60 protein-coding genes and 1 pseudogene are annotated in these 57,671 nt (G+C 56.1%); 53 read left to right on the top strand and 8 right to left on the bottom strand.

The annotated features are described in order from the left end of the window. Positions 1-138: 138 nt before the first annotated feature. The 19 genes from rpoB (at position 139) to IEX04_RS07930 (ending at position 22,627) form a co-directional block, all read left to right on the top strand. Positions 139-3,645, top strand: a complete 3,507-nt coding sequence (gene rpoB, locus IEX04_RS08020) for a DNA-directed RNA polymerase subunit beta (protein ID WP_188684951.1) — start codon at positions 139-141, stop codon at positions 3,643-3,645. 108 nt (positions 3,646-3,753) lie between these two features. Beyond that, the gene (locus tag IEX04_RS08015; protein WP_188684949.1) at positions 3,754-7,644 is read left to right on the top strand and encodes a DNA-directed RNA polymerase subunit beta'; all 3,891 of its coding nucleotides are present in this window, start codon (positions 3,754-3,756) and stop codon (positions 7,642-7,644) included. A 450-nt stretch (positions 7,645-8,094) separates the two neighbouring features. Further along, on the top strand, positions 8,095-8,469 hold the full coding sequence (rpsL, locus tag IEX04_RS08010; protein ID WP_047119685.1) for a 30S ribosomal protein S12: 375 nt from the start codon (positions 8,095-8,097) through the stop codon (positions 8,467-8,469). Beyond that, positions 8,469-8,939: a 30S ribosomal protein S7 gene (gene rpsG, locus IEX04_RS08005; protein ID WP_096256908.1), complete on the top strand. Its 471-nt coding sequence runs from the start codon at positions 8,469-8,471 to the stop codon at positions 8,937-8,939. Before rpsL ends, rpsG begins: the two co-directional genes overlap by 1 nt. Positions 8,940-9,008: 69 nt before the next feature. Continuing rightward, on the top strand, positions 9,009-11,123 hold the full coding sequence (gene fusA, locus IEX04_RS08000) for an elongation factor G (protein ID WP_188684947.1): 2,115 nt from the start codon (positions 9,009-9,011) through the stop codon (positions 11,121-11,123). Positions 11,124-11,366: 243 nt separating this feature from the next. Beyond that, positions 11,367-12,557 carry an elongation factor Tu gene (tuf, locus tag IEX04_RS07995; protein ID WP_188684945.1) on the top strand — a complete coding sequence of 397 codons (1,191 nt, stop codon included), beginning with the start codon at positions 11,367-11,369 and terminating at the stop codon, positions 12,555-12,557. Positions 12,558-12,734: 177 nt separating this feature from the next. Next, the gene (locus tag IEX04_RS07990; RefSeq protein WP_188684943.1) at positions 12,735-16,433 is read left to right on the top strand and encodes a hypothetical protein; all 3,699 of its coding nucleotides are present in this window, start codon (positions 12,735-12,737) and stop codon (positions 16,431-16,433) included. Between the two features lie 398 nt (positions 16,434-16,831). Next, a complete protein-coding gene (gene rpsJ / locus IEX04_RS07985) occupies positions 16,832-17,140 on the top strand; it encodes a 30S ribosomal protein S10 (protein ID WP_013349689.1) in 309 nt (102 codons plus the stop codon). A gap of 20 nt (positions 17,141-17,160) precedes the next feature. Continuing rightward, complete coding sequence (gene rplC, locus IEX04_RS07980; RefSeq protein ID WP_096256903.1) at positions 17,161-17,811, top strand: 50S ribosomal protein L3; 651 nt, start codon at positions 17,161-17,163, stop codon at positions 17,809-17,811. 4 nt (positions 17,812-17,815) lie between these two features. Further along, positions 17,816-18,418: a 50S ribosomal protein L4 gene (gene rplD, locus IEX04_RS07975; protein ID WP_188684941.1), complete on the top strand. Its 603-nt coding sequence runs from the start codon at positions 17,816-17,818 to the stop codon at positions 18,416-18,418. Further along, entirely contained in the window at positions 18,418-18,720 is a 303-nt protein-coding gene (gene rplW, locus IEX04_RS07970; RefSeq protein WP_096256901.1) for a 50S ribosomal protein L23, read from the top strand. The genes rplD and rplW overlap by 1 nt, the downstream gene beginning before the upstream one ends. Before the next feature lie 31 nt (positions 18,721-18,751). Then, complete coding sequence (gene rplB, locus IEX04_RS07965) at positions 18,752-19,591, top strand: 50S ribosomal protein L2 (protein WP_096256900.1); 840 nt, start codon at positions 18,752-18,754, stop codon at positions 19,589-19,591. Positions 19,592-19,603: 12 nt separating this feature from the next. Further along, entirely contained in the window at positions 19,604-19,885 is a 282-nt protein-coding gene (gene rpsS, locus IEX04_RS07960; protein WP_188684938.1) for a 30S ribosomal protein S19, read from the top strand. A 59-nt stretch (positions 19,886-19,944) separates the two neighbouring features. Continuing rightward, entirely contained in the window at positions 19,945-20,310 is a 366-nt protein-coding gene (gene rplV / locus IEX04_RS07955) for a 50S ribosomal protein L22 (RefSeq protein ID WP_096256898.1), read from the top strand. Further along, the gene (gene rpsC, locus IEX04_RS07950; protein WP_096256897.1) at positions 20,311-21,102 is read left to right on the top strand and encodes a 30S ribosomal protein S3; all 792 of its coding nucleotides are present in this window, start codon (positions 20,311-20,313) and stop codon (positions 21,100-21,102) included. It begins immediately after the preceding gene. Then, the gene (gene rplP, locus IEX04_RS07945; protein WP_096256896.1) at positions 21,103-21,519 is read left to right on the top strand and encodes a 50S ribosomal protein L16; all 417 of its coding nucleotides are present in this window, start codon (positions 21,103-21,105) and stop codon (positions 21,517-21,519) included. A gap of 2 nt (positions 21,520-21,521) precedes the next feature. Next, on the top strand, positions 21,522-21,791 hold the full coding sequence (rpmC, locus tag IEX04_RS07940; protein ID WP_096256895.1) for a 50S ribosomal protein L29: 270 nt from the start codon (positions 21,522-21,524) through the stop codon (positions 21,789-21,791). Next, the gene (rpsQ, locus tag IEX04_RS07935; protein ID WP_096256894.1) at positions 21,791-22,078 is read left to right on the top strand and encodes a 30S ribosomal protein S17; all 288 of its coding nucleotides are present in this window, start codon (positions 21,791-21,793) and stop codon (positions 22,076-22,078) included. Before rpmC ends, rpsQ begins: the two co-directional genes overlap by 1 nt. Before the next feature lie 357 nt (positions 22,079-22,435). Beyond that, positions 22,436-22,627 carry a hypothetical protein gene (locus IEX04_RS07930; RefSeq protein WP_141392969.1) on the top strand — a complete coding sequence of 64 codons (192 nt, stop codon included), beginning with the start codon at positions 22,436-22,438 and terminating at the stop codon, positions 22,625-22,627. Here the strand turns inward: IEX04_RS07930 and IEX04_RS07925 are convergent. Further along, positions 22,624-23,415: an AraC family transcriptional regulator gene (locus tag IEX04_RS07925; RefSeq protein ID WP_096256892.1), complete on the bottom strand. Its 792-nt coding sequence runs from the start codon at positions 23,413-23,415 to the stop codon at positions 22,624-22,626. The genes IEX04_RS07930 and IEX04_RS07925 overlap by 4 nt on opposite strands. A gap of 70 nt (positions 23,416-23,485) precedes the next feature. Between IEX04_RS07925 and IEX04_RS07920 the strand changes: the two genes are divergently transcribed. The 20 genes and pseudogenes from IEX04_RS07920 to rplQ all read left to right on the top strand — a co-directional run. After that, entirely contained in the window at positions 23,486-23,995 is a 510-nt protein-coding gene (locus IEX04_RS07920; RefSeq protein ID WP_188684936.1) for a VOC family protein, read from the top strand. 27 nt (positions 23,996-24,022) lie between these two features. Then, a complete protein-coding gene (locus tag IEX04_RS07915; protein ID WP_188684934.1) occupies positions 24,023-24,967 on the top strand; it encodes an endonuclease/exonuclease/phosphatase family protein in 945 nt (314 codons plus the stop codon). A gap of 334 nt (positions 24,968-25,301) precedes the next feature. Beyond that, on the top strand, positions 25,302-25,673 hold the full coding sequence (gene rplN, locus IEX04_RS07910; protein ID WP_096256889.1) for a 50S ribosomal protein L14: 372 nt from the start codon (positions 25,302-25,304) through the stop codon (positions 25,671-25,673). Between the two features lie 2 nt (positions 25,674-25,675). Further along, on the top strand, positions 25,676-26,020 hold the full coding sequence (gene rplX, locus IEX04_RS07905) for a 50S ribosomal protein L24 (RefSeq protein WP_096256888.1): 345 nt from the start codon (positions 25,676-25,678) through the stop codon (positions 26,018-26,020). Continuing rightward, positions 26,020-26,589 (top strand): 50S ribosomal protein L5, encoded by a 570-nt coding sequence (gene rplE / locus IEX04_RS07900; RefSeq protein ID WP_096256887.1) that lies wholly within the window; start codon positions 26,020-26,022, stop codon positions 26,587-26,589. The genes rplX and rplE overlap by 1 nt, the downstream gene beginning before the upstream one ends. A gap of 57 nt (positions 26,590-26,646) precedes the next feature. Further along, on the top strand, positions 26,647-27,045 hold the full coding sequence (gene rpsH, locus IEX04_RS07895; RefSeq protein ID WP_096256886.1) for a 30S ribosomal protein S8: 399 nt from the start codon (positions 26,647-26,649) through the stop codon (positions 27,043-27,045). Between the two features lie 20 nt (positions 27,046-27,065). After that, positions 27,066-27,602: a 50S ribosomal protein L6 gene (gene rplF / locus IEX04_RS07890; protein ID WP_096256885.1), complete on the top strand. Its 537-nt coding sequence runs from the start codon at positions 27,066-27,068 to the stop codon at positions 27,600-27,602. Positions 27,603-27,604: 2 nt separating this feature from the next. Next, positions 27,605-27,976 (top strand): 50S ribosomal protein L18, encoded by a 372-nt coding sequence (gene rplR, locus IEX04_RS07885; RefSeq protein ID WP_096256884.1) that lies wholly within the window; start codon positions 27,605-27,607, stop codon positions 27,974-27,976. Positions 27,977-28,005: 29 nt separating this feature from the next. Beyond that, positions 28,006-28,686 carry a 30S ribosomal protein S5 gene (rpsE, locus tag IEX04_RS07880; protein ID WP_170947910.1) on the top strand — a complete coding sequence of 227 codons (681 nt, stop codon included), beginning with the start codon at positions 28,006-28,008 and terminating at the stop codon, positions 28,684-28,686. A 3-nt stretch (positions 28,687-28,689) separates the two neighbouring features. Further along, positions 28,690-28,896 carry a 50S ribosomal protein L30 gene (rpmD, locus tag IEX04_RS07875; protein WP_096256882.1) on the top strand — a complete coding sequence of 69 codons (207 nt, stop codon included), beginning with the start codon at positions 28,690-28,692 and terminating at the stop codon, positions 28,894-28,896. 2 nt (positions 28,897-28,898) lie between these two features. Beyond that, complete coding sequence (rplO, locus tag IEX04_RS07870; RefSeq protein ID WP_096256881.1) at positions 28,899-29,354, top strand: 50S ribosomal protein L15; 456 nt, start codon at positions 28,899-28,901, stop codon at positions 29,352-29,354. 253 nt (positions 29,355-29,607) lie between these two features. Beyond that, positions 29,608-30,912 (top strand): preprotein translocase subunit SecY, encoded by a 1,305-nt coding sequence (gene secY / locus IEX04_RS07865; RefSeq protein WP_096256880.1) that lies wholly within the window; start codon positions 29,608-29,610, stop codon positions 30,910-30,912. Next, a complete protein-coding gene (locus IEX04_RS07860) occupies positions 30,909-31,481 on the top strand; it encodes an adenylate kinase (RefSeq protein ID WP_188684932.1) in 573 nt (190 codons plus the stop codon). The genes secY and IEX04_RS07860 overlap by 4 nt, the downstream gene beginning before the upstream one ends. A 131-nt stretch (positions 31,482-31,612) precedes the next feature. Then, on the top strand, positions 31,613-32,443 hold the full coding sequence (gene map / locus IEX04_RS07855) for a type I methionyl aminopeptidase (RefSeq protein WP_188684930.1): 831 nt from the start codon (positions 31,613-31,615) through the stop codon (positions 32,441-32,443). Positions 32,444-32,650: 207 nt separating this feature from the next. After that, the gene (infA, locus tag IEX04_RS07850) at positions 32,651-32,872 is read left to right on the top strand and encodes a translation initiation factor IF-1 (protein WP_096256877.1); all 222 of its coding nucleotides are present in this window, start codon (positions 32,651-32,653) and stop codon (positions 32,870-32,872) included. 133 nt (positions 32,873-33,005) lie between these two features. Continuing rightward, positions 33,006-33,119, top strand: coding sequence for a 50S ribosomal protein L36 (gene rpmJ / locus IEX04_RS07845; protein ID WP_013349661.1), 114 nt, complete (start codon positions 33,006-33,008; stop codon positions 33,117-33,119). A 148-nt stretch (positions 33,120-33,267) separates the two neighbouring features. Beyond that, complete coding sequence (gene rpsM / locus IEX04_RS07840; protein WP_096256876.1) at positions 33,268-33,642, top strand: 30S ribosomal protein S13; 375 nt, start codon at positions 33,268-33,270, stop codon at positions 33,640-33,642. 43 nt (positions 33,643-33,685) lie between these two features. Further along, positions 33,686-34,087 carry a 30S ribosomal protein S11 gene (gene rpsK / locus IEX04_RS07835; RefSeq protein ID WP_096256875.1) on the top strand — a complete coding sequence of 134 codons (402 nt, stop codon included), beginning with the start codon at positions 33,686-33,688 and terminating at the stop codon, positions 34,085-34,087. 166 nt (positions 34,088-34,253) lie between these two features. Continuing rightward, positions 34,254-35,258, top strand: coding sequence for a DNA-directed RNA polymerase subunit alpha (locus tag IEX04_RS07830; protein ID WP_096256874.1), 1,005 nt, complete (start codon positions 34,254-34,256; stop codon positions 35,256-35,258). Positions 35,259-35,341: 83 nt separating this feature from the next. Next, a pseudogene (gene rplQ, locus IEX04_RS07825) lies at positions 35,342-35,791 on the top strand (50S ribosomal protein L17); the annotation flags it as partial. 121 nt (positions 35,792-35,912) lie between these two features. Here rplQ and IEX04_RS07820 read toward each other — a convergent pair. Beyond that, complete coding sequence (locus IEX04_RS07820) at positions 35,913-36,323, bottom strand: hypothetical protein (protein ID WP_096256872.1); 411 nt, start codon at positions 36,321-36,323, stop codon at positions 35,913-35,915. 213 nt (positions 36,324-36,536) lie between these two features. Here IEX04_RS07820 and IEX04_RS07815 point away from each other — a divergent pair, with 213 nt between their 5' ends. The 6 genes from IEX04_RS07815 (at position 36,537) to IEX04_RS07790 (ending at position 42,218) form a co-directional block, all read left to right on the top strand. After that, positions 36,537-36,947: a hypothetical protein gene (locus IEX04_RS07815; RefSeq protein WP_096256871.1), complete on the top strand. Its 411-nt coding sequence runs from the start codon at positions 36,537-36,539 to the stop codon at positions 36,945-36,947. Positions 36,948-37,094: 147 nt separating this feature from the next. Continuing rightward, on the top strand, positions 37,095-37,952 hold the full coding sequence (gene truA, locus IEX04_RS07810; RefSeq protein ID WP_382344627.1) for a tRNA pseudouridine(38-40) synthase TruA: 858 nt from the start codon (positions 37,095-37,097) through the stop codon (positions 37,950-37,952). A 308-nt stretch (positions 37,953-38,260) separates the two neighbouring features. Continuing rightward, positions 38,261-38,704, top strand: a complete 444-nt coding sequence (gene rplM / locus IEX04_RS07805) for a 50S ribosomal protein L13 (RefSeq protein WP_096256869.1) — start codon at positions 38,261-38,263, stop codon at positions 38,702-38,704. A 38-nt stretch (positions 38,705-38,742) separates the two neighbouring features. Then, on the top strand, positions 38,743-39,243 hold the full coding sequence (gene rpsI, locus IEX04_RS07800; RefSeq protein WP_096256868.1) for a 30S ribosomal protein S9: 501 nt from the start codon (positions 38,743-38,745) through the stop codon (positions 39,241-39,243). A 164-nt stretch (positions 39,244-39,407) separates the two neighbouring features. Continuing rightward, positions 39,408-40,754: a phosphoglucosamine mutase gene (gene glmM / locus IEX04_RS07795; protein ID WP_096257075.1), complete on the top strand. Its 1,347-nt coding sequence runs from the start codon at positions 39,408-39,410 to the stop codon at positions 40,752-40,754. Between the two features lie 126 nt (positions 40,755-40,880). Then, positions 40,881-42,218, top strand: a complete 1,338-nt coding sequence (locus tag IEX04_RS07790; protein ID WP_188684926.1) for a UDP-glucose dehydrogenase family protein — start codon at positions 40,881-40,883, stop codon at positions 42,216-42,218. A 73-nt stretch (positions 42,219-42,291) separates the two neighbouring features. Here the strand turns inward: IEX04_RS07790 and IEX04_RS07785 are convergent, their stop codons facing one another. The 3 genes from IEX04_RS07785 to glmS form a co-directional block, all read right to left on the bottom strand. Then, positions 42,292-43,818 carry an NAD(P)H-hydrate dehydratase gene (locus IEX04_RS07785; protein WP_188684924.1) on the bottom strand — a complete coding sequence of 509 codons (1,527 nt, stop codon included), beginning with the start codon at positions 43,816-43,818 and terminating at the stop codon, positions 42,292-42,294. Positions 43,819-43,876: 58 nt separating this feature from the next. Beyond that, entirely contained in the window at positions 43,877-44,227 is a 351-nt protein-coding gene (locus IEX04_RS07780) for a holo-ACP synthase (RefSeq protein WP_096256865.1), read from the bottom strand. Positions 44,228-44,582: 355 nt separating this feature from the next. After that, the gene (gene glmS, locus IEX04_RS07775) at positions 44,583-46,451 is read right to left on the bottom strand and encodes a glutamine--fructose-6-phosphate transaminase (isomerizing) (RefSeq protein ID WP_188684922.1); all 1,869 of its coding nucleotides are present in this window, start codon (positions 46,449-46,451) and stop codon (positions 44,583-44,585) included. A 167-nt stretch (positions 46,452-46,618) separates the two neighbouring features. Between glmS and coaA the strand changes: the two genes are divergently transcribed. The 7 genes from coaA to tsaD all read left to right on the top strand — a co-directional run bounded on the left by coaA (position 46,619) and on the right by tsaD (position 52,199). After that, a complete protein-coding gene (coaA, locus tag IEX04_RS07770) occupies positions 46,619-47,578 on the top strand; it encodes a type I pantothenate kinase (RefSeq protein WP_105676130.1) in 960 nt (319 codons plus the stop codon). A 95-nt stretch (positions 47,579-47,673) separates the two neighbouring features. Then, the gene (gene mscL, locus IEX04_RS07765) at positions 47,674-48,066 is read left to right on the top strand and encodes a large conductance mechanosensitive channel protein MscL (protein WP_188684920.1); all 393 of its coding nucleotides are present in this window, start codon (positions 47,674-47,676) and stop codon (positions 48,064-48,066) included. A gap of 143 nt (positions 48,067-48,209) precedes the next feature. Beyond that, positions 48,210-49,409, top strand: a complete 1,200-nt coding sequence (alr, locus tag IEX04_RS07760; RefSeq protein ID WP_096256863.1) for an alanine racemase — start codon at positions 48,210-48,212, stop codon at positions 49,407-49,409. Continuing rightward, the gene (gene tsaE / locus IEX04_RS07755) at positions 49,402-49,980 is read left to right on the top strand and encodes a tRNA (adenosine(37)-N6)-threonylcarbamoyltransferase complex ATPase subunit type 1 TsaE (RefSeq protein ID WP_229677064.1); all 579 of its coding nucleotides are present in this window, start codon (positions 49,402-49,404) and stop codon (positions 49,978-49,980) included. The genes alr and tsaE overlap by 8 nt, the downstream gene beginning before the upstream one ends. Further along, entirely contained in the window at positions 49,973-50,650 is a 678-nt protein-coding gene (gene tsaB, locus IEX04_RS07750) for a tRNA (adenosine(37)-N6)-threonylcarbamoyltransferase complex dimerization subunit type 1 TsaB (protein ID WP_096256861.1), read from the top strand. Before tsaE ends, tsaB begins: the two co-directional genes overlap by 8 nt. Next, on the top strand, positions 50,647-51,120 hold the full coding sequence (gene rimI / locus IEX04_RS07745; protein ID WP_188684918.1) for a ribosomal protein S18-alanine N-acetyltransferase: 474 nt from the start codon (positions 50,647-50,649) through the stop codon (positions 51,118-51,120). Before tsaB ends, rimI begins: the two co-directional genes overlap by 4 nt. After that, positions 51,117-52,199: a tRNA (adenosine(37)-N6)-threonylcarbamoyltransferase complex transferase subunit TsaD gene (gene tsaD / locus IEX04_RS07740; RefSeq protein ID WP_188684915.1), complete on the top strand. Its 1,083-nt coding sequence runs from the start codon at positions 51,117-51,119 to the stop codon at positions 52,197-52,199. Before rimI ends, tsaD begins: the two co-directional genes overlap by 4 nt. Before the next feature lie 286 nt (positions 52,200-52,485). Here tsaD and IEX04_RS07735 read toward each other — a convergent pair whose 3' ends face one another. The 3 genes from IEX04_RS07735 to IEX04_RS07725 are packed head-to-tail and all read right to left on the bottom strand — an operon-like array spanning position 52,486 to position 56,192. Beyond that, the gene (locus tag IEX04_RS07735) at positions 52,486-53,781 is read right to left on the bottom strand and encodes an MFS transporter (protein ID WP_096256858.1); all 1,296 of its coding nucleotides are present in this window, start codon (positions 53,779-53,781) and stop codon (positions 52,486-52,488) included. Positions 53,782-53,817: 36 nt separating this feature from the next. Further along, the gene (locus tag IEX04_RS07730; protein WP_188684913.1) at positions 53,818-54,723 is read right to left on the bottom strand and encodes a carbohydrate kinase family protein; all 906 of its coding nucleotides are present in this window, start codon (positions 54,721-54,723) and stop codon (positions 53,818-53,820) included. Further along, positions 54,720-56,192 (bottom strand): glycoside hydrolase family 32 protein, encoded by a 1,473-nt coding sequence (locus tag IEX04_RS07725; protein WP_188684910.1) that lies wholly within the window; start codon positions 56,190-56,192, stop codon positions 54,720-54,722. The genes IEX04_RS07730 and IEX04_RS07725 overlap by 4 nt, the downstream gene beginning before the upstream one ends. Positions 56,193-56,312: 120 nt before the next feature. Between IEX04_RS07725 and IEX04_RS07720 the strand changes: the two genes are divergently transcribed. Next, positions 56,313-57,341 carry a LacI family DNA-binding transcriptional regulator gene (locus tag IEX04_RS07720; protein ID WP_188684908.1) on the top strand — a complete coding sequence of 343 codons (1,029 nt, stop codon included), beginning with the start codon at positions 56,313-56,315 and terminating at the stop codon, positions 57,339-57,341. Positions 57,342-57,671 lie beyond the last annotated feature (330 nt).

Genomic DNA, 57,671 nt, shown 5'->3' with positions numbered 1-57,671 from the left:
AAATTTGCGCCATACCTGTTTGCGCGCGTGGCCTTCATATAGCGGTGGGTTCGCGTCGTCACACGAGGGCTTGTCCTATGACAGGCACCTTAGCACGGTTGGCGTTCGGAAACCTGACGGTCTTTGGAAGGATCCATCTTGGTCGCCTCGAGCAACCCTAACAACCAAACCGCTAGTTCGGCTCGCGATGCTGCATACGCTGGCCGACTTTCTTTTGCAAAGATTAACGAACCCCTTGAAGTGCCTAACCTGTTGGCATTGCAGACTGAGAGCTTTGACCGCCTCATCGGCAATGACCTGTGGAAGGCTCGCCTAGCCAAGGCCGAAGCCGCTGGTGACACCAGCGTGCCAGCTGTCTCGGGTCTGGCTGAAATCTTCGAGGAAATCTCCCCGATTGAAGACTTCCAGGACACCATGTCCTTGAGCTTCTCCGATCCGGAATTCGCTGATCCTAAGTACTCGATCGCAGAGTGCAAGGATCGCGACGCCACCTACTCGGCACCGCTGTACGTCAAGGCCGAATTCATGAACAATGAAACCGGCGAAATCAAGCAGCAGACCGTATTCATGGGCGATTTCCCACTGATGTCCGACAAGGGCACCTTCGTCATCAACGGCACCGAGCGTGTTGTTGTGTCGCAGCTGGTCCGTTCCCCAGGCGCGTACTTCGAGTCCACGCCGGACAAGACCAGTGACAAGACCATCTACTCCTCGCGCATCATTCCTTCGCGTGGTGCATGGTTCGAACTAGAAATCGACAAGCGCGACCAGGTTGGTGTGCGTTTGGACCGTAAGCGTAAGCAGTCGGTCACCGTGTTGCTCAAGGCCTTTGGCTGGAGCGAAGAAAAGATCCTCTCCGAATTCGGTCAGTACGATTCAATTCGTGCCACCTTGGAGAAGGATAACGTCAAGGATCAGAACGAAGCCTTGCTCGATATCTACCGCAAGCTTCGCCCAGGCGAGCCACCAACGGTGGACGCTGCACAGGGTCTGCTGCGCAACATGTACTTCGAGCCAAAGCGCTACGACCTGGCAAAGGTTGGTCGTTACAAGATCAACCGCAAGCTTGGTGTAGAGGTTCCGGTTGACGCCGAGAGCCCATCGGTTCTGTCCCAGGACGACATCATTGCAATGATCCGTTACCTCGTCGCGTTGCACGCAGGCGAGAAGACCATCTCCGGTACCCGCAAGGGCGAGATCGTCGACGTACCGGTCAACGTAGATGACATCGACCACTTCGGTAACCGTCGTATCCGCGCCGTAGGCGAGCTGATCGAGAACCAGATCCGCACCGGTCTTTCCCGTATGGAGCGTGTTGTGCGTGAGCGCATGACCACCCAGGACGTGGAAGCGATCACCCCGCAGACGCTGATCAACATCCGCCCTGTGGTTGCTGCAATCAAGGAGTTCTTCGGTACTTCGCAGCTCTCGCAGTTCATGGACCAGAACAACCCACTGGCCGGTCTGACCCACAAGCGTCGCTTGTCGGCTCTGGGCCCAGGTGGTCTGTCCCGTGACCGCGCAGGCATGGAAGTTCGAGACGTTCACCCGTCCCACTACGGACGTATGTGCCCAATTGAAACTCCCGAAGGTCCAAACATTGGTCTGATCGGTTCGTTGGCTACCTACGGACGCATCAACTCCTTCGGCTTCATCGAAACTCCTTACCGTCGTGTTAAGGACAACGTTGTTTCCAACGAGGTTGACTACCTGACCGCAGATGACGAGCTTCAGCACTTCATCGCACAGGCTAACGCTCCACTGGGAGAAGACGGCCGCTTCCTTGAAGAGACCGTGCTAGTTCGTGAAAAGGGCGGTGGCGGCGAGCCCGTTATCGTTGAGCCTTCCGAAGTGACCTACATGGACGTTTCGCCTCGCCAGATGGTTTCCGTTGCAACCGCACTGATTCCATTCCTCGAGCACGACGATGCTAACCGCGCACTGATGGGCGCCAACATGCAGCGCCAGGCTGTGCCGCTGTTGGCTTCGGAGTCGCCACTGGTTGGTACCGGCATGGAGAAGTTCGCCGCGGTTGACGCCGGCGATTCCATCGTTGCGCTGAAGCCAGGTGTTGTCACCGAGGTTTCCGCAGACCTGGTTGTTGTCATGAATGATGACGGCACCGAGTCGATGTACCCAATCATGAAGTTCTCCCGCTCGAACCAGGGCAACGCGTACAACCAGCGCGTTCTGGTTAACGAAGGTGACCGTCTGGAATTCCAGTCGATCATCGCCGACGGTCCTTCGACCGACAAGGGTGAGCTTGCCTTGGGTAAGAACCTGCTCGTGGCATTCATGTCATGGGAAGGCCACAACTTCGAGGATGCGATCATTCTTTCGCAGCGCATGATCTTCGAAGACGTGCTGACCTCGATTCACATCGAAGAGCACGAAGTTGATGCCCGCGACACCAAGCTTGGTGCCGAGGAAATCACTCGTGACATCCCGAACGTCTCCGAGGACATCCTGTCCCAGCTTGATGACCGCGGCATCGTCTACATCGGTGCTGAAGTTGAAGCCGGCGACGTGCTGGTAGGCCGTGTCACCCCTAAGGGTGAAACCGAGCTGACCCCAGAAGAGCGTCTGTTGCGCGCGATCTTCGGTGAGAAGTCCCGCGAAGTTCGCGATACTTCGCTGAAGGTTCCGCACGGCGAGTCGGGCACCGTCATTGGCGTTCGTATCTTCGATCGCGACAACGATGATGACCTTTCCCCAGGTGTCAACCAGCTGGTTCGCGTCTACGTGGCACAGAAGCGCAAGATCACCAATGGTGACAAGCTTGCCGGTCGTCACGGTAACAAGGGTGTTATTTCCAAGATTCTGCCACTTGAGGACATGCCGTTCCTCGAAGACGGAACCCCACTGGATATCATCTTGAACCCACTGGGTGTGCCAGGCCGTATGAACGTCGGTCAGGTTATGGAAATCCACCTCGCATGGGCTGCCAAGCAGGGCTGGAACATCGAAAACGAGCCGGCTTGGGTGAAGGATCTGCCTAACTTGCCTCGTCAGTCCGGACCGACCACCGTGTCGACCCCGGTCTTCGATGGTGCCTCGGAAGAGGAAATCCGCGGAATCTTGGATTCAACGAACCTCACTCGTGATGGCGAGCGTCTGATCGGTAACACCGGTAAGACCCGTTTGTACGATGGTCGTTCCGGCGAGCCTTTCCCGGACCCGGTTTCCGTTGGCTACATGTACATCTTGAAGCTTCACCACTTGGTGGACGACAAGATTCACGCACGTTCCACCGGTCCATACTCCATGATTACCCAGCAGCCACTTGGTGGTAAGGCCCAGTTCGGTGGCCAGCGCTTCGGTGAGATGGAAGTTTGGGCACTGGAAGCCTACGGCGCCGCTTACACCCTGCAGGAACTTTTGACCATCAAGTCGGATGATATCCACGGACGTGTAAAGGTCTACGAAGCCATCGTCAAGGGCGAGAACGTTCCGGAACCAGGCGTTCCAGAGTCGTTCAAGGTGCTCATCAAGGAAATGCAGTCGTTGTGCTTGAACGTTGAGGTACTTGGTACCGACGGCAACACGATCGAAATGCGCGAATCGGACGAGGAATCGTTCCGTGCGGCGGAAGAGCTTGGCATCGACCTTTCCCGGTCGGAGCCAAACTCCGTAGAGGAGGTCTAGGTTTGATCGCTGCCTCAGGAGGCCAGCTGGCCCAGCGAGCGTAGCGAGAAACCAAGACTTACTTATTCGTATCGACTTCAGACACCAAAGAAGAGAGAAAAGGACCCTATGTCCAACGATTCCTCATTCGGCCTCATGCGCATTGGCCTTGCATCCGCAGAAGAAATTCGCGGTTGGAGCTACGGCGAGGTCAAGAAGCCGGAAACCATTAACTACCGCACCCTGAAGCCGGAGAAGGACGGTCTTTTCTGCGAAAAGATCTTCGGCCCTTCCCGCGACTGGGAATGCTACTGCGGTAAGTACAAGCGCGTGCGCTTCAAGGGCATCATCTGTGAGCGTTGCGGCGTCGAGGTGACCCGCGCTAACGTTCGTCGTGAGCGCATGGGACACATCGAGCTTGCAGCTCCAGTGACCCACATCTGGTACTTCAAGGGCGTTCCATCGCGCTTGGGCTACCTGTTGGATCTTGCTCCGAAGGACCTTGAAAAGGTCATTTACTTCGCTGCATACATGATCACCTCGGTAAACGAGGACCGTCGCCACGCCGAATTGCCCAACCTGCAGGCCCAGCATGATCTGGAACTGCGCAACCTGGCTAATAACGCTGAAGCAGACAAGAAGGCTATTGCCGCTGAGCTCGAAACCGAGCTGGAGCGCATGGAAGCCGACGGTGCCAAGGGCGCCGAGCTGAACAAGGCTCGCACCCTGGCAGAGAAGACCGTGCTCCAGATCGACAAGCGTTCAAAGGCTGAAGCCGAACGTCTGCGTGCCGTCTGGGAACGCTTCAAGGGCCTGAAGGTCGCCGACCTCGAAGGCGACGAAGGCCTGTACCGCACCATGCGTGAAAAGTACGGACTGTTCTTCGAAGGCTCCATGGGTGCAGAAGCAATCCAGAAGCGCCTGCAGAACTTCGACCTTACGGCCGAAGCTGAACTGCTCAAGCAGATCATCGACGAAGGCAAGGGCCAGAAGAAGGCTCGTGCACTGAAGCGCCTGAAGGTTGTTAACGCCTTCTTGGTCAACGAGAACTCGCCTGAGGGCATGGTTCTGGATGCAGTTCCGGTGATCCCACCAGAGCTCCGTCCAATGGTTCAGCTCGACGGTGGCCGTTTCGCTACCTCGGACCTGAACGACCTGTACCGCCGCGTGATCAACCGTAACAACCGCCTGAAGCGTCTGCTTGATCTTGGTGCTCCCGAGATCATCGTGAACAACGAAAAGCGTATGCTCCAGGAAGCTGTTGACTCCCTGTTCGACAACGGTCGTCGTGGCCGTCCGGTCACCGGACCGGGTAACCGCCCACTGAAGTCGTTGAGCGATATGCTCAAGGGCAAGCAGGGTCGTTTCCGTCAGAACCTGTTGGGTAAGCGTGTTGACTACTCGGGCCGTTCGGTCATCGTTGTTGGTCCGCAGCTGAAGCTGCACCAGTGTGGTCTGCCTAAGCAGATGGCCTTGGAGCTCTTCAAGCCGTTCGTGATGAAGCGCCTGGTTGACCTCAACCACGCACAGAACATCAAGTCTGCTAAGCGCATGGTGGAGCGTTACCGTCCACAGGTTTGGGATGTTCTCGAAGAGATCATCACCGAGCACCCGGTACTGCTTAACCGTGCACCTACCCTGCACCGTTTGGGCATCCAGGCGTTCGAGCCACAGCTGGTTGAAGGTAAGGCTTTGCAGCTGCACCCACTGGTTTGTGCTGCCTTCAACGCTGACTTCGACGGTGACCAGATGGCAGTTCACCTGCCGCTGAGCCCAGAAGCACAGGCCGAAGCTCGCATCTTGATGTTGTCCTCGCACAACATCTTGAAGCCTTCCGATGGTCGCCCGGTTGCTCTTCCTTCACAGGATATGATCATCGGTCTGCACCACTTGACGACCAAGCGTGCCAACGAAGTTGGCGCAGGACGCACCTTCACCTCGGTTGCCGAAGCCATCATGGCAATGGACCTGCGTGAACTGCACCTGAACGCACCGGTCAAGATTCGTGTTCCGAACTTCGTTCCTTCTGACGAGCAGCCTGCTCCGGAAGGTTGGGAGCCAGGTACCGAAGCACTTCTGGAGACCTCGCTGGGTCAGGTGTTGTTCAACGACACCCTGCCAGCGGATTACCCATGGGTGGCACAGGTTGCCGGCAAGGATGCACTCTCGGAGATCGTCAACGATCTGGCAGAGCGCTACCCGAAGATCGCCGTGGCAGAAACCTTGGATAACCTCAAGGATTCCGGTTTCTACTGGGCAACCCGCTCGGGCGTCACCGTGGCCATCTCGGACATTACCTCGAATATGGATAAGGCAGCCATCTTGGCTCCTTATGAGGTTCGTGCCGCGAAGGTTCAGGCTTCGTTCGATAAGGGCTTGATCGCCGATACCGAGCGTCGTCAGGACTTGATCGACATCTGGACCAAGGCTACCGATGAGGTTGCCGAGGCGATGAAGAACGGTATGGAAGAGCTGAACACCATTAACCGTATGGTGACCTCCAAGGCTCGTGGTAACTACCTGCAATTGCGTCAGATTGCCGGTATCCGTGGCCTGGTGTCCAACCCTAAGGGTGAAATTATTCCTCGCCCGATTAAGTCTTCGTACCGCGAAGGCCTGTCGGTTTTGGAGTACTTCATTGCTACTCACGGTGCCCGTAAGGGTCTGGCCGATACCGCATTGAAGACCGCTAACTCCGGTTACTTGACCCGTCGTCTGGTCGACGTTTCACAGGATGTTATCGTTCGTGAAGATGACTGTGGCACCCGCCGCGGTCTGACCGTGCCGATCGCCAACAACTCCGTTGGTGTACGCATGATGCACGAGACCGTCGAGAACTCGGCGTACACCCGTACGCTGGCTACCGAGGTCAAGGATGCTGACGGCAAGGTTCTGGCAGAAGCCGGTTCCGACGTGGGCGACGTGCTCATCGACCAGCTGTACGCAGCAGGTATCGATGAAATCCGCGTTCGCTCCGTGCTGACCTGTGATTCCGCCGTCGGAACCTGTGCACAGTGCTACGGTCGTTCGCTGGCCAGCGGCAAGACCGTTGACATCGGTGAGGCCGTGGGCATCATCGCCGCACAGTCCATTGGTGAGCCAGGTACTCAGCTGACCATGCGTACCTTCCACACCGGTGGTGTTGCATCGGCTGATGATATTACTCAGGGTCTGCCTCGTATCCAGGAGCTCTTCGAAGCCCGTACCCCTAAGGGTGTGGCTCCGATGTCAGAGGTCACCGGTCGCGTGTCGATCGAGGACGACGAGAAGCAGCTACGTGTTGTAGTCACTCCAGACAACGGCGACGAGAAGCAGGCCTACCCGGTTCTGCGTCGTGCTCGCCTGTTGGTTGAAGAGGGCGAAAACATCATTGCCGGTACACAGCTGACCAGCGGTACCTTGGATCCGAAGCAGGTTCTTCGAGTCTTGGGCCCACGTGAAGCACAGAAGTTCCTGGTCCGCGAGGTCCAGGACGTGTACCAGTCACAGGGTGTAGGCATCCACGATAAGCACGTGGAAGTCATCGTCCGTCAGATGCTGCGTCGCGTCACCGTCATTGAGTCCGGCGAAACTGAATTGCTGCCAGGCGAGTTGGCCGACCGTTCGCGCTTCACCGCTGCGAACAAGAAGGCAGTCACCGAAGGCAAGCGTCCAGCTGCCGGTCGTGACGAAATGATGGGTATTACCAAGGCATCGCTTGCCACCGATTCATGGCTCTCGGCTGCTTCCTTCCAGGAAACCACCCGCGTGCTGACTCAGGCTGCGATGGAAGGTAAGGAAGATCCACTGTTGGGTCTGAAGGAGAACGTGATCATCGGTAAGTTGATCCCAGCCGGTACCGGCCTGGATCGCTACACCCAGATCAACGTTGAGCCAACCGACGAAGCAAAGGCAACTTTGTTCACCGGTTCCTCGGCATTCTCCTCGGGACTGTACGACGATGCTCTGGAAGGCAATCTTTCGCCAGAATTCCAGGCCATCTCGATGGATGACTACGACCACGGTTCAGACTTCCGCTAAACACGGATTTTTGACTAGTTAGTCAACGCACCCGCCGGTACCTTTGGGTACCGGCGGGTGTTCCATTTAAGCACAATCGAAGGGGAGATAAGTCCCTTGGGGGAGTTCTCCACTAGAGGCTTGGATTGCAAGTTATGCACCGAGGTTCAGCCTGTGGTCATCTGCGGTATGGCCGGCGTTCAGCTTACCTAGTTATGCTCGGGTGATAGGTGAGATAGCTTACTGAACCTAGAGCGATGGCGGATTAATGCTAGACTGAAAGCAATTGTTTTAGGTGTGGCAAAATGGACACAGTCCGGGTTGCGGGCAGGTTGCGCAACAAATGCCACACTTTCGCACGCCTAGGGGCATTTAGTCCCATGGCTGTAAAGCAAGCAGCTAGCTCCACGATTTGGCAGATAACTGTCCGGTTGTGGTGCCGACAAACTTAGACAATGGAAGGACACGAAAGTGCCTACTATTCAGCAGCTGGTCCGTAAGGGCCGCTCGCCTAAGGTCGTCAAGACCAAGGCTCCTGCCCTCAAGGGCAACCCAATGCGCCGTGGCGTGTGCACTCGTGTGTACACCACCACCCCGAAGAAGCCTAACTCGGCTCTGCGTAAGGTCGCACGTGTGCGCCTTGCCGGTGGCATCGAAGTTACCGCTTACATTCCAGGTGTCGGACACAACCTGCAGGAACACTCCATCGTGCTCGTTCGCGGTGGTCGTGTAAAGGACCTTCCAGGTGTTCGTTACAAGATTGTACGTGGTGCTCTGGATACTCAGGGTGTTAAGGACCGCAAGCAGGCTCGTTCCCGCTACGGTGCAAAGAAGGATGGTAAGTAATGCCTCGTAAGGGTCCGGCGCCAAAGCGCCCACTAGTTTCTGATCCAGTCTTCGAATCCCCATTGGTCACTCAGCTGATCAACAAGGTTCTCGTAGACGGCAAGAAGTCCACTGCAGAGCGCATTGTTTACGGCGCACTCGAAGGTGCCGCTGCAAAGTCCGGCGCCGACGCTGTTTCGACTCTCAAGAAGGCCATGGATAACATCCGCCCGGCCCTTGAGGTTCGTTCACGCCGCGTTGGTGGCGCGACCTACCAGGTTCCTGTTGAGGTCAAGCCAGGCCGTGCAACCGCACTAGCTCTTCGCTGGTTGGTTGGTTACTCGAAGGCTCGTCGCGAGAAGACCATGATCGAACGTTTGATGAACGAGATCTTGGACGCCTCGAACGGTCTGGGTGCCGCTGTGAAGCGTCGCGAAGACACTCACAAGATGGCCGAGTCCAACAAGGCCTTCGCTCACTACCGCTGGTAAGAAACGCTTGGAAGTGCTGGGTGTCAACAGGCATCCAGCATTCCTTGCCTCACCTTTAAGGGAGACAACGTGGCACAGGACGTGCTTACTGACCTGAATAAGGTCCGAAATATCGGCATCATGGCCCACATCGATGCTGGTAAAACCACTACTACTGAGCGCATCCTTTTCTACACGGGTGTAAATCACAAGCTCGGCGAGACACACGACGGTGCCTCGACTACTGACTGGATGGAACAGGAAAAGGAACGCGGCATTACTATCACGTCTGCCGCCGTGACTTGCTTCTGGAACAACAACCAGATCAACATCATTGACACCCCTGGCCACGTTGACTTCACCGTTGAGGTGGAGCGCTCGCTTCGCGTGCTTGATGGCGCCGTTGCAGTATTTGATGGCAAGGAAGGCGTTGAGCCTCAGTCTGAGACCGTATGGCGTCAGGCTGACAAGTACAACGTTCCACGCATCTGCTTCGTCAACAAGATGGACAAGATGGGTGCAGACTTCTACTTCACCGTGGATACCATCGTCAAGCGCCTTGGTGCTAAGCCATTGGTCATGCAGCTGCCTATCGGCTCCGAGCATGAATTTGTCGGTGTCGTTGACCTGATGACCATGAAGGCATTCGTCTGGGAAGGCGACTCCAAGGGTGACGTCACCATGGGTGCCGCTTACGAGACTCGCGAAATTCCTGCAGATATGCTGGAAAAGGCCGAGGAATACCGCGCCAAGCTGGTTGAGGATGTCGCTGAGGGCTCTGACGAGCTCATGGAGAAGTTCCTCGAAGGCGAAGAGATCAGCATTGCTGAGCTCAAGGCCGGCATCCGCAAGATGGTCATCAACTCGGAGATCTACCCAGTTTACTGTGGTTCGGCCTTCAAGAACCGCGGCGTGCAGCCTATGCTCGACGCCGTGATTGACTTCCTGCCAAACCCAATGGACGTCGGCGTGACCATCGGTCACGATCCAAAGAACGAAGAAATCGAGCTCACTCGCGAGCCTACCGAGGAATCACCTTTCTCGGCTCTGGCCTTCAAGATTGCCGCTCACCCATTCTTCGGTCAGCTGAACTTCATCCGCGTTTACTCGGGCCGTGCAACTTCAGGTACACAGTTGCTCAACTCGACGAAGCAGAAGAAGGAACGCGTTGGCAAGCTCTTCCAGATGCACGCTAACAAGGAACAGCCGGTAGACGAGATCCACGCAGGTCACATCTACGCCGTGATCGGCCTGAAGGATACCACCACCGGTGATACCCTTTGCGATCCAGCGAACCCGATTGTGCTTGAGTCGATGTCGTTCCCAGCACCAGTGATCTTCGTGGCCATCGAGCCTAAGACCAAGGGTGACCAGGAGAAGCTGTCGACCGCTATCCAGAAGCTGTCTGCAGAAGATCCAACCTTCACCGTTTCGTTGAACGATGACACCGGCCAGACCGAAATCGGCGGCATGGGCGAGCTTCACCTGGATATCCTGGTGGATCGCATGAAGCGCGAATTCCGCGTGGAAGCCAACGTTGGTAAGCCACAGGTTGCATACCGCGAAACCATCAAGACTGCCGTGGATAAGGTTGACTTTACCCACAAGAAGCAGACCGGTGGTTCGGGCCAGTTCGCAAAGGTCCAGGTTGCATTCGAGCCTCTTGAGGTTGTCGACGGCGTGAACTACGAGTTCAAGAACGCTGTCACCGGTGGTCGTATTCCTCGTGAATACATCCCATCCATCGATGCCGGTATCCAGGACGCCATGCAGTACGGTATCCTCGCCGGTTACCCAATGGTTGGCGTGAAGGCTACCGTCCTTGACGGTGCTTACCACGATGTTGACTCCTCGGAAATGGCGTTCAAGATCGCTGGCTCACAGGTATTCAAGGAAGGCGCACGTCGCGCTAACCCAATCCTGCTTGAACCACTGATGAGCGTCGAAGTTCGTACCCCGGAAGAGTACATGGGCGACGTTATCGGCGACCTAAACTCCCGCCGTGGCTCGATCCAGGAAATGTCCGACGCAGCTGGTGTGAAGGTTATCAATGCCTCCGTGCCACTGTCGGAGATGTTCGGTTACATTGGTGACCTGCGCTCGAAGACCCAGGGTCGCGCAGTTTACTCGATGACCTTCAACAGCTACTCTGAGGTCCCGAAGGCAGTTGCCGAAGAGATCATCCAGAAGGCCCGCGGCGAGTAATCGTCTAGGAACCAAACTTGGCCGTGACCCCGCCCGTGTGGGGGAGTGGCCGATCGCGAAGCCGGCTTTATTGCCAATGAAGCCGGCCTCGCAAACGGCCAACGAGGGATTTGCATCACATGCAGGGCCCGCGCAGGACCGAAATTTTTATATTTATCCAAGCCCCCAGTAGACTAATTTCAGTTCGTTTGCGAACCGCGCAAACGAAAGTAAGTCTTCTGTAAACGTTTCTAGGAGGAACCTGTGGCAAAGGCAAAGTTCGAGCGGACCAAGCCGCACGTCAACATCGGCACCATTGGTCACGTTGACCACGGTAAGACCACGTTGACCGCTGCCATCTCCAAGGTACTTGCTGACAAGTACCCAGATGTCAACGAGCAGCGCGACTTCGCGTCGGTTGACTCGGCTCCAGAAGAGCGCCAGCGCGGTATTACCATCAATATCTCGCACGTTGAGTACCAGACCCCGAGCCGTCACTACGCACACGTTGACGCTCCAGGCCACGCTGACTATGTCAAGAACATGATCACCGGTGCTGCTCAGATGGACGGCGCAATCCTCGTGGTTGCCGCTACTGACGGCCCAATGGCTCAGACCCGCGAGCACGTTCTGCTGGCCCGCCAGGTTGGTGTTCCAACCTTGATGGTCGCACTGAACAAGTCGGACATGGTTGAGGACGAGGAGCTCCTAGAGCTCGTCGAGATGGAAGTTCGCGAACTTCTTTCCTCGCAGGGCTTCGATGGCGATGACGCTCCAGTGGTTCGCGTTTCGGGCCTGAAGGCTCTGGAAGGCGATCCAGTATGGACCAAGTCCATCGAGGATCTGATGGATGCTGTCGATACCTACATCCCGAACCCAGTTCGTGATCGCGACAAGCCATTCCTGATGCCAATTGAAGACGTCTTCACCATCACCGGTCGCGGTACCGTTGTAACCGGTCGCGCCGAGCGTGGCACCCTGAAGATCAACTCGGAGGTCGAGATCGTCGGCATCCGTCCGATCCAGAAGACCACCGTTACCGGTATCGAGATGTTCCACAAGCAGCTTGACGAAGCATGGGCCGGCGAGAACTGTGGCCTGCTGCTTCGCGGTCTGAAGCGCGACGATGTTGAGCGTGGACAGGTTATCGTAGCCCCAGGCTCGATCACCCCACACACCGGCTTCGAAGCTAACGTCTACATCCTGTCGAAGGACGAAGGCGGACGTCACAACCCGTTCTACTCGAACTACCGTCCGCAGTTCTACTTCCGCACCACCGACGTCACCGGCGTCATCACGTTGCCAGAAGGCACCGAGATGGTTATGCCTGGCGACAACACCGAAATGTCGGTTGAGCTGATTCAGCCAATCGCCATGGAAGATGGCCTCGGCTTCGCTATCCGCGAAGGCGGCCGCACCGTTGGTTCGGGCAAGGTCACCAAGATCACCAAGTAGTTCGCTACTAATGATCTAGACCGACTGGTCTGACATAAAAGATCTCCACTACTTCTTTTCGAAGTAGTGGAGATCTTTTTGCTTAACCACGCGTGTAACCTCGCAAGTATATCTAGACAGTGGTCTAATTGGAGGAGTGGATATCCCGTGGTGGGCTCAACTAGTTAAGGGCGAAGTATGTTCTGGTTCATCGTAGTGATGTTGCTCTTGGCGTTGAGCTTTTTCATCGGATATCGAGTCGGTGAAAAGAAGCAGTCCACTGATGCCCAAGCAAAACAGCAGGCCTGGCAAGAGGGCTATAACGCAGCCACCAGCTACGCCGCACGCGAAGCCAAACAAGCGGCGCCGGCAACTGGGCAGGTGCAGCAGCCTGTCAGTAATGCACCGCCAACTACTGGGCCACTCACCGAGTGGACACCGAATGACCAGCTGCAAAGTACGCACGCAGGAGCTTATGCGCAGCCACCGGTTAAGCCTGCTGCTCCGCTAGCGCCAGCGCGTCCGGTCAAGGTGCTCACTGCACGCGAACGCGAACTACGTAATATCAACGTCACCTTGTATGTGGCGGCGCTGCTCATCGTGGCCGCCGCCGCCCTCTTCCTCAGCTTCGCGTTACCACCGCTTCCTAAACTCATCGCCCTGTTTGTGCTCGCCGCAGTGTTTTACGGCGGTGGCCTCTACGTGCATGCGGCAAAGAAAAACCTCAAGCCTGCCGCGAGCGCATTCGCCGGAACCGGTCTGGCCTTACTTCCGCTATCGGGAATCGCCACTTATCAGACGCTGTCGCTCTCTGCCCCGGTCCTCTGGCTGATCTTCTCGGTCATTGGCACGCTCGCCGTAGGTTTTGCCACGGTTCGATTACGTTCGCGGGTGCTCGCGTGGATTGCAGTTTTCGTCTTGGTCTCCACCACCATGGCCTGCGCAGCCACGGTGCAACGAGGCATCTTGTTCTACCTGCTCTTCTTGCTGGTGCTTTCGGTGGTTTTACTCGTGCTGGCCGTACGCAGCGAAAAGGTTCGCTCCTCACTGTTCTATTCGGCAGTTTTTGCCACCGGGCAACTTCTGCCGTTGCTAGTGCTCGGCTTAGCACTGGTCATGTATACCTCGTTGAACCCACGCGATCTGCTCTGGGTCTTCTTCCTGGTGACCGCTCACCTGCTACTCACGATTCGGCTCATAAAGCAGTTCCGGTTGTACCGGCTCTACGCGGCACGAGTGACCTTCATGCTGCTGATTTTTGCTACCGGCAATTACTTAGCGTTGGAAGCACAAACTACCTGGGCCATCAGCGCTGCGCTCTGGGCCGGACAAGCCTTAGCCGTCACATACTTCGCCCGAGGCTACCGCCAGCTCTTCTCGGTCCCCGCCAGCTGGTGGCGAACCGAACGCATTGCACTGTGGGTGCTGGTCGCCGGCTCACTGCTGGTGGCGTTGGCGCAGGTTACCGGACCAGTGGTGCCGTGGGGCTATGCCGTGCTACTGATTCCGTTGCTGCAGGTATTCTCGCTGTCTGCGCTGCATCATCGCGGAAAAATTGAGGCCGTCGCCATCGTGCTGCTGGCGGTGTTAGCCGTAGCAGCCAGCGACCTATTTGCTTGGCGAGTACTGCCAGCGTTGGCAGTAGCTATCCTTGGGCTGACCCTTGCGTTCCGCAACGAAACACAGCGTCAATGGCACCTTGTCTTGGATCTGACCCGCTGGCTTGGCGTACTTGTCTTCGGTGGTTTTGTGGGCCGAGCCCTGCAACAGCTGCTGACCGGGTTTGAGCAACCAACGGGCATTGCACAAGGCTACGGCCGAGATGCAGCGGTGTTCGAATCCTTGAATTTAGCATGGGTGGTGGGTTTATGGCTGCCGCTCTTTGCGCTGTGGTTGATCTCGACCCTTCGTAGCAAACGTCAGCTTCCGCCCACACGAGAACACCTCATTCATTTTGGTGCTTCGGTAATGCTCACGGTGCTTACGCTGAGCTATGTCCTGTCGCTGCACAACACGGTGACTTCAATTGGGGAAGCGAGCTTCCTGACGCTGAGTGTAGGAACTTGGCTCGCCTTGGGGATCATCCTCGCGCTAGTCAATGTGATACTGGCAGGCTGGCGTCTGGATAACCATGGACAGCAACGAGATGCGCAAATACTGCGCATCATGGTGTTGGTAGCCAGTGCCGCACTGTTGATCTTTAGTTTCCAAAGTTTAGTGCTCATCGTGGCGGTTGTCGGACTGACAAATCTAAGCTTCTATCTACTCAATGCCCGCAGGGTCCAGGCGCCACAATGGAAAACGGTTTACGCCGCTGCCGCGCAACTGACCTTCAGCCTGAGTATTTGGTGGTTCGCGAACTACCTAGACGTCGACTTCTCCGGACGCTTCGCACTGATGATAGTTTCGGTGATGCTTCCGCAACTGGTCCGCTTGTTCCTAGTGATGCGCGCAAAGCGTGCACTGAGTCGGGAAATGCGTTGGATTACCGTGGGCCTTGTCGCCCTGCTGCCGTTGGTCTTGCTCGTGGGTGACTTCGGCTTCGCGCTATATGACCGCGGCACCATGCTGTTAGGGATCAGTCTGTGGATTATTCACTCGGTGAAGGGCTTCTACGCACTGAGGAAACAAACGACGCATGCAGAGTTCTTGTTATTCGCTACGGTAATTGGGCTGTGCGGGCTGGTCTATATTCAAGGTGTTCAGAGTTTCGAGGCGACTGGGTGGATTCACGGGCCTTGGTGGTCTGTGCAGGTGACACAAATCCTGCTGCTCGCCGTGGCGCTACTGGCACTTGCCACGCAATGGCCCTTGCGGAATTCACAAACGCTGCGCTTTGCCCCAGTTTTTGGAACACTCTTTGCGCTGTTCGCCATCACCTTGGCCACCACCGGTGCGGGCTGGACCGCGTTGGTCCTGCTGGTTACCTCGGTACAACTAGCGCTTTTGGTGCATACCAAAAAGATTGCTTGGTTGGCGGCCGGATCCAGTGTGGCACTGTTCGCTGCCATTGGCCAAGGTATTGCCTACTGGCGTGAAGGCACTACCTTTAGCCTGCAGTCGTGGATGGATCTAACTTGGCAACTACTGCTCACCACGATTCTGTTACTGGTCACTTCGCTACTGCATGGCAGGTTCGCGGACCCTGCGCCGCGCTACCCACGGGACGTGCGCTCTTCCCAAGCCGCTGCTGGACAAGCCGCTCGTATTTATTTTGCTGCAACGATTCTCAGCACGGGGGTCGCTGGCTTACTGGTGCACTATAACGATCCGCGCACCGCGTGGATTATCGCCGGCGCTGTACTGATCTTTGCCGCCGGCGCCTTGACCAGGTACTTCGAATTGCCCACACGCTGGCAGCTGTGGGGGACTGACGCGCTGATAGTGCTCGGCGCATTCTTGGCCTTCAGCAGTTACGTTCAGATACGCCAGATGCCTGTAGCCAGTATCTACTTCCTCTACTTCACGATGATTACGATTATTCTGTCTGCGCGGCACTTCGTGGGCAAACGAGGTCCTGTTGCCCATCGGTATGTGATCATGAGCGCGGTCTTAGCCTCGCTGACCCAGATCAGTACCCTGATAGACGGTAATGGAGTAGCGCAGGTCTTTAGCCTGTTCTTCTTTGCCGCCTTGATTGTCCTGGGGCTCAAGCTTGGACGGAAACGCTACATCTGGTGGGGTGCGATTGCCATTACCGCGGCCGTATTGTGGTTCTTGCGTTATCTGGCCTTCCTCTGGCTGGTACTTGCCGGGATTGGCTTGATCGTGGCCGCGGTGCTGAAGCTGGTCCGGGTGGAACGCAAACCACGCACCGATGAGCAGCGAGGCGAAACCCACGCTGAGTTCGGTCAGGATGAAAATTCACGGCCAGCTCAGGACAATTTGAACTCGTGAGGTCAAGATCACGGCGCCAAATCAGTCCAAAAGATTTGCGCGAGGGCGGTCGACCTGTCAGACTAGATAAGTTGCTTGATTGCAACCCGATCCCCGCGAGGGGTAATCGGAATTGGTTTGTTCGACAGGGATCGACTCTCACGCAGGATAATGCCTGGGGTTCGGGATCGATACAACGGTGACAAACAAAAAGATCTTCGCACAAGGTGAAAACTATGTCGGAATTGTCGTGACTGAAAATTTCACGACACGCCCGACCGCGGGGGTCGGAGCCACCTGCGGGTGAGGAACCCGGATCTCATCCGGATTCAGTCGCAGCGTAAGGCGTGCCGGTTCGCAAGAACCCGTATATAGGCACAGTAATTTTTGATAGTGCTAACAGGAAGAGGCATGACGCCATGGCGGGACAGAAAATCCGCATCCGGCTGAAGTCGTATGACCACGAGGTCATTGACGTTTCGGCCCGGAAGATCGTTGAGACGGTCACGCGCGCAGGCGCAACCGTAGTCGGCCCAGTGCCGCTGCCAACGGAAAAGAACGTGTACTGCGTTATCCGTTCGCCACACAAGTACAAAGACAGCCGTGAGCACTTCGAAATGCGCACGCACAAGCGTCTGATCGACATTGTTGATCCGACCCCGAAGGCCGTAGATTCGCTGATGCGTCTCGATCTGCCAGCGGATGTCAACATCGAAATCAAGCTTTAAGGGGAGGTGGCGAGAAAACTATGACCGCAACCCGCAATGTAAAGGGCCTGTTGGGCACGAAGCTCGGCATGACCCAGGTTTGGGATGAAAACAACATTCTGATCCCAGTCACCGTCGTGCAGGCTGACAGCAACGTTGTCACCAAGCTAGTTAATGCAGAACGTGACGGCTACACCGCAGTTCAGATCGGCTACGGCCAGATCGACCCACGCAAGGTCACCAAGCCACTGGCTGGTCACTTTGAAGCTGCCGGCGTGACCCCACGTCGTCACCTGGTGGAACTGCGTACCGAAGACGTCGCAGAGTACACCGCAGGACAGGAACTATCCGTAGAGCTGTTCAACGCTGGCCAGAAGGTCGATGTTGTTGGCACCTCGAAGGGTAAGGGTTTCGCTGGCGTTATGAAGCGCCACGGATTCCACGGTGCTCCTGCATCCCACGGTGCTCACAAGAACCACCGTAAGCCAGGTTCCATCGGCGGCGCATCGACCCCAGGTCGCGTCTTCCGTGGACAGAAGATGGCTGGTCGTATGGGTGCTGAGCGCGTAACCACTCAGAACCTGACCATTCACGCCATCGACGCTGAGAAGAACCTCCTGCTGATCAAGGGTGCCGTTCCAGGCGCTCGCGGTCGCGTCGTTCTCGTACGCACCGCCGTGAAGGGAGCATAAGTAAATGACTAAGGCACTTAACGTCGAACTGCCAGAGAGCATCTTCGCCGTACAGACCAACGTCCCACTGTTGCACCAGGTTGTTGTTGCACAGTTGGCTGCTGCCCGTCAGGGTACCCACAAGACCAAGGACCGCTCGGAAGTTTCCGGCGCCGGTCGTAAGCCGTTCAAGCAGAAGGGTACCGGCCGCGCCCGTCAGGGTTCGATCCGTGCTCCACACATGACCGGCGGTGGCATTGTCCACGGTCCAACCCCACGCGACTACTCGCAGCGTACCCCGAAGAAGATGAAGGCGGCTGCACTGCGCGGCGCTTTGTCTGATCGTGCACGCTTCGATCGTGTTCACGTGATCGAGAACCTGGTTTCTGGCGAAAAGCCATCGACCAAGGAAGCTCTGGCTACCTTGCGTTCGTTGACCGAACGTAAGAACCTGCTCGTCGTCATTGATCGCGCAAACGATGTTGCTGCCCTTTCGGTACGCAACCTTGATTCTGTGCACGTTCTATACGTCGACCAGTTGAACACCTACGATGTTCTGGTTTCGGATGACGTAGTCTTCACCAAGGCTGCCTTCGAAGCACTGGTCCAGAAGGAGGAAGCCAAGTAATGAGCATCTTCTCAAAGGCTCCGCACGACGTGGTCATCGCACCAGTCGTTTCGGAAAAGAGCTACGGCCTAATCGATGAAGGTCAGTACACCTTCTTGGTTGACCCACGTTCAAACAAAGCGGAAATCAAGAATGCCGTTGAAGCTATCTTCAACGTCAAGGTTGAGTCCGTAAACACCATGAATCGAACCGGTAAGCGCAAGCGCACCAAATTCGGGTGGGGTGCACGCAAGGATACCAAGCGTGCAATCATCACTTTGAAAGAAGGATCGATTGACATCTTCGGCGGTCCGCTTTCCTAAGCGGAGACCACTTTAACGAGGAATATAAATAATGGGAATTCGTAAGTACAAGCCAACTACCCCGGGCCTTCGTGGCTCGTCGGTAGCTGACTTCGCAGAAATCACCCGATCGACTCCGGAAAAGTCACTGGTTCGTCCACTCACCAAGACTGGCGGCCGTAACAACTCCGGTAAGATCACCACCCGACACAAGGGTGGCGGACACAAGCGTGCCTACCGCGTCATCGACTTCCGTCGTCATGACAAAGATGGCGTTCCGGCAACCGTTGCTCACATCGAGTACGATCCGAACCGCACCGCACGTATCGCTTTGCTCCACTACATTGATGGAACCAAGCGCTACATCGTGGCACCGAACAACCTCAAGCAGGGCGACAAGGTCGAGGCCGGCCCAGCAGCGGATATCAAGCCAGGTAACAACCTGCCGCTTCGTAACATCCCTGTTGGTTCAGTTATCCACGCTGTCGAGTTGCGCCCAGGCGGTGGCGCCAAAATGGCTCGCTCCGCTGGCTCATCGATCCAGCTTGTAGCTCGTGAAGGCCGCTTCGCGCAGTTGCGTCTGCCATCCGGCGAAATCCGCAACGTTGATGTGCGCTGCCGCGCAACCATCGGCGAAGTTGGTAACGCTGAGCAGATCAACATCAACTGGGGTAAGGCTGGCCGTATGCGCTGGAAGGGCGTTCGCCCAACCGTGCGTGGCGTTGCCATGAACCCAATTGATCACCCGCACGGTGGTGGCGAGGGTAAGACGTCCGGTGGACGTCACCCAGTCAACCCGAACGGTAAGCGCGAGGGTCGTACTCGTCGTCCAAATAAGGAAAGCGACAAGCTCATTGTGCGTCGTCGCAAGACCGGCAAGAACAAGCGATAGGAGCCTGGAAACATGCCACGCAGCCTGAAGAGAGGCCCCTTCGTCGATCAGCACCTCTTCCTCAAGGTCGAAGCTGAGAACGAAAAGGGCACCAAGAACGTCATCAAGACGTGGTCCCGCCGTTCGATGATCATCCCGGACATGCTGGGACACACCATCGCCGTGCACGACGGTCGTAAGCACATTCCTGTGTTTGTTACCGAATCAATGGTCGGTCACAAGCTCGGAGAGTTTGCATTGACCCGCACGTTCCGTGGCCACGTGAAGGACGACAAGAAGGGCAAGCGTCGCTAGGTCCCGCAAGGGATCTAGAGATGCTTAGCACTTCTTCGAAAGACGAGAGAAGGAAAGCAATGGAAGCCAAGGCAATTGCGCGCCATATCCGCGTGACGCCTATGAAGGCCCGGCGCGTCGTCAACCTTGTTCGTGGTCTACAGACGAACGAAGCGCTGGCTATCTTGAAGTTTGCCCCACAGGCAGCTTCGGAGCCAGTGTACAAGGTTGTCGCATCGGCAGTGGCTAACGCCCGTGCCGCCGCGGACCGCGCAGGTGAAGCATTCAATGAGGACGAGCTGATCATCAGCGAAGCGTTTGTTGACGAGGGACCGACCATGAAGCGGTTCCAGCCGCGAGCTCAGGGTCGCGCATTCCAGATCAAGAAGCGCACCAGCCACGTCACCGTGGTTGTTTCAACCCCGGAGAAGGGTGGGGAGAACTAAATGGGACAGAAGGTAAACCCGAACGGTTTCCGTCTCGGCATCACCACTGACCACGTTTCGCACTGGTTCGCCGATAGCAGCAAGCCAGGACAGCGCTACGCAGATTACGTAAAAGAAGACGTAAAAATCCGCGCATTGCTGTCTACCGGAATGGATCGTGCAGGCATTGCCCGCGTAGAGATCGAGCGTACTCGTGACCGTGTTCGTGTGGATATCCACACCGCACGTCCGGGCATCGTTATCGGTCGCCGCGGCGCCGAAGCAGATCGCATCCGTGGCGCACTGGAGAAGATGACAGCTAAGCAGGTTCAGCTGAACATCCTCGAGGTCAAGAACCCTGACATGGAGGCCCAGTTGGTCGCCCAGGGCATCGCCGAGCAGCTTGCTTCACGTGTGGCTTTCCGCCGCGCGATGAAGAAGGCAATGCAGTCGGCAATGCGCGCTGGTGCCAAGGGCATCCGCGTTCAGTGCTCGGGTCGACTTGGCGGTGCAGAAATGTCCCGCAAGGAGTTCTACCGCGAAGGTCGTGTGCCACTGCACACCCTGCGTGCGAACATCGACTTTGGTAAGTTCGAAGCCAAGACCACCTTCGGCCGTATCGGCGTAAAGGTTTGGATCTACAAGGGTGACGTAACCGCCAAGGAACTTGCTGCACAGCAGGCCGCTGCCGCTCCGGCACGCGGTGGCCGTGGTGGCGCTGGCAACGATCGTCCACGTGGTGGCGAGCGTCGTCGACGTCCAGAACGTAGCAAGGGCGCTGCAGCTCCGGCTGCGGAAGGAGGACAGGCTTAAATGCTTATCCCACGTCGAGTAAAGTTCCGTAAGCAGCACCACCCAAAGCGCTCCGGCGCTGCCAAGGGCGGAACCACTGTTTCATTCGGTGAATACGGCATTCAGGCTCTTACTCCTGCTTACGTGACCAACCGTCAGATCGAGGCAGCTCGTATCGCGATGACCCGTCACATCAAGCGTGGCGGTAAGGTCTGGATCAATATTTACCCAGACCGTCCACTAACCAAGAAGCCAGCCGAAACCCGCATGGGTTCCGGTAAGGGTTCACCGGAGTGGTGGGTTGCCAACGTAAAGCCAGGACGCATCTTGTTTGAACTTGATGGCGTCTCCGAAGAGGTAGCTAAAGAGGCATTGCGCCTAGCAATCCACAAGCTGCCATTGAAGGCACGTATCGTGCGTCGTGAGGGTGGTGAATAGGGATGGCTATTGGTTCTAAGGATCTAAGCGTCGAGTCCCTGGACGGCTTCGATAATGCTCGTTTGAACGAGGAATTGAAGAAGGCCAAGGCAGAACTGTTCAACCTGCGTTTCCAGTCGGCTACCGGCCAGCTAGAGACTCACGGCAACTTGAAGTCCATTAAGCGCGATATCGCACGCATTTACACTGTAATGCGTGAGCGTGAACTGGGTCTTCGTCAGGAAGTCGTTGTCCCGGTTGAAGAGACCAAGAAGGGCAAGGAAACCAAGTAATGAGCGAGAAGGATAACGTCGTGGATGCAGCTGTAGAGCGCAACGACCGCAAGACCCTCCGTGGTTACGTGGTTTCCGACAAAATGCAGAAGACCATCGTCGTTGACGTTGAGGACCGTGTTAAGCACGCCCTTTACGGCAAGGTCATGCGTCGCAACAAGAACGTGAAGGCTCACGACGAGAACAACGAAGCCGGCATTGGCGACTTGGTTGTAATCGCAGAGACTCGCCCATTGTCAGCAGACAAGAACTGGCGTCTCGTTGAGATCGTTGAGAAGGCTAAGTAAGCTTTCTTAGTGATTTCACGGATTACGTGATTATCTGAAAACGCCCCGAACACTTCGCAAGAAGAGTTCGGGGCGTTTTTCTATGTCCGGAAGTGTGAATTTTTCGGCAGGGGAAAGCAAAATACGAGTTGTCCTGGCACTGAACGTTCCCTGGCGTAAATCTTCCACGTACCCGCCGCCCGGCCCGCAAGGCAAAGTTATCTAGGGCTTCCATGATGGAAGCAGCGGCCCAAATCTTCCGGACCTTCACCGTAGGCGTTCGCTTGAGCTTCCCGATAGCTTCCAAGGAAGCAATGGCAGGCCAAAGTCAGCGCGCTGCGACGAGCACAAGTAGCTCTGAACGCTGCCGGGGTTGATTTGAGCAAGGTGATTTCGCGGAATCTTCTGCAAGTTGACGGTGTCGATATATCGCAGGCTTATGGAACCGTCGCCATCAATTTGGCTTCACCAAATCCACCAGTTGCCACGGCGAGCCTCGTTTCAGCCTTGATCGAAATCAGCGCGGTCGCGGCATATTTCTATTGGTCCGGTGATGTCATCGGTTTCTAGTCCAAAGATCCCGCTCGATAGGCGCTGGGAGTGAATCCGAGTACTTGCCGAAAATCTTTAGTCAGGTGCGCATGATCCGCATATTCGAGCTCTGCCGCGATCTGCGTGATGGATATTTCTGGGTTTTCACGCAGTCGCTGGGCTGCCTCTTGCAACCGGTATCTGCGGATAACGGTCAGCGGGCTAAGCCCGACATACTCAGCGCAGAGCCGCTGCAGGCTGCGTACCGACAAACCAAGTGCGTCGGCCAGCTGAATCACGTTGACGATCTCCCGTCTCTCTGCGACCAAGGACAACATTTTATTGGCGATCAACCCATGTTGGTCTGTGCACGTCACCTTTTGCTCAATCCATCCAGCGAGCAAGTCAACAGCTGAGTTTAGTTGTTCCTGCGGAGCGGGCGCGTCCATCAATTGGCGTACCGGTTCTAATAACCCTTCCGCTGCAAGCGTTACTTCACGGCCTAAGACAGAGCGTGGTTCAAAACCGAAGCTCCGGGCGGAGGAAGGTAACAGCAACGCGGCCAGCACCCATCCGCTACCGGTTAAATCTCGATGAGATGCCCCGGTGGAAACTCCGGCAAGAGTGACCCCCGTCGGTTGGATGACGAGGTTTATGCAGGGGAAGGCAAGTAACTCTTGGCGTGAGGTCCGGCCCGGGGCAATATTCCAGCGGGCCATCCAAAACCAACCGACCCGGTCGCGCAAATGCTGGGGAGCGAGGATGCGTTGGAACTCTGGCAATTTAGCAGGATACAAAACGCCTCGACGATCGTCCGTGCTGTCCACCGATGACGACCTTTCAAAGTTGGCGTGAATCTACAAGTCCAAGGGTGCCACAGCTTCGTAGAGTGAAGATATGGAAAATCAAGAAGAAAATACCATCGGGGTCACCGGTACATACACGGCCGACGGGATCCCTCGCGGTTCGACATCTTTGACACCTTTCTTGGCTATCAAGAACGCGGCGAATGCAGTCGAGTTTTATCGAGACGTTTTCGGTGCTCAGTTTGTGGACTGTACCGAGATTGGCGGCGTGATGGTGCACGCGGATCTAGATTTTGGCAATGGAAAACTTCAGCTGGGGGAGCCGAGCCCCGATTGCGGTCTGGTGGCGCCACCCGAGCCGCCGAGCGCCTGTTACTCCATGGCGCTGTATTGCTCGAACGTTGATGAACTCGTAGCTCGGGCGCAAGCAGCCGGTGCCACTGTACGAGAGCCAGCAGCCACCTTCGTTTCCGGGGACCGATTCGCGTCAATTATTGATCCTTTCGGGGTGCGCTGGTCACTTTTGAGCAGAGTGATAGACCTTTCCGAGGATGAGAGCAGGCAACGCGTTGCGCGGTGGGCTGCAGAACAACAGCGTTAGCCGATGTTGAACCGATAAAGTCGACATATGAGAATAGACGGTCAGCAACAACAGAAGCACACTTTCTTGATTCTGCTGATCGTCATCTCAGCGCTCATCGCCGCCCTGCCGTATGTGCCTTGGTTGGCCGGAGGAATCGTTCCTAAGGTTCAAGCCTTTGCCAGTTGGTTGTTACTCGTCCCGCTCGGGGCTATGATTTTCACTCTGTTGAAGAGGAAACGCAGGACCGCGATAGCAATTGGGGTTCTCTTGATCATTGGCCTTATTCCGCAGGTGCACTTCGCGCCAACTGGGCAAAGCGAAACGACGGGTGAGTTACGCGTGCTGAGCTTCAACGCTTACCGCGCCGAAGCAAGCAGCAATGAACTGGCCGCGCTGATCAAAGAGGAACAACCTGACCTTTTGATCTTGGTGGAAACCAACGAGAGACTACATCAGGACTTAACTTCTCTTGGTGCGTTAGATGGCCTGGACTTCAGGACGGCGCCGGCGCCAGCCGGGGGAGTGCGTGACACCGTGATCTTCTCCAAGAACCCGATGACCGAGATTGATTCGGGGCTCAGTGAGCAAGACACCGGATGGTTTGCCATGCCAACCGTTGAGATCGAGGTGGCCCAGCAACGTGTACTGGTTGCCGGGGTGCACGTCTACCCGCCACTGAACGATGCAAAGCAATGGCGCAAAGGCTTGTCGGCAATGGATACGTGGGTTCACGAGCATCCGCAATCCCCAATGATTCTTGCCGGTGATTTCAACTCAACTACTGGACACCGACTGTACCGAGATGCAGTTGCGGGCTTCACCGAGGCAAGTGGCTTGCTTCCTCAATCAACGTGGCCCCAGACAATGCTCCCGTTCCCGGTCTTAGAGATAGATCACATCCTCGGACGGGGCGTGAGGTTCGCTCAAACGCGAACCACGCCGGTCACCGGTTCGGATCATCTCGCGGTGCATGCGACCGCGCGGTTTTAATCCCCGAAATGACGCGGTAGATCCCGGGATGGTGTGACCAACAACGCTCAGTTACGCCCTACCACACCATTTCTAAATGATGCCAATCTAGGCTAGACTTGAAAACCTGTGCGCGCTTCATTCGGGGACTATCCACCTTCGGTGTAGTGCAGTGCGGCCTGACACCGTCTTGCCGCGCAGTACAGCCTCGGTATTTTACGCCTCGGCCCTGCCAACAATTGGGATCAGCATTCGGTGCGCCCGCGTCGGTGGGGGTAAGCGATACGTATCGTGGAGACCATATCCGTTCCGCAAGGCTCATTTATGAGAACCAGCGAGACGACAGGAGTAAGCAGTGATTCAGAAAGAGTCGCGACTTAAGGTTGCCGATAACACTGGTGCTAAGGAAATCCTTACCATCAACGTGCTCGGTGGCTCCAAGCGTCGCTACGCAAGCATTGGTGACACTATTGTCGCCACCGTCAAGGATGCAATCCCAGGCGGCAACGTAAAGAAGGGTGACGTCGTCAAGGCTGTCATCGTTCGCACCAAGAAGGAAATCCGTCGTGCAGACGGTTCCTACATCAAGTTCGACGAGAACGCTGCAGTGATCCTCAAGGGTGACGCCGCAGATCCTCGTGGAACTCGTATCTTCGGCCCAGTGGGCCGCGAGCTTCGTGACAAGAAGTTCATGAAGATCGTTTCCCTGGCTCCGGAGGTGCTGTAAGCATGGGTGCAAAGATTAAGAAGGGTGATCTGGTTCAGATCATCTCGGGCAAGGAACGTGGCAAGCAGGGCAAGGTCCTGACTGTCATCACCGCCACTTCGCGCGTACTTGTTGAAGGCGTTAACCGCGTCACCAAGCACACCAAGGCCGGCCAGTCCGAAAACGGAACCACCTCCGGTGGCATCGAGGTTGTTGAGGCACCAGTTCACGTTTCTAACGTGGCAGTGGTTGACCCAGAAACCAAGAAGCCAACCCGCGTTGGTTTCCGTGAGGAAACTGTCGAAAAGAACGGTGTGTCCAAGACTGTGCGCGTCCGTTACGCCAAGGCTTCCGGAAAGGATCTGTAATGACTGAGACAGCCACCAAGATCCAGCCACGTCTGAAGGCTAAGTACGCCGCAGACATCCGCCCTGCATTGCAGGAGCAGTTCAGCTACGGCAACCCAATGCAGGTTCCAACCCTGACCAAGGTTGTTGTGAACATGGGTGTCGGCGAGGCCGCTAAGGATTCGAAGCTTATCGAAGGCGCCGTTCGCGATCTGACCGCAATTACCGGTCAGAAGCCAGTGGTTACCAAGGCTCGCAAGTCGATCGCACAGTTCAAGCTGCGCGAAGGCATGCCAATTGGTACTCACACCACCTTGCGTAATGATCGCATGTGGGAATTCGTTGATCGTTTGATCACCCTGGCACTGCCTCGTATCCGCGACTTCCGCGGTCTGAGCGACCGTCAGTTCGATGGCAATGGCAACTACACTTTCGGTCTGACCGAACAGTCGATGTTCCATGAAATCGATCAGGACAAGATCGATCGCGTGCGCGGTATGGACATCACTGTGGTGACCACCGCCAAATCTGACGATGAAGGCCGTGCCTTGCTCAAGGCTCTGGGCTTCCCGTTCAAGACCTCCAACTAATCTCACTACGTTACAGGTCCGCTAAGGAAACCGTAACGAGGAAGGGCTGAAGCCCACATGTCTATGACAGATCCAGTCGCAGATATGCTGACTCGACTGCGTAACGCTAACTCGGCATACCACGACACTGTGTCGATGCCATCGAGCAAGCTCAAAGTACGCATTGCTAACATCCTCAAGGAACAGGGCTACATTGCCTCGTTCGAGGAAGTTGCAGCAGAAGTCGGCAAGACGCTGACCATCAACCTGAAGTTCGGCCCATCGCGTGAGCGTTCAATCGCTGGCGTACGCCGTATCTCCAAGCCAGGCTTGCGTGTATACGCAAAGTCCACCAACTTGCCTCACGTGCTCGGTGGTCTTGGTATCGCAATCCTGTCCACCTCCTCCGGTCTGCTTACTGACCGTCAGGCTGCAAAGAAGGGCGTAGGTGGGGAAGTCCTCGCCTACGTCTGGTAACGGAAAGGGAGCAACAGACAATGTCACGTATTGGACGTCTTCCGATTACCGTCCCAGCAAACGTTGAGATGACTGTGGATGGCCAGAAGGTCACCGCTAAGGGCCCGAAGGGTGAGCTTACGCACACCGTTCAGGCACCTATCACCGTTGCCAAGGATGAGAACACCGTTACCGTGTCCCGCCCGAACGACAACCGCGAATCGCGCTCGTTGCACGGCTTGAACCGCACCTTGATCAACAACATGATCATCGGTGTGACCGAGGGATACGAAAAGAAGCTTGAAATCCACGGTACCGGTTACCGTGTGGTTGCCAAGGGCTCAGACCTGGAGCTTGCTCTGGGTTACTCGCACCCTGTCAAGGTAAACGCCGTTGATGGCATTACCTTTACCGTCGAAGGCAACAACAAAATCACCATCGCTGGTATTGATAAGCAGCACGTCGGTGAAGTTGCCGCCAATATCCGCAAGCTGCGTAAGACCGAGCCTTACAAGGGCAAGGGCATTCGCTACGCTGGCGAGATCATCCGCCGCAAGGTCGGAAAGGCTGGTAAATAATTATGGCTATCGGAATCAAGGGCAAGAGCCGCTCCGCTTCACGCGGACGTCGCCACATCCGTGTGCGCAAGCGCATCGTTGGTACCTCGGTACGCCCACGCCTGGTCATCAACCGCTCGGCTCGTCACATGTTCGTACAGATCGTGGACGATTCACAGGGTCTTACCCTGGCCAGCGCTTCGACCATGGAAGCAGATCTTCGCGCAAGCGATGCAGACAAGACCGCCAAGTCCAAGCGCGTTGGTGAGCTCGTTGCAGAGCGCGCCAAGGCTGCTGGGATTGAAGCAGTTGTCTTCGACCGCGGTGGCAACCGCTACCACGGTCGCGTGGCAGCTATTGCTGACGGCGCACGTGAAGGTGGGCTGGCACTGTGAGCGAAGCTACTAACAAGAAGGAAACTCAGGTGTCTGAAGCTACTGAAGCAGCCTCGACCGCTGCAGCTCCTGCCACGGAAAAGACCGGCGCCGCTCGCGGCGAAGGCCGTGGACGTGGTGGAGAAGGCCGTGGCCGTGGCGAGGGTCGTGGCCGTGGCCGCGATTCGAAGGACAGCCGCAATGACGACAAGGACAAGTTCCTTGAGCGCGTTGTAGCTATCAACCGCGTATCCAAGGTCGTCAAGGGTGGTCGTCGCTTTAGCTTCACCGCACTTGTCGTTGTAGGCGACGGCGACGGAATGGTCGGCGTTGGCTACGGTAAGGCCAAGGAAGTTCCAGCAGCTATCGCTAAGGGCGTTGAAGAGGCTAAGAAGTCCTTCTTCCGCGTTCCACGCGTTGGCGGAACCATCCCACACCTGGTCAAGGGTGAGGCCGCCGCTGGCGTCGTCTTGCTCCGTCCAGCTTCCCCGGGTACCGGCGTTATCGCCGGCGGTCCGGTGCGTGCCGTGTTGGAATGTGCTGGTATCCAGGACATCCTTTCGAAGTCGATGGGTTCAAGCAACCAGATCAACATCGTGAAGGGCACCATTGCCGCGCTGAAGGGTCTCGAAGAGCCTGCAGCAGTTGCAGCTCGCCGTGGTCTTCCACTGGACGAAGTTGCTCCAGCAGCTATGTTGCGTCACATCCAGACCCAGAAGGCTGGTGCTTAATCAATGGCTAAGAACATTGTTCCAAGCGACGTCACTCTGGAAATCACACAGATCAAGTCCATCATTGGTGGTAGCCAGGTTCAGCGCGATATCGTTCGCTCGCTGGGTCTGAAGCGTATCGGACACACCGTTGTCCGCACCGCTGACCCTGTGACCGTAGGTATGGTCAACAAGGTCCCGCACCTGTTGAAGGTTGAGGAGGCTAAGTAAAGATGGCTATAAAAGAATCCGCACTTAAGATCCACCACCTGCGTCCCGCTGAAGGTGCCAAGAAAGCTAAGACCCGTGTTGGTCGTGGCGAGGCATCCAAGGGTAAGACTGCAGGCCGTGGTATGAAGGGCACGAAGGCTCGTTACCAGGTCAAGGCAGGCTTCGCAGGTGGACAGCTTCCGCTGCACATGCGTCTGCCAAAGCTGCGAGGCTTCAAGAACCCATTCCGCGTCGAGTACCAGGTTGTAAACCTGGACAAGATCTCGGAATTGTTCCCAGAGGGTGGCGAAGTCACCGTCGAGGCACTTGTTGCTAAGGGCGCAGTTCGCAAGAACCAGCCAGTCAAGGTGCTTGGCACCGGCGACCTAACGGTCAAGGTTGACGTGAAGGTTAACGCCTACTCGACTTCCGCAACCGAGAAGATCGCTGCTGCTGGCGGCCAGGCAGAAACCCTCTAAATCAGGGTTTGAGCTTAAGCTAAATCCCCGGTGAGCTTGTTTAGACAAGCTCACCGGGGATTTTCTTATCTTTCATCATGCGAACTATGACGCGAAGTAAATCCACGTAACACGCCGATTTTATGCCAATAACGCTAAAAAACGGCTGCTGACTGTGTGGCGTATTTGGCACGATAGTACATTAGACGGCTAGAATCATTAGGTCATAGCAAGAGTCTTTATCGAGACTCAGGCACATACTTCAGGAGGACGCTTGTTCAGCGCCATAGCCCGAGTTTTTCGGACGCCTGACCTGCGCAACAAATTGCTTTTCACCCTCGGGATCATTGCGATCTATCGAGTCGGCGTTTTCATTCCGGCCCCGGGTGTCGATTACAGCAACGTTCAGCAGTGTCTGGCGATGGGTTCAACCACCGGTGGTCTTTATCAGTTCGTTAACCTCTTCAGCGGCGGCGCCCTGTTGCAGGTATCGATCTTTGCCATGGGTATCATGCCGTACATTACGGCCGCCATCATTGTGCAACTATTGCGTGTGGTGATCCCACACTTCGAAGAGCTGCATAAAGAAGGCCAAGCAGGCCAAGGCAAACTGACCCAGTACACCCGCTACCTGACCATCGCGTTGGCCCTACTTCAGGGCACCACGTTGATCACCTTGGCGCGTACCGGCGGACTTTTCCCCAGCTGTACACTTCCGCTGATCCCAGATGATTCCATCATCGTGATCTTGCTGATGATCTTCGCACTGACCGCAGGCACCGGCTTGATCATGTGGATGGGCGAAATGATCACCGAGCGCGGTATCGGCAACGGCATGTCCATCCTGATCTTCATCTCGATCGCTTCGGGCTTCCCATCGGCTATGGGTGCTATCCAGCAGTCGCAGGGTTGGGGCACCTTCCTTGGTGTTATCGCCGTGGGCTTGTTGGTGATTGCACTTGTGGTGTTCGTGGAGCAGTCTCAGCGCCGTGTTCCGGTGCAGTACGCCAAGCGCACCATCGGGCGACGTACCGTGGGCGGAACGTCCACCTACATCCCGCTGAAGGTCAACATGGCGAACGTGATCCCGGTGATCTTCGCCAGCTCGATTCTTGCGTTGCCACAGATGATTGTTTCGTTCAATCAGAATGATGACGGCACGCTGCCTGAATGGGCGATGTGGTTGCAGACCCACTCGGCGTCCTCCTCGCCGTGGTACATGCTTGTTTACACGCTGTTTATCATTGGCTTCACCTACTTCTATGTGGCGATTACCTTCAACCCTGTTGAGGTCTCGGACAATATGAAGAAGTACGGTGGCTTCATTCCAGGCATTCGTGCCGGTAAGCCAACCGCAGATTACCTGCAGTTCGTGATTTCACGAATCACTTTTGCGGGCGCCTTGTATCTGGCGTTCGTTGCGTTGATCCCGCTGATCGCCTTTGTGCTGTTCAACGCTGACCAGAACTTCCCATTTGGCGGCACCTCGATCCTCATCATGGTTGGTGTGGGTCTGGAGACCGTCAAACAAATCAATGCTCAAATGCAGCAACGAAACTACGAAGGGCTACTGCGATGAGTCGACTGCTAATTATTGGTCCGCCAGGTGCCGGCAAAGGCACCCAGGCAGTGAAGATCTCCGAGCGTTTGGAGATCGTCGCGATCTCCACCGGTGACATCTTCCGCGCCAACGTCAAGGGCGGCACCCCACTGGGTGTCGAAGCCAAGAAGTACATTGACGCCGGCAACTTCGTCCCAGACTCGGTCACCAACAACATGGTTGAAGATCGTCTGGCACAAGAAGACGTAGCCAACGGTTTCTTGCTTGATGGCTACCCACGCACCAGCGCACAGGTTGATGCCTTGGATGCAATGCTCAAAGCTCAGGACGTCGAGTTGGATGCAGTCTTGCAGCTCACCGCAAATGATGATGAGCTCGTAGCTCGTCTGCTCAAGCGTGCAGAAATCGAAGGCCGTGCAGATGACACCGAAGAGGTCATCCGTCACCGCCTGAGCCTGTACAACGAAGAGACCCGCATCGTGGTTGAACGTTATGAAGAGCGCGGCATCGTCCGCAAGGTAGATGGCCTCGGTGCCATTGACGAGGTCACCGAGCGCGTGCTCGCGGCCTTGAACGTCAGCGCCTAGCAAATACCAGTTCACACATAGGGACCGAGCCACAACCAGCCTGTGCAGGCCGTGGCCCGGTCCCTATGTAGTTTCAGCGAAGCAAACAACCCGCATGCGGATTGTAAATATAAGAATTAAGGAGCATTACCTTGGCTCTAGGTCAGCCGCGAATTGAGTACAAAACCAATTCGCAGATACTAAAAATGCGCGAGGCCGGTCTGGTTCTCGCCGAAGCACTGGATGAAGCCAGCGCCGCCGCTCGCCCGGGCGTCACCACCAAGTCAATCGACGCGATCTTCGCGAAGGTTCTCGAACGCCACGGAGCTACCAGTAACTTCTTGGGTTACCACGGCTTCCCGGCATCCATCTGTGCCTCGGTAAACCACGAAGTGGTTCACGGTTTCCCCAGCGACTATGAACTCAAAGATGGTGACGTACTCAAGATTGACGGCGGCGCGATTATCGACGGCTGGCACTCGGACTCGGCTCGCACCGTGCTGATTGGCAACGTTGATCCTGCCGACCAGCGTTTGAGCGAGATCACCGAGCAGGCTATGTGGGCCGGCATTGCCGCGTTCTCCAAGGCACGTTTCATCGGTCAGATCGGTGAAGCCATTGATGACTTTGTCAGCTCTCAGCCAGGTGCTCCGCTGGGGATCTTGGAAGACTACTGTGGCCACGGGATCGGCTCGGCCATGCATATGGCTCCGGACGTGTTGAACTACAACACCGGACACCGTGGCCCACGGATCAAGCCAGGGATGGCTTTGGCTATCGAGCCAATGTTGGTTCGTGGCCAGATCGGCACCTCGGTGTTGGAAGATGACTGGACCGTCGTCACCGACGATAAGGCCAACGCCTCGCAGTGGGAGCACACCGTGGCCATCCACTTGGGTGGCATTTGGGTACTCAGTGCCCATGATGGGGGAGCAGCTGGACTGGCACCATTTGGCGTCACTCCATCGCCGATCACAGCGTAATTCGTAGTTCCGGCACCGACGAGGTGCCGGAACTAACACTTTTAGTGCGCCCTTGGATTTGTCCTAGGCTCTGCTGATGGCGTATTCTTAATTTTTGGTTGTCTATTTAATGCGCCTAAAACTCTCAGGAGCTTTGGCGAAGTTGAAACAATCAGAACCAATTACTTGTTAATGGAAAATCATTGACAACAAAAGTTAGCGGGGAAAATGGGCAAGAAGGAAGGCGTCATCCAGGTAGAGGGCTCTGTGTCCGAAGCGCTGCCGAACGCGATGTTTCGCGTAGAGCTGCCAAACGGTCACGTAGTACTTGCAACTATCTCGGGTAAGATGCGTCAGCACTACATTCGTATCCTCCCAGAGGATCGTGTGCAGGTTGAAATGAGCCCATACGACCTCAACAGAGGCCGTATCGTTTACCGCTACAAGTAAATCTGCAGTCCATAGACATTTTTGACGGACGTTTACGAGAAATCGTTTCTAACGTCCGTCTGACTAATGTTCTTGGGACAAGCTGTTTGTTTACTGCTCCACACAATAACTGCAACCGCCAAAGGACAAAGCCTTGAAGGTTAACCCTAGCGTGAAGCCGATCTGCGATAAGTGCAAGGTGATCCGTCGTAATGGCGTGGTCATGGTGATCTGCGAAAATCCACGCCACAAGCAGCGTCAGGGCTAATTCCGTTCTTCGGAATTTCCCACGCGTAGTCATATAGGCAGTACCGTATCGAGAAATCGGTGCATACCCCCGGGTTCGGAGGCCGGGGCCAGGAGAAATCATCCTGGGTGGTACTGTTCCAGACCTCCGTTGGTTGAAAGGTAGCCACTTGGCTCGTTTAGCAGGCGTGGATATTCCACGCGAGAAGCGCGTAATTATCGCGCTGACTTACATCTACGGCGTGGGCAAGACCCGTGCAGAAGAGACCCTCGCAGCGACCGGCATTAGCCCGGACACTCGCGTGAAGGATCTCAGCGACGCTGAACTCGTTCAGTTGCGTGACTTCGTCGAAGGCACTTACAAGGTAGAAGGTGACCTGCGCCGTGAGGTTCAGGCTGACATCCGCCGTAAGGTCGAGATCGGATCCTACGAAGGTATTCGTCACCGTAAGGGCCTGCCGGTCCACGGTCAGCGCACCAAGACGAACGCACGCACCCGTAAGGGACCGAAGCGTACCGTCGCAGGTAAGAAGAAGACTCGCTAAATCTTAGCGATCTAGTTCAAATACTTTTTTCGTAGGAGAAGAAATGCCCCCTAAGACTCGTGGAGCGGTACGTAAGCCGCGTCGCAAGGACAAAAAGAATATCGCGATGGGACAGGCGCACATCAAGAGCACCTTCAACAACACCATCGTATCGATCACCGATCCGACTGGCGCTGTGATCTCGTGGGCTTCGGCCGGCGAGGTAGGCATGAAGGGTTCACGCAAGTCGACCCCATACGCCGCTCAGATGGCTGCTGAATCTGCCGCTAAGCGCGCGCAGGAGCACGGCATGCGCAAGGTTGACGTTTTCGTCAAGGGCCCGGGCTCGGGACGCGAAACCGCGATCCGCTCGCTGCAGGCTGCTGGCCTTGAGGTTGGATCCATCTCGGATGTTTCCCCAAGTGCTCACAACGGTTGCCGCCCATCAAAGCGTCGCCGCGTCTAATTGATTCGCTAGGCTGAGCCTAAAGAAGTCACCGAGCCATTCGAGAGAATGGGTCGGTGACGTTCTTGGACTCTCTTGCCTGCAACAGACGAACGGCCAACTGGCTACCGTCGTTTCCACCCCCGTGAGGCGTCATATAGCGGACGCTCGCTGAAAGGAAATGTAAGTGCTCATTACGCAGCGCCCAACCCTGACCGAAGAAGTAGTTTCCGAGAATCGCTCCCGGTTCGTCATTGAACCGTTGGAGCCAGGCTTTGGTTACACCCTAGGTAACTCACTACGTCGTACCCTGTTGTCCTCGATCCCTGGTGCAGCTGTCACCAGTGTTCGAATCGACGGAGTACTGCACGAGTTCTCTACCGTAGCCGGCGTCAAGGAAGACGTCACCGAATTGGTTCTTAATATCAAGAACCTGTCGGTGTCTTCCGAGCACGACGAGCCGGTCGTCGCCTACCTGCGCAAGCAGGGCCCAGGCGTCGTTACCGCAGCGGATATCACCCCACCAGCGGGTGTAGAGTTCCACAACCCTGACCTGCATATCGCTACCTTGAATGCCAATGGCAAGTTCGACATGGAACTGACCATTGAGCGTGGCCGTGGCTATGTGTCAGCAGCTCAGAACAAGAACGTTGACGCAGAGATCGGTCGAATCCCAGTTGATTCGATCTACTCGCCAGTTCTAAAGGTAACTTTCCGTGTGGAAGCTACCCGTGTTGAGCAGCGCACCGACTTCGATCGTTTGATCGTAGACGTTGAGGCCAAGTCATCGATCACCCCGCGCGATGCTGTTGCATCCGCAGGTACCACTCTGGTTGAGCTGTTCGGTTTGTTCCGCGAACTGAACACCGCAGCAGAAGGTATCGAAATCGGCCCATCGCCAACCGACGCAGCCCTGGCTGCCGACATGGCGTTGCCGATCGAGGATCTGGAACTGACCGTTCGCTCGTACAACTGCTTGAAGCGTGAGGGCATCCACTCTGTGGGCGAACTCGTAACTCGCTCCGAGGCAGACTTGATGGACATCCGTAACTTCGGTGCGAAGTCCATTGACGAAGTCAAGGCCAAGCTGGTTGAACTAGGTCTAGCTCTGAAGGATTCCCCTCCAGGCTTCGACCTTGCCGCTCGTAGCGCCATGGAAGATGGCGACGACGTCTTCGACGACGGTCTGTAAAGACTTTAGTCTCGCGACACACTACTTCACCCGATCTGCCGGTATAAACCGACAGGCTCGGTCATTCATCTAGGAGAATTACCATGCCTACCCCTACTAAGGGTCCGCGTCTCGGCGGCAGTGCAGCACATGAGCGATTGATCTTCGCTAACATGTCAGCACAGCTCTTCGAGAACAAGAAGATCACCACCACCCTGACCCGCGCCAAGCGTCTGCGTCCACACGCAGAACGCCTGATCACCTTCGCTAAGCGTGGGGATCTGGCATCGCGTCGTCGCGTCCAGGCCGTGATCGCATCGCGCTCGCGCACCAACAAGTCGATCGTTCACGAACTATTCGCGAACATCGCACCAGCAATGGCTGACCGCCAGGGTGGCTACACCCGCATCACCAAGATCGGTAACCGCAAGGGCGACAACGCTCCTATGGCAGTTATCGAACTGGTTATGGAACCGGTTTCGCCAAAGCAGGCCGTAGTCAAGGAAGCCACCAAGGCTACCGAGACCGCTGCTGAGCCAACCACCGAAGAGGCGTAAGCTTTAGCTTATAAATCTTCGCCGGTAACTCGGTGATAAGAAATCCCCGGACACTTCCTCGCGGAAGAGTTCGGGGATTTCTGTTTAACAAAGCTGCGTCGAGCAGAGGCCGAATGCCTCATAGGTTTTCAAGCCCGGGGCACAACTTACCCATGTTTTCCGATCGCGCACGAGTTTCTTGGGTGTCTAGCAATGACATCTTCGTGCGCATCTGCTGCATGTCCAGCGAGTCATCGGTGATGACGGCGAGCAACGCGTCGGTATCCTCTGCGAAGGCAGTGAGCTCGGTTGCGAGCTCTGGTTCGGCTTTCTGAGCCACATCATGAAATATTGATGAGACCTTCTGGCCCTGGTTCACCATGGCGCCTAAGCTCGCCGATGAATTCATATCGAGTTTCTGCTCTTTGGCCTGGTTGATGATCTCTTGGCATGCTTCTTCATTTGAAAGTGACTTTTCTGAGCAGCCGCTCAAGCCGACGGTGGTTATCAGGGCTGAAAGAGTCATGGCGGCGATGCGGTTGAAGTTCATGGGTGCTCCGAACAGTAGCGATTGATGATCGTTAGACTCAAAACGAAACAGCTGTGAAGAGTCTGCGCTGTCAATTATAGAGAGTCGTTAGCCTTATTACGTGAACGTGGAACGACTACTGTGTTTGATAAACGCTGAAAGAAGTGTTTTTGCTAGCGTTGGCGTATGGTGAAATCGTTGTAATTTTGACTACCATCTCTAAGGAAACCAACTATGAGCGAAGCCCGCATTGAAAAGTTGGAAGAAGAGATCTCAAGTCTGCGAGAGCTGCTAACTTCTATCACGCTCAGCGTGCATTATCGGAAAGATATGGCGTTTGAAGCTTCGTTGTCCTACAACCAGATTGCGGGGCAGGCGCGAACTGCATTGACGCTGGTACTAGGTTCCATCCAAAGCCGAGCTGAAGAAGAAGCACCTAATCAAGTCAGGCATCCCGAGATACTTGAGCGCTTTCCTGTGATCGCTGAAGCTCAAATGGTGGGAAGCATCGACCTAGCCGAAGCAATCCGGCTGGTTGCTCGGATTGTAGGAAATCAAGAGCGGGCATATCAATTGCTCAAGGCGCATCAAGAAAGCGGTTTCGGCGTCCAGGCCTATAAGAAACTCGGTCTTGGGCTGGACTGATCTTGGTTTGCCCGTGAAGCGAACCACCAGATTCGTTGTTGCCGTTGATCCTTGCGCATAATTGAATACATGAGTTTGCAGTCTGACAATATTGATCCCTTCGGAACTACCGCTCTGGGTACCAGTGACAAGCCAGCCCTGATCCGCATGCGGATGGTGCTGGGTTATGACGGTGCCGCCTATAACGGGTGGGCCCGTCAGCCTAACGTCACCGGAGTACAACAGCTTGTTGAAGAAGCGTTGGAAACGCTGATTCGGCGTCTCGTTCGCGTATTTGTTGCCGGGCGTACCGACGCAGGGGTGCATGCACGCCACCAGGTCGTGCACTTCGATTTAACCGAAGAAGAATACCTGGGCCTGCCGCGTAATTCGGATCTGGAACCAGGCCCGGCACTGTTGCGACGTATCAATGGTCTATTGGGTCGGCAGCAAGGCGCCGTCTGGGTGCATGAGGTCGACCGTGCCGCCGAAGGCTTTGATGCCAGGTTCTCAGCTCTGGCCCGGCGCTACTCATACCGGATAGCCGATGGCATTCACCGCTGGGATCCGCTGAGCCGTCAGTTGACCATGTGGTACCGCGAAGAGATCGACATTGATCTGTTGAATGCCGAAGCCCAATCGGTACTTGGACGACACGACTTCTTATCTTTCTGTAAGCCAAAGCCCCGAGCCACCACGATTCGTACACTGCAGGAATTTGAGTTTAGCCGTGCCGAAGATGGAAACATTGTGGTTCATCTAAAGGCCGACGCGTTTTGCCACAATATGGTGCGTTCGCTCATTGGTGGCGCGCTACGTGTTGCCAGTGGAAGAGAAAAGCCCGGATTCCTCGCCGAACGCTTGGCGCTGATGGTGCGCGATTCAAAGTCGATTCTTGCTCATCCTCACCCACTAGTCCTCGAAGAGGTCTATTATCCTGATGATGACGAACTTGCCGCGCGTGCTGCGCTCACCCGCGCAAGACGCGATGTTTCGCAGACAGATTCATTAAAAAGCCTCGATTAACGACACTCTGGGTGTTGTTGCTCACCAAGAGGTACCTTTGTTTTGGTCGTCTGACCGTTAATCGGCTAAACTTTTATGAGTTGTGTATGTCCACGTTCGACACTACACGCCCAAGCGTGACGGCTTAGTTGCATAGTCGCTGGTCTGCTGGGTGTGCGAACAATATATGGACGGCCGGTCATCTCAGTCCTCACCTGACGTACTGGTCTAGCACAAGAACAACACGACAGTGCTCGACACTGGGGGATCTCACCGCCTTCAGCCAAGCGACTGTTTGACCAGAAACGAATCAACGTAAGGCAATTACTGTGCGTACGTACACCCCTAAGCCGGCTGACCAGACTCGTCAGTGGTATGTCATTGACGCCACCGATGTAGTACTCGGCCGTCTCGCCGTTCAGGCCGCAACCTTGCTGCGCGGCAAGCATAAGCCAACCTTTGCAGCTCACATGGACATGGGCGACCATGTCATCATCATCAACGCCGAGAAGGTCGCACTGACCGGCAAGAAGCTGCAGGACAAGCGCGCTTACCGTCACTCGGGTTTCCCGGGCGGCCTCAAGAGCGTTAACTACGCAGAGCTCCTCGAGAAGAACCCAGTTCTTGCAGTCGAGAAGGCTATCAAGGGCATGCTTCCAAAGAACAAGCTTTCCGATGCTCAGGTCTCGAAGCTGAAGGTCTACCGCGGCGCGGAGCACCCTCACGCAGCACAGGCTCCAAAGGCACTGGAAATCACCCAGGTCGCTCAGTAGTACTGGCCTCGAGAACAAAGACTTAATAGGAGAATATCGTGGCTGAGAACACTGAAGAGACCACTGAATTCGAAGGCGAAACCCCTTCGACTTACACCACCGAGACCTCTGCATCGGCCGTTGTTGCCGATACCGAGCGCGCTCCACTAACCGTCCCAGGCGGTGCCGTTGGTCGTCGCAAGCAGGCTATTGCCCGCGTGCGTTTGATCCCAGGTTCAGGTAACTGGATCGTCAACGGTCGCACCCTGGAAAACTTCTTCCCTAACAAGCTGCACCAGCAGGATGTTAACGAGCCTTTCAAGGTTCTGGGTCTAGAAGGCGCTTACGATGTTATCGCCCGTATCCACGGCGGCGGCATCTCGGGTCAGGCCGGCGCATTGCGTCTTGGCATTGCCCGTTCATTGAACGAGATCGACCGCGATGCAAACCGCGCGACCTTGAAGAAGAATGGCTACTTGACTCGTGACGCTCGCGTCATCGAGCGCAAGAAGGCTGGTCTTAAGAAGGCTCGTAAGGCTTCGCAGTTCTCGAAGCGCTAAACCTTACCCACAGGTTTCCCATTGGCTCCACATCTTCGGATGTGGGGCCAATGGCCGTTAAAAGCCCAAATGTGACTTCAAAGGCCATGAACTTTGTTGATATAGCGTCCTAAAGCTCACAATCGCGCCGGTAAATCGATGCGTAGGGCTTATGATTAACGATGATGGCAAGGTTATTTGGGACCGATGGGGTCCGAGGAAAAGCAAACGAGTTGTTGACTCCCGAGCTGGCGCTAGATTTAGCGCAGGCAGCTTCGGTAGTACTTGGTTTAAGTCAGTCGGAAGACGGCCGTAAACCGGTAGCAGTGGTAGCGAAGGATCCGCGTATCAGCGGCGACTTCCTCTCCGCGGCTATTGAGGCCGGCCTGGCTGCCTCTGGCGTAGACGTAAAGGATGCGGGTACTTTACCCACTCCGGCTGCTGCATTCTTGGTAGGTGATCTCAACGCAGACTTTGGCGTGATGATCTCTGCCTCGCACAATGCTGCACCGGATAACGGTATTAAGTTCCTGGCACGGGGAGGCAAGAAGCTTGATGATGCGTTGGAAGACGCCATCGAAGCCTGCCTCGACATGCCAAACCCACGTCCTACCGGCGGGGCAGTAGGACGCATTTCGCGTTTCGCTGACGCTGAAGACCGTTACATTCTGCACTTACTGGCAGCTATGCCAAACCGCCTTGATGGAGTCAAGGTAGTTCTCGACTGCGCCCATGGTGCGGCTTCAGGTTGTTCACCACAGGTCTTCAAGAATGCTGGTGCAGAAGTTATCGTTATCGGTGCCGAGCCAGATGGCATCAACATCAATGACGGCTACGGTTCCACCCACTTAGAAAAGCTCCAGGCTACCGTGCTTGAACACGGTGCAGATCTTGGTATCGCCCATGACGGTGACGCGGATCGTTGCCTCGCTGTGGACCACGAGGGAACCGTCGTAGACGGTGACCAGATCATGGCAGTCATGGCTCTGGACCTCAAGGACCGCGGCGAGTTGAAGGACGACACCCTAGTCGCCACCGTGATGAGTAACCTTGGCTTAAAAATTGCCATGGAAAAAGCTGGCATTACGCTCAAGCAGACCGGAGTGGGAGACCGCTACGTGCTCGAAGGCATGCGCGAAGGTAACTACTCGCTTGGTGGCGAGCAGTCCGGCCACGTGATCTTCAGCAAATACGCAACCACCGGTGACGGTGTACTGACCGGCCTGCTCTTGGCAGCCCGCGTGAAGGCCACCGGAAAGACCCTGAAGGAACTGGCGTCGGTACTAACCGTGCTTCCACAGGTTCTGATCAACGTCCGCGGCGTCGACAAGGCTGCCGCTCCAGAGTGCGAACCACTGCTCTTGGAAATCGCTGGCACCGAAGCTCGTCTGGGTGACACCGGACGTGTGCTCTTGCGCCCATCGGGTACCGAGCCAGTTGTTCGCGTGATGGTCGAAGCGGCCACTCACGAGCAAGCTCAGCTAGAAGCAGAGCTGCTGGCAGCTGCCGTCGCAACTCACCTGGCACTGTAAAGCATCCTCTCAGTAAACATCGAGAAAACTCACACCCCCGTACCGCGTTCCAGTAAGGAACATGGTGCGGGGGTGTGGCATTCTAATGAGTAGTTATTGGGTTAGAGATCTGGGGAGTAATTCTTCGTGACATTGCGTATCAGCGTCATCGGCACCGGCTATCTTGGTGCAACTCATGCCGCATGTATGGCAGAACTTGGCTACGAGGTCATTGGCCTCGACGTCAATGCAGAAAAACTTCAGGCACTGAGCGCAGGAATTCTTCCATTCCATGAGCCGGGTTTACCAGAGCTACTGCGTAAGCACGTGGCCAGTGGCCGGCTACGCTTTACCGACTCCTATGAAGAAGTCGCGCAGCGTGCTGACATCCACTTCGTGACCGTGGGTACTCCGCAGCGCGCGGACTCGCAGTCAGCGGATATGAGCTACGTAGACGCAGCGGTTGATTCTCTCGTGGCAAATATTTCCGGTGAAGCACTCATCGTTGGCAAGTCCACTGTTCCTGTAGGTACCGCACGTCGGCTCAGCGAACGCATCGAAGCGACCGCCAAGCCTGGCAGCAAAATCAGCTTGGCGTGGAACCCAGAGTTTTTGCGTGAAGGATTCGCAGTCAAAGACACGCTCACCCCAGACCGCTTGGTCTACGGTATCCAAGACGATACGTGTCTAGCTAAGCTACGAGAGGTATACGCGCCGATTCTTGCTCTAGATACCCCAGAGGTTGTCACCGACCTAGAAACCTCTGAGCTGGTCAAGGTAGCGGCCAACGCTTTCCTTGCCACCAAGATTTCCTTCATCAATGCCTTCGCTGAAGTGACCGAGACCGTGGGCGGCGACATCAAGACGCTGGCAGACGCTATCGGTCATGACGCACGTATCGGCCGTAAATTCCTGAACGCCGGAGTCGGCTTTGGCGGCGGTTGCCTGCCCAAGGACATCCGTGCACTGCAGGCGCGCGTCAGCGAACTCGGCTTGAGCCAGACCATGGGATTCCTGGATGAAGTGGACCAGATCAACTTGCGCCGCCGTGACCGAGTAGTTTCACTGGCTTCCTCAATCCTTGGCAACCAGCTGGCAGGTAAACGTATCTGCGTGCTTGGCGTGACGTTCAAACCAGATAGTGATGACGTGCGTGACTCGCCGGCCTTGGATATTGCCGTGCGGCTCTACAACTCGGGCGCCGAAGTGTCGGTCTATGACCCGGAGGGCAATAAGAATGCCGCAGGCCGCTTCCCACGCTTGAACTACGTTGAGTCCTGGCGCGAAGCCGCGAAAGAATCCGACCTGGTTCTGTTACTTACCGAATGGAAAGAATTCCGGGCCTTGGATCCGCAAGAGCTTGGCGAAGTGGTTAGCTCTCGTGTCTTGATTGATGGCCGTAACGTATTGGACCGTCCATTGTGGCGGGATCAAGGTTGGGTTATGACCGGTCCGGGCGAAAAGTTTGATCTTGCCGAGGACTAAGAATTAAAAACAGATGCGGTTCATGTGCGAGGATATCGCGCATGAACCGCATCTGTTTTTGGTCAGTATTTAGCTAGAACCCAAAGTCTTTCATTACTGCGGGCAGCTGATCAATCAAGCGCGAGGCGCTGACCGTGCCCTGCTGGGCGGTGACTCTGCCTAGCTGGCCGTGAATGACGGCAGCGCATGCGGTCAGTTCCATCAGGCGGCTATTGCTCACCGTCTCAAGGCCGTAAATACCGGTCAGTGAGCTGTCGGAGAGCATATAGCCGAGAATGCCTGTAAGGATATCTCCAGAGCCGGCAGTGGCCAGCTGAGCCGCTGCATGGCAGACGACTAGGTTTGCACCATTCGGCGCCACCACGTAACTGGTTGGGCCCTTCAACAACACCACAGCGTTATAAGCCAACGCGACCCAGCGGGTCCAACGAATTGGGTCCTGACGAACTTCTTCGGTGGTGACACTTACGCCGGCACGGCGCAGAAGCATCCGCAATTCTTTGGCATGCGGGGTGAGCACCCGTGGCTGCTCACTCGGGCCGGTAGGAACTACCTCTAAACCACTGGCATCAATAACCGCTGGCTGGCGGCTATCAAAGACGTTGGCAATCACTCCGGTTGGGGGAGTGCGACTATCAATTCCAGGGCCAATAGCCCACGCCGAAATCTTGGCTCCGCGACCGTGCAGGTGACGGCGAGCCAATGAGAGTGCTTCGGTGATTTGTTCATCATCCAGCGGCACGGTTTCCGGGGCAGCCAAGGATAGTAGAGACTGTACTTCTTCCGGAACGTGAGTGCGCAACAATCCCACACCACAGGCCACCGCGGCGCGCGCGGTCAGCTGGGCAGCTCCAGGGTAGAGAGCAGAGCCTGCAATAAGACCCAATACACCGCGCTCATACTTGTGCCTTCCGGCGTCTCGCCAGCTGCGATGAACATTCAGTAGCTCTTGAGCCGAGTTTTCATCGACTAGATGTGTTTCTGGGGTAATCGAGGAGAAATCAAAATCCAGAGTCGCAACTTGGATTTCACCGGTAACCAAAGGTGCATCCTGAGAAATAAGTCCCGTCTTCATCGCGCCGAAGGTCACGGTCCGCTCGGCGAGCAACACGTCATCATCAGCACTACCGGTTTCGCAGTTCAGTCCCGAAGGCACATCGCAAGCTAGTACTCGGGTACCAGCAGGAAGCTTTGGTAGCTGTGCTCCGGTGCGGTAGCCAATGCCGTAAATTGCATCAATAACCAACGAGGCTGACGATAGAGCTTCTTCGCCCTCGGACAGAGACTTCACGGTGCCAGCAACGGAGGCATAAGCCTTCAACGCTTCTGGATGACCGGTTTCGGTGCACTGCAGGGCAAGAGTCTGATAACCGCGTTGAGCTAGCTCGGTCAGCGCGTAGAGACCGTCGCCACCGTTATTACCTGGACCAATCAAACCGATGATCAGAGCATCGGTGGGGGAGGCGGTCTGGGCGAGCATCGCTTCGGCTGCGGCAGCTAATTCGCTGGCGGCAGCGCGCATCAGCGATTCACTTCCACGCTTAGAGATCTCTTGGGCCTCGACCGCACGTACTTGCGCAACACTGTAGACAGGGATCATAAGACAAACTTTACTCACCTATCCGGGGATACGTCCGTTTTAATAGCGAACGTGTCGTTTATCGTTCAGCGACTACCATCGCAATGGCCATGTCCCCGTCATGTGACAAGGTCAAATGCCAGGAAGTAATTCCACGCAATTCGCTGGCGGCAGCTACCGTGCCACGAATCAGTACCTGCGGATCTCCGGCTTCGTCTTTAGCAATAGTGCAGTCTTGCCAGTTCATCCCAACCGGGACACCAAGTGCCTTGGCGATAGCTTCCTTCGCAGCGAAACGTGCAGCCAGGGAGCGCAACGGCAGATCACGTTCTATGGAAGTAAAAAGACGTTCACGCAAGCGTGGGGTTCGTTCGAGTTGGCGGCCAAAGCGTGGCACGTCGACAATGTCGACACCGATACCTGCAATCATGGGTTCCAGTCTATCTAGGCTTGCTTCAACACTGTAAATTGAGGCGACCATACAACGCGGGCCATACGTATTGCATTATTGATTGGTAGATGATGGTTAGAGATTTCTGATTTCTCGACTTTGCCTGAAGTGCTAAGTCGAGCACGGTATCCGAAATGCTGGACGGCCAACCGTAAGACTCTTTGAGTTAGAGAAAGCGGAAATGAGTTTGGCCATCGTGGCAGGCCAACCACAAGTGACAGCTATAGTTCGCAATGGATGAGTCTTGATAGCCAACACGTTGTGTAAGAAGTTAAACAAATGCGGGCAGCCTTTCCATCAAAAAGGGTGCCCGCAGAAGTTCGAAGATCGTGGATTACTCCACGGTCACCGACTTAGCCAAGTTACGTGGCTGATCAACATCAAAGCCCTTCGCCGAGGCAAGCTCGCAAGCGAAGATCTGCAGTGGCACGGTGGCCAGCAGTGGCATCAACAGAGTTGGAGTCTCTGGGACGTAGAAGACCCACTCGGAGAAGTCCTTGACCGAGTCATCGCCGTCTTCAGCAATAACCAAGGTCTTGGCGCCACGGGCGCGGACTTCCTGAATGTTCGAGACAACCTTCGAGTGCAGCGAGTCGCGACCACGTGGGGAAGGAACCACTACGAAGACCGGCTGGCCATCGTCAATCAAGGCAATCGGACCGTGCTTCAGCTCGCCGGCGGCGAAACCTTCAGCATGGATGTAAGCGATTTCCTTCAGCTTCAGGGCACCTTCCATAGCAACCGGGTAGCCAACGTGGCGACCCAAGAAGAGTACCGAGGAAGCATCTGCCATGGAACGAGCAAGTTCCTTGATTTCATCCGAGCGGTCCAGGATGTCCTGAATCTTCGATGGAATCTTTCCAAGGTCAGCCAAGATGTCTTTGATCTGGCCCTGGAACAGGTTGCCACGCAGCTGAGCCAGGTACAGGCCAAGCAGGTAGGTGGCGGTGATCTGTGCAAGGAACGCCTTGGTAGAGGCCACTGCGATCTCTGGACCGGCGTGGGTGTAAAGCACCGCGTCGGATTCGCGAGGAATGGTTGACCCGTTGGTGTTACAGATCGACATGGTCTTCGCGCCCTGTTCCTTGGCGTAACGCACGGCCATCAAGGTGTCCATGGTTTCGCCGGACTGGGAGATCGAAACGATCAAGGTGTTCTCGTCAACGATTGGTTCGCGGTAACGGAACTCGTGGGACAGCTCAACCTCAACAGGGATACGGCACCAGGACTCGATGGCGTACTTGGCAACGGAACCGGCGTAAGCGCTGGTACCGCAAGCAAGAACAACAATCTTTGAGATCTTAGTGAGTTCTTCTGCATCAATACGAAGCTCATCAAGGGTCAGACGGCCATCGGCGTCCGAACGGCCCAACAGGGTATCGGCCACGGCGGCTGGCTGGTCAAAGATTTCCTTCTCCATGAAGGATGGGAAGCCGCCCTTCTCGGCGCTGGCTGCATCCCAGTCAACGGTGAATTCTTTGCCTTCGGCAGGGTTGCCGTCAAAGTCGGTGATGGTGTGGGTATCTGGGGTGATCGTGACGATCTGGTCCTGACCCAGTTCCACGGCGCGACGGGTGAAATCGATGAAGCCGGAGACGTCTGAACCGAGGAAGTTCTCGCCATCGCCCAAGCCCAGTACCAGTGGGGAGTTGCGGCGAGCTGCCACAACGAGACCCGGGTGGTCCTGGTGTACTGCCAAGAGGGTGAAAGCACCTTCAAGGTGCTTTACTGCAAGCTGCATGGCTAGGGTGAGGTCCCCATTTGCTTCGCCGTACATCTTGCCCAGCAACTCTGCGGCAACTTCGGTATCGGTATCAGAAAGGAACTCTGCGCCTTCAGAGACCAGCTGCGCCTTGATGCCAGCGAAGTTCTCAATGATGCCGTTGTGGATCATTGCAAGCTTGCCGCCGTCGGCGAGGTGTGGGTGAGCGTTCGAGTCGCTCGGTCCACCGTGGGTGGCCCAACGAGTGTGGCCAATTCCGGTGTAAGACTGGGGTAATGGTTCTTCAGCGATCACGTTTTCAAGGTTGACAAGTTTGCCAGCCTTCTTCCGTGAGTGAATGGCACCATCGGCTACTACGGCTACACCAGCCGAGTCATAACCGCGGTACTCCAACCGACGTAAACCTTCAATTAGAACGTCAAGGGCGCCGTGATCGGCGACTGAGCTTGAGGCTCCTGCATATCCAACAATTCCGCACATAGGAAAAAGCGTACCGGTTGATTCCCCAATGATGGGAGAAATCGTGGCACATCACTCAAAAAGTTGCGTGTCATAGGTCACCGCGAAGAGCTAATTTGCTGAATTTCCAATGAACTCTACAAGTTGAATTTGGGGTGTAGACCATATTCTTGGCACAATTTGACCTCGTGGAACCACAAGGAACGTTAGAGACACCTATAACCCCTTTTGTTGAGCTTGAGCGAGACACCTGGGCCAGACTTTCTAACAAGATGGAACAACCCCTCAATGAAGAGGACATCATTCGGCTTCGTGGTCTAGGCGATGGCCTAGACCTAGATGAGATCCGAGATGTCTATCTACCATTGAGCCGTTTGCTGTACCTCTATGTACAGGGCGCCGGTGCTACACACCGCGCCACCACCACGTTCCTTGGGGAACAAACCCGGCAGACTCCGTTCGTTATTGGCGTGGCAGGTTCGGTAGCAGTTGGTAAATCCACTACCGCCCGCGTGTTGCGCGATATGTTGCGCCGTTGGCCAGAAACGCCCGACGTCCAACTAATCACCACCGACGGATTCCTTTACCCGAACGCGGAACTGAACCGCCGTGGAATTATGGACCGCAAGGGTTTCCCAGAATCTTATGACCGGCGTGCGCTGCTGCGCTTTGTCTCTGCGGTGAAGTCCGGTGTTCCGGAAGTTAGTGCGCCAGTCTATTCACACTTGACTTATGACATCATCCCGGGTGAACGTAACGTCATCCGTGCGCCTCAGGTACTTATTGTTGAGGGCCTGAACGTTTTGCAGCCGGCGCGTACTCGCACCGATGGCAAGGTGGGTCTTGCGCTCAGTGACTTCTTTGATTTCTCCGTCTACGTGGATGCTCGGACCAAAGATATTGAAGAGTGGTACATCAGCCGATTCATGAAACTACGCTCCGGCGCGTTCTCTGACCCAGCCAGCTACTTCCACCGCTACGCGCAGCTCTCCGATGAGCAAGCGCGCGAAACCGCGCACGGCATTTGGAAATCCATTAACGAGCCGAACCTCGAAGAAAACGTGTTGCCTACCCGTGGCCGGGCTCAATTGGTCCTTCGTAAGAGCGCTGACCACTCGGTTCACAGAATGCTGCTTCGTAAGATCTAGGCAATTATCCAAACGCGCGCGGAATTTCTCACAAAATTTAAGTTTTTCGCCCAAATGTCCTGCTTTGCTATGTTTTCCCTGTGTATGCTCAAACCATGCTAAAGGGATTCCGCGATTTTATAATGAAGGGCAACGTCGTCGATCTGGCGGTTGCCGTTGTCATCGGTGCCGCCTTCGGCGCCGTCATCACCGCCCTGGTAGACAATGTGCTGATGCCATTGATCGCTGCCTTGGTCGGTTCGCCATCATTTGATGGCTTCCTACTACTTACCATCAACGGGGTTGACATCAAGTTCGGTGTCTTCCTCACCGCGCTGGTCAACTTCCTGTTGATCGCCGCAGCAGTCTACTTCGCACTGGTTTTGCCAATGCAGAAGGCTACCGAGCACCTCGAGCGTCGTCGCGGCCTCACCGAAGAAGAAGAAGAGGTAGACCCGCAGCTTGCACTGCTTGAGCAGATCCGTGACGAACTGCGCACGCTAAAGTAACCAACTTCAAAAACTTCTCAGAGCCTGTTCCCGCAAAGAAATTTTGCGAGAACAGGCTCTTTACTTTTGCCCCAAATGAAGCTCACGTTCCCTATCGTTGCCATGGCGCGGCAAGAGCGTGCGAAAAGTGCGAAGATGTATAGGTGAACTCTGAATCTCTTGAGGAAATCAACGCGCCGGAAGCCGGTGACACGGCTCCTTACATTGGTTGGGAACGTCGCGCTGTCATTGATCTCTCCGCAATCCGCAGCAACGTCAAACAGGTTATGGATCTGGTGGCCCCCGCCAAGGTCATGGCAGTCGTCAAAGCAGACGGCTACGGACATGGAGCCGTACAGGTAGCCAAGGCGGCTCTAGAAGGTGGCGCCCGCTGGATTGGTTGCGCACACGTTGCCGAGGCCCTGGCGCTACGCGACGCAGGTATTGAAGCTCCTATGCTCGCCTGGTTGCACACCAACGACACCCCATTTGAAAAAGCCATCTCTGCAGGTATTGATTTAGGTGTCTCAGGATGGGACTTAGACTTAATCGCAGCGGCAGCCCAGGCAGTGCAGACGCCTGCGCGTATTCATCTCAAGGTTGATACCGGGCTGGGACGCAACGGCTCCACCATGGCTGATTTCCCGGGCTTGATTGAGCGTGCCGCTAAGTATCAGTCTGAAGGACTGCTGCGTGTGGTCGGAGTGTTCTCCCACCTTGCTGTCGCCGATGAGCCGGACCGCCCCGAAACTGACATTCAGCTTGCCGCTTTTGACGAGGCCATCGATATGGTCGAAGCTGCAGGCTTCGATCTGGAAATGCGCCACATTGCCAATACTCCGGCCATCTTGTCCCGTCCGGACACCCACCACGAAATGGTGCGGCTCGGTTTGGGACTGTATGGCCTGAGCCCGTTTGAGGGGGAGAGCCCTGCAACTTATGGTCTGCGTCCGGCAATGCGGCTGATGACTAAGGTTGCCAACGTCAAAAAGGTCACCCTCGGGCAAGGAGTCTCCTACGGGCTGCGTTACCAAACGACCGCAGAGACCTACCTGGCGCTGGTCCCGATGGGATACGCCGACGGGCTGCCACGAGTTGCCACCGGGGCACCGGTAACCATCAACGGGAAAACCTACCCGGTACGCGGAACTATCGCCATGGACCAGTGCGTGATTGATCTAGGCCCAGATATCAACCCCAACGAATTCTTAGGTGCCGAGGCAATCATCTTTGGTGAAGGTGGAGAATCGGTAACCACTTGGGCGCACGCAGCAAACACCATCAACTATGAGGTTGTCACCCGGATCTCTCCACGAGTTCCACGCTTCTATGTTGAAGGAACCTGGGGCGAAGCCGGTGAATGAGCACATCAAAGAATTCTCTTGCCAGCTGGCGGACCTCACGGTCACTGAAGCTCTGGGCGAAGCCTTGGGCAAGCAGCTGAGTGCAGGGGACTTAGTGATCCTCACCGGGGCGCTGGGAGCCGGGAAGACCACCTTGACGCAATCGCTCGGGCTGGGCCTGAACGTCCGCGAGGGAATCATCTCGCCCACCTTCGTGTTGGCACGCCAGCACCCCTCGCTGGGCGATGGGCCGGCACTAATCCACGTGGATGCTTACCGGCTAAACGGGGAACACGACGTGGATACCCTCGATCTCGAATCCACCTTGGCTGACTCGGTCACCGTGGTGGAATGGGGTCTGGGCAAGGTGGAGCACCTGTCCGACTCCCGCCTGGAAATCCAGTTGGACCGCGAGATCTGGGCCGCACCTAGCAGCAACCCGTGGGAAGAATCCGACGAGGAGCTCGATGAGCCAAGGCAGTTCACACTCAAGGCCATCGGACCACGCTGGGACGAAGAGAATTTCACCGAACTGAAAAACGCCTTGCTGCAGGCCACCGGGCTGCAGCACTCGGGAGAACCACATGCCTAACTACCTGTCCATCGACACCTCGGCGCACGCCTCGGTGGCTTTGATCGACTCACAAACCGGCGCGGTGCTCGGCGAACGCACCTCACCACGCGGTAACGACCAGACCGAAACCCTCGCCGGGTTTGTCCGCGACCTGCTGGCAGAGCACCAGCAAGTTGGTGCGGAGCTTGCCGGCATCATTGTCGGTGTGGGTCCTGGGCCCTACACCGGACTGCGAGTGGGACTTGTTGCGGCACGGACCTTCGGCTTCGTCTGGCAGGTCCCGGTGCATGGGGTGATGTCCCTGCACGCGCTCGCCGAACGAGTGTTGGATACCGAGCACGTACCGGCAGAATTTGTGGTTGCCTCCGACGCGCGCCGCAAGGAAGTGTACTGGGCCAAATACGATGCCTCGGGCGAATTGCTGGACGGTCCCCATGTGGCGACCGCCGCAACCCTGCCTGCCTTGCCGGTCTACGGCGTGGGTGCCTCGCTGTATCCAGAGCAACTGGCCGAAGCAGGAGCACATGGCGTCGAAGAGTCGCTGGACTGGATCGCACAGGCCGCAGAGCTGGGCTGGCGCGGGATCAAGGATCTTGCCAAGGGTGTGGACCTGTCCGATACCTCACCGCAGTACCTGCGTGAATCAGATGCCCAGGTCCCGGCATTCATGAAGAAGGACAAGGCATGAGCATCACCCTCCGTACGATGACCACTGACGACATTGCCGCAGTCCATATTCTGGAAACGCAGTTGTTCCCCGAAGATGCGTGGCCGCTGGCAGGGTTCGAAGCCGAACTGGCCCAGCTGGAGACCCGGAAATACTGGGTCTATGAAGACTCAGGCAAGATCATCGGCTATGCCGGGCTCTGCACCGTGCTGCCCATTGCAGACGTGCAAACCATCGCGATCATCCCCGAATACCAAGGCCAAGGTCTAGGCAGGGCGCTGATGAGAGAACTGATCACCACGGCACGAGCCAACCGCGCCTTGGACCTGATGCTCGAGGTGCGCTTTGATAACCCCACCGCCATTGGACTCTATGAGTCCATGGGATTTGAGACTATTCATCGACGCCCGCGCTATTACAAAGGCGGCATCGATGCGCTGATCATGCGTCTGCGACTGGACGAGCTAGACACCCCGGAGGTTTCCGAATGAGCACCCCACAGCACCCGCTAGTACTGGGCATTGAATCCTCCTGTGATGAAACCGGAATCGGGATCGTGCGCGGCACCCAACTGTTGGCCAACACCGTGTCCAGCTCCATGGACGAACATGTCCGCTTTGGCGGCGTCATCCCGGAGATCGCCGCCCGTGCGCACCTCGAAGCGTTTGTGCCCACCTTGGAGCAGGCGCTCGCCGAAGCCGACGTGACCTTGGAGGAAATTGACGCGATTGCCGTGACTAGCGGCCCCGGTCTCGCCGGGGCCCTGATGGTAGGCGTGGCCGCGGCCAAGGCACTGGCGCTGGCTACCGGTAAACCGCTGTACGGCATCAACCACCTGGTGGCGCACGTGGGCGTCGGGGTGCTTGAAGGTTCCGTGCTTCCACCGACCTTCGGTGCGCTGCTGGTCTCCGGTGGCCACACCGAAATCCTGAAGGTCACCTCGCTGACCAACGACGTGCAGCTGCTTGGCGCGACCATCGATGACGCGGCCGGGGAAGCCTATGACAAAACCGCCCGCTTGCTGGGCCTGGGCTATCCGGGTGGACCGGCCATCGACAAGGCCGCCAAAGACGGAGACAAAAAGGCATTCCGTTTCCCGCGAGGGCTGTCGCTGCCGAAGTTTGTGGGCTCTGCCGAGGAACCGGGCAAGCACCGGAACAACTTCTCCTTCTCCGGTCTGAAGACCGCCGTGGCTCGCTGCGTGGAGCATTTTGAAGCGGCGGGGGAGCCGATTCCTGTAGCGGATATTTCCGCTTCTTTCCAGGAAGCTGTAGTGGACGTGATTACCTCCAAGGCAGTGCGCGCTATGCAGGAGAATGGCCTGAAGACTTTGCTATTGGGTGGGGGAGTTGCCGCGAATACCCGCTTGCGTGAGCTGCTGGCGGCGCGTTGCGCTTCGGCTGGCATCACGTTAGTGGTTCCGCCGTTCTCGCTGTGCACGGATAACGGCGGAATGGTTGCCGCGCTCGGTGCTCAGTTGGTGGCCGCGGGCGCCGAACCTTCGGGCCTGGATTTTGCTACCGATTCTTCGCAACCGGTCACTAATATTGTGCTGGAGCCACGCAGCTAAACATCTGGCTAGATATGCAGTAAGAGGAGTAGGAACCTGCAATAACCCGGTTGCGGAGTTCGGCAATTCCCGCAACACAGCAGAAGACCTCATCCGGGGTGATCTGGCGAGCTTTAGCAGGCCGGCCAGTCAAAACGACGGTACCCGGGCGCAGCACTATGAACGAACGATGTTGATGCATTAATACGAGCGAGATTCTGGCAAACGGTTGACAACGTATTAACGCAGCGGGGGCGAGCTGCTGTAAGTCTCTATAGCAACCCGCCCCGCTTGAACGAACGCTCAGTTAGGCGTCAACAGCAGTTTTTGAGTGACGAATGAATGGGTCACCCATGACTTGCTGATCGTCCTTTTTCAGCGCAAAGAATCCATAGACTCCAGCAAGCAGCACTACCAGCGAGATGGTGATGAAGGTCTGGCGGTAGCCCACCTGGTCGTGGAGCATGCCCAACGGTGTGGAGAGCAAGACGTTACCAATCTGCGAGGATACTTGGAACCCCACCATGTACAAGGTTGCAGACAACGCCGGGTTGAAGTGCAGGGTGAAGTAACGGAACACCGGAAGAATGAACAACGGCGTTTCGATGGCGTGCAGCATCTTAATTGCGGAGACGAGCAGCGGATCATCAACGAGCGCGCAGCCCAAGATGCGAACGAACATGATGGCGACACCGATGAGCAGTGCAGAACGCACGCCCACGCGGCGCATGAGCAGAGGTACGAGTCCCAGCATGGCCGCTTCAACGAAGACCTGCACCGAGTTGAGGATGCCATATACCTGCTGACCGGTTTCTTGGTCTTCAAAGAGTCCGGTGTAGAAGTCGGGGAACATTTGCTGGTCAAAGACCGTGTAGAACGTCCAGGACAGCATCACGAATACGATGATGAGCCACAGGCTAGGTAAACGGAAAAGGCCCAGCATTTCACGGAAGCCCGGTGTAGATGCTGGAGACAGTTTTCCGTTGCTTGGGAGAGGAGCTACTGGTTTAGCTTCGAAGCGCCAAAGCAACAACAGCAGCAGGTGGATTACTCCGAGTACCGAACCGATCCAGAAGTTCAGCATTGGGTTGATGGTAAACAGGAAGCCTGCAGCCAGTGCCACGACGGCGTAACCGAATGATCCCCACATGCGCGCTTGCCCATATTCGAAGTTAAAGCGGCGGCTGTAACGTTCGGTGAGCGCTTCAAAGAGGCCTACGCCTGCAAGGAATCCAACGGAGAATACGACTGCGCCGGCAATAACACCCATCATGAAGTGGGACTGCAGTAGCGGCTGGTAGACCCACATGCAGAATGGTCCGGTGAGCGCGGTTACCGCGGCGATCACTACCGCAAGATGCTTTCGCAGACCTAGCCGGTCTTGTAGGGCACCGTAGCCGAACATCAAGAACAGCGTCACGAGCGAGTTCACCGAATAGACTGTACCGACCTGTGCGCCGCTGAGCCCTAAACCGTTGGATTCGCTGGTGAGCCAAATTTGGAAGAATGACCACCAAATTCCCCATGATGCGAAGAACAGCAGCATCGAGAAGGAACTGTGAAGGTACGTAGGGTTTCTAAGAGTTGTGCTTAGTCCAGTCATCTTTGTCCTGGTTTCTTTGTCATCGTTGGAAAGTTCTTAGTGAGCTAATGCGCGGGAGAAATCGTTGACCCACGGCGGATTCGCACCGGCCTGTGCCACGGTTAGTGCTGCCGAAGTTAACGCGTGGTGCAGCGCTTGCTTGATATCAGCTGGTTCGCAGGAGGTTCCGGTGCGTAGCGCTTGCGCTAGTTCGGGTAGCGCGAGCACACCGTAAAGCAGTCCGGACATGAACGCGTCACCGGCACCGATGGTGTCTTTGAGCTCTGTCGGCAAGGCCGGGATGTCATATCGATTTCCGTGGGCAACAGCTAGGCAACCCTCCCCACCTTGGGTCATCACGGCAAAAGCCGGCCCGAGGCTGGAAACATGCGCCAGTACGTCCCACAGGTCCAGCTCAGGGTAGAGCCATTGAGCGTCCACATCGCTGAGCTTAACGATATGACTCAGTCTCATCAGCAATTCGATTCGTTCGATGGCTGCTTCGCGGTCTTCCACCAGATCTGGACGAAGATTTGGGTCGTAACTGCGCAGTGAACCAGTTGCAGCATGAGTGAAGGCATCAACGATGCACTGCCCCGAGGGCTCAATCCACGCGGCAATGGATCCGGTATGCAAAAGTTCGGGGACGGCGTCTACTGCCACTGGTGGAATCTGCTGGTGGATATCAAAGGTGTAATGGGCGTTTAAGTGCTCATCAACGTGAACCTGAGCCACCGAGGTGGCCCGCTCAGTGACCGAGTCGGAAGCCACCTTCACACCTGCTTGCAACAGATGCTCGGCGATTTGTTGCCCATGAGCATCTTGACCAAATTCGGTATGGAATTGCACAACATGTCCTAGGCGCGCGAGTCCGACGGCAACGTTTAGTGGTGAACCACCGGGGTGGGCCAAACCCGAGACGACGTCCACTAAAGATTCTCCCATGACGGTAATACTGCTCATGCGCTGCGCTCCAAGCTCTTTTCACTCAATGGCAGGACACCAACAACTGCGCTCGTGCTGCCGGAGTACTGGAGCACCCCATAGGCTGGCACAGCTTCGCCGGTGAGCTGATCAGTCAGTGAGCGGCGGCCATCCGCGCCCAGGATTTCAATGGAACCATGATCCAGAAGAACCTGGATGACTAGCTCGGTGGAATCCTCCGGTAACGGCATGCGTTGGCTGGAAGCGTAGAGCTCATGGGCAACCTTGCCTGCGCTGCGGTGGTGCTGAATCAGAGATGGTTCAACGGTCACTTCGCTGATCACGCTGTGATCTGCGCGGTGCAGGAGCAACCGTGCCTGTCCGGTGAATCCACCGGCGAAGCTCAGTTCCACAAGAGCCGGCGCACTGAGTTCAATGTGCGTCTCGCCGGTCAGCACCGTGCTGGTTGGTACAGGGGACTCGGGCAAGCCGTTCAGGCGTTGACGAATTTCAAAACCGCCGTCGCCAAGCTGCACCAAGTCCAGGGTGCGAGCTGCACTCATGGAACCGCGCCAGCCATCGTGGGGCAGGTCGCGGGCGTAGTCCCAGTTGCTCATCCAAGCGATGATGGTTTGCTGGTTCACCGGCAGGCCGTGGAAGCTGACGCCGGCGTAGAAGTCGCGGCCCCAGTCCAGCCAGCTGACCTGGCTTAGCTGCTCGAAGGCCAGTGAATCATTAGCTTCCTGGTGCTTGTCGGGGGTGAATGTGAAACCGTCAAATTCTCCCACGAAGTATTGGGTGCCGGAGCCGCCTGCCACGCCGCCGGGATTCAGCGAAACGAGCAGGACCCACTTGAGCTGATCGCTTCCGGCGACCGGCAGTTGGATGAGGTCCGGGCATTCCCAGATGCCGGCGGTGGCAGCTTGCGGGCCAAAGCTAGAAGCCTCGGTCCAGTCGATAAGGTTTTCCGAACGATAGATCAGCACGCGGCGTTCAATGGCTTCTACCACCACCATGACCCAGCACGAGCCCTGCGAGGACTCGTAGCGGAAGACCTTGGGATCACGGAAGTTCTTAGAACCACGGTCCAATACCGGGTTCTGTGCGTACTTGGTGAAGGTTGCGCCTCCGTCCAGCGAATAGGCCAGTGCTTGGGACTGGTTGCTGTCATCCTTGGCTGCCGCGGTGTACAGCGCGATGATCGGCGCGGTGCTTCCGTCTCCGAGGCCGCTGGTGTTCTCCTGGTCCACAACGATGGAGCCGGAGAAGATGTCTGCGGCATCCCCGTGCAGGATGGCGATGGGAAGTTCGGTCCAGTTCACCAGGTCGGTGCTGACCGCGTGTCCCCAGGACATGTAGCCGTGGCCAACTCCGTGGGGGTTGTGCTGGAAGTACAGGTGGTATTGCTCGCCATCAAAGAACAAACCGTTGGGATCATTGATCCAGTTTTTCTTGGGGGAGAAGTGAAGCTCTGGTCGCATGACCGCGACTTGTTGTAGTTCGGGCAACGCCGCCATCCTTAATCAAGATCTGCTAAATGGATTTAGCACAAGACTCTAACAGCGACAGGGCCTCCCTGCAATAGGCTAGGCTCGAATAATTGCAGGTACCAGTCGCAAGAAGGACACGTGAATACGCAAAAAGCCAAGCGGGTAACGATAGCTGACGTCTCAGAAGCTTCAGGGATGTCAAAGGCCGCAGTCAGTTTGATCCTGAACAACAAGCCTGGGACCAGGCTTTCCGTAGAAGCTACCGAAAGGGTTCGCGCGGCAGCCAAGGAACTGGGGTACCGTCCAAATGCTGCCGCTCAGTCATTGCGCAGTGGCAAGACTCGAACCCTGGGGCTGATTTCTGATCAGGTCACGGTCACACGTTTTGCTTCCGGCATGATCACCGGCATTCTTCGCGCGGCCGAGGAGCGCGGTCATACGGTGCTGATTGCAGAGACCTTCGGGAAGCGTGATCAGCTAGCTGAAGTCATCCAGCAGATGGCTCATCGGGACGTTGATGGTCTCATCCTAGGATTTATGGATTCACGGAAACATGACTTAAAAATCCCAGCCACGGGTCTGCCCACCATCTTGGTCAATGGACTTGATGACAGCCCCTGCACCGCGGTGCTGCCCAACGAGTTGGATTCCGGTGCCCATGCGGTGCACCGCGTTCTGGAAACCGGTGCTAGAAGTGTCGCGCTGATCGGGGCGCATCAAAATGCTGAGAATGACCCGACGAGCTATCCGAGTATCACCCGCCGTTTCACTTCGCTGCGCAACGCCTTGCAAGAATCGAATCTTGAGGTACTCGGCGAATGGGTTCTCGAAGACTGGAATCCCACCGACGGCTATGCGGCGACCGCTCAAATGCTCGCCGATGGGCATAAGCCTGATGCTGTCATCTGCGCGAATGACCGCGTGGCCATGGGAGTCTTTCAGGCATTGGCCGAACAAGGACTAGTTCCCGGTAAGGATCTTTCGGTTCTTTCTTTTGATGATGAGATTATCGCTAGCTATCTGCGTCCGCAGCTGACATCGATCAGACTTCCTTATGAAGAAATGGGAGCGCTCGCCGTTGAGCTACTTCTTGATGGAAAGCTGGATCCTGTTGAGCATCAAGTGGAGATGCCGCTAATTGAGCGCGATTCAATGAAGGCCCGCTGAACTAAGGCTGACCGAGCCTGGGAGCTAAAGATTATTGGGGCTTCAACTGCAGGCAAGATGCCGCAGTCTCCCAGCGTGACTCATGAAGCTTCTTCACCTCGTCTGATCATCAAATTCCTGGACACCCTCAATAGTTTCTGGGTAGTTCCGTGCGCCCAAATACCTTGCTGAGGGAGACGTCGGTTCTGTCGAAAGCCCGCGATCTTCGCAGAGATCTGCATTTATGCGCAAATAAGAATCGACTGCTTGACACCCGCAAGTGATGTGCGTTATGGCTCTGATTTTTCAAAAACGGTCACCAGCCAGTCAGATCTTGTAGTCAAACACCCG

The organism is Glutamicibacter ardleyensis (assembly GCF_014644555.1).
GTDB lineage: Bacteria > Actinomycetota > Actinomycetes > Actinomycetales > Micrococcaceae > Glutamicibacter > Glutamicibacter bergerei.
This window is presented reverse-complemented; position numbering and strand designations above follow the sequence as displayed.

Bases quoted from the DNA above. Each gene is read 5' to 3' on its own strand.
- IEX04_RS08015 (WP_188684949.1), top strand. From the start codon at position 3,754: ATGTCCAACGATTCCTCATTCGGCCTCATGCGCATTGGCCTTGCATCC.
- rpsG (WP_096256908.1), top strand. From the start codon at position 8,469: ATGCCTCGTAAGGGTCCGGCGCCAAAGCGCCCACTAGTTTCTGATCCA.
- IEX04_RS07990 (WP_188684943.1), top strand. From the start codon at position 12,735: ATGTTCTGGTTCATCGTAGTGATGTTGCTCTTGGCGTTGAGCTTTTTC.
- rpsJ (WP_013349689.1), top strand. From the start codon at position 16,832: ATGGCGGGACAGAAAATCCGCATCCGGCTGAAGTCGTATGACCACGAG.
- rplC (WP_096256903.1), top strand. From the start codon at position 17,161: ATGACCGCAACCCGCAATGTAAAGGGCCTGTTGGGCACGAAGCTCGGC.
- rplD (WP_188684941.1), top strand. From the start codon at position 17,816: ATGACTAAGGCACTTAACGTCGAACTGCCAGAGAGCATCTTCGCCGTA.
- rplW (WP_096256901.1), top strand. From the start codon at position 18,418: ATGAGCATCTTCTCAAAGGCTCCGCACGACGTGGTCATCGCACCAGTC.
- rplB (WP_096256900.1), top strand. From the start codon at position 18,752: ATGGGAATTCGTAAGTACAAGCCAACTACCCCGGGCCTTCGTGGCTCG.
- rpsS (WP_188684938.1), top strand. From the start codon at position 19,604: ATGCCACGCAGCCTGAAGAGAGGCCCCTTCGTCGATCAGCACCTCTTC.
- rplV (WP_096256898.1), top strand. From the start codon at position 19,945: ATGGAAGCCAAGGCAATTGCGCGCCATATCCGCGTGACGCCTATGAAG.
- rpsC (WP_096256897.1), top strand. From the start codon at position 20,311: ATGGGACAGAAGGTAAACCCGAACGGTTTCCGTCTCGGCATCACCACT.
- rplP (WP_096256896.1), top strand. From the start codon at position 21,103: ATGCTTATCCCACGTCGAGTAAAGTTCCGTAAGCAGCACCACCCAAAG.
- rpmC (WP_096256895.1), top strand. From the start codon at position 21,522: ATGGCTATTGGTTCTAAGGATCTAAGCGTCGAGTCCCTGGACGGCTTC.
- rpsQ (WP_096256894.1), top strand. From the start codon at position 21,791: ATGAGCGAGAAGGATAACGTCGTGGATGCAGCTGTAGAGCGCAACGAC.
- IEX04_RS07920 (WP_188684936.1), top strand. From the start codon at position 23,486: ATGGAAAATCAAGAAGAAAATACCATCGGGGTCACCGGTACATACACG.
- IEX04_RS07915 (WP_188684934.1), top strand. From the start codon at position 24,023: ATGAGAATAGACGGTCAGCAACAACAGAAGCACACTTTCTTGATTCTG.
- rplX (WP_096256888.1), top strand. From the start codon at position 25,676: ATGGGTGCAAAGATTAAGAAGGGTGATCTGGTTCAGATCATCTCGGGC.
- rplE (WP_096256887.1), top strand. From the start codon at position 26,020: ATGACTGAGACAGCCACCAAGATCCAGCCACGTCTGAAGGCTAAGTAC.
- rpsH (WP_096256886.1), top strand. From the start codon at position 26,647: ATGTCTATGACAGATCCAGTCGCAGATATGCTGACTCGACTGCGTAAC.
- rplF (WP_096256885.1), top strand. From the start codon at position 27,066: ATGTCACGTATTGGACGTCTTCCGATTACCGTCCCAGCAAACGTTGAG.
- rplR (WP_096256884.1), top strand. From the start codon at position 27,605: ATGGCTATCGGAATCAAGGGCAAGAGCCGCTCCGCTTCACGCGGACGT.
- rpmD (WP_096256882.1), top strand. From the start codon at position 28,690: ATGGCTAAGAACATTGTTCCAAGCGACGTCACTCTGGAAATCACACAG.
- rplO (WP_096256881.1), top strand. From the start codon at position 28,899: ATGGCTATAAAAGAATCCGCACTTAAGATCCACCACCTGCGTCCCGCT.
- IEX04_RS07860 (WP_188684932.1), top strand. From the start codon at position 30,909: ATGAGTCGACTGCTAATTATTGGTCCGCCAGGTGCCGGCAAAGGCACC.
- infA (WP_096256877.1), top strand. From the start codon at position 32,651: ATGGGCAAGAAGGAAGGCGTCATCCAGGTAGAGGGCTCTGTGTCCGAA.
- rpsK (WP_096256875.1), top strand. From the start codon at position 33,686: ATGCCCCCTAAGACTCGTGGAGCGGTACGTAAGCCGCGTCGCAAGGAC.
- IEX04_RS07820 (WP_096256872.1), bottom strand. From the start codon at position 36,323: ATGAACTTCAACCGCATCGCCGCCATGACTCTTTCAGCCCTGATAACC.
- IEX04_RS07815 (WP_096256871.1), top strand. From the start codon at position 36,537: ATGAGCGAAGCCCGCATTGAAAAGTTGGAAGAAGAGATCTCAAGTCTG.
- truA (WP_382344627.1), top strand. From the start codon at position 37,095: ATGCGGATGGTGCTGGGTTATGACGGTGCCGCCTATAACGGGTGGGCC.
- glmM (WP_096257075.1), top strand. From the start codon at position 39,408: ATGGCAAGGTTATTTGGGACCGATGGGGTCCGAGGAAAAGCAAACGAG.
- IEX04_RS07785 (WP_188684924.1), bottom strand. From the start codon at position 43,818: ATGATCCCTGTCTACAGTGTTGCGCAAGTACGTGCGGTCGAGGCCCAA.
- IEX04_RS07780 (WP_096256865.1), bottom strand. From the start codon at position 44,227: ATGATTGCAGGTATCGGTGTCGACATTGTCGACGTGCCACGCTTTGGC.
- glmS (WP_188684922.1), bottom strand. From the start codon at position 46,451: ATGTGCGGAATTGTTGGATATGCAGGAGCCTCAAGCTCAGTCGCCGAT.
- mscL (WP_188684920.1), top strand. From the start codon at position 47,674: ATGCTAAAGGGATTCCGCGATTTTATAATGAAGGGCAACGTCGTCGAT.
- tsaB (WP_096256861.1), top strand. From the start codon at position 49,973: ATGCCTAACTACCTGTCCATCGACACCTCGGCGCACGCCTCGGTGGCT.
- rimI (WP_188684918.1), top strand. From the start codon at position 50,647: ATGAGCATCACCCTCCGTACGATGACCACTGACGACATTGCCGCAGTC.
- tsaD (WP_188684915.1), top strand. From the start codon at position 51,117: ATGAGCACCCCACAGCACCCGCTAGTACTGGGCATTGAATCCTCCTGT.
- IEX04_RS07735 (WP_096256858.1), bottom strand. From the start codon at position 53,781: ATGACTGGACTAAGCACAACTCTTAGAAACCCTACGTACCTTCACAGT.
- IEX04_RS07730 (WP_188684913.1), bottom strand. From the start codon at position 54,723: ATGAGCAGTATTACCGTCATGGGAGAATCTTTAGTGGACGTCGTCTCG.